A 57671-nucleotide genomic window follows, 5' to 3' on the forward strand; every position below is an offset into this window, starting at 1 on the left:
ATTTGGTCACCGATCAAACCTCAGCACATGATTTGATCAATGGCTATCTACCAAGTGGCTGGACAGTGGAAGCATGGAAAGCTGCCCAAGAAGATTCAGGGCAACATGCAGCACTAACTAAAGCTGCCGCTCAATCTTGTGCCGTACACGTACAGGCGATGCTAGATTTACAAGCGATGGACATTCCAACGACTGATTATGGTAATAATATCCGTCAGGTGGCTTTTGATGAAGGCGTTAAAGATGCCTTTAATTTCCCAGGTTTTGTCCCCGCTTATATTCGTCCGCTGTTCTGCCAAGGTAAAGGCCCATTTCGCTGGGTGGCGCTGTCAGGTGATCCAGAAGATATCTACAAAACCGATCAAAAAATCAAAGAGCTGTTCCCTGAAAATACCCATATTCATCGCTGGTTAGACATGGCAAAAGAGCGCATTCAATTCCAAGGCCTGCCTGCTCGTATCTGCTGGTTAGGATTGGGTGAACGCGATAAAGCTGGCTTAGCATTCAATGAAATGGTCAAAAACGGCGAGCTAAAAGGCCCTATCGTCATTGGTCGTGACCATTTGGATACGGGCTCGGTGGCTAGTCCAAATCGCGAAACAGAAAGTATGAAAGATGGTTCAGATGCGGTATCTGATTGGGCATTATTGAATGGTATGCTCAACGTCGCAGGCGGCGCAACTTGGGTGTCATTGCATCATGGCGGCGGCGTTGGCATGGGTTACTCGCAGCACTCAGGCATGGTCATTGTCGCAGATGGCACTGATGCCGCTGCCAAACGCTTGGCGCGGGTACTGGTCAATGATTGCGGCTCAGGCGTTATGCGTCATGCGGATGCAGGTTATGAGCTGGCGATCAAAACAGCGAAAGATTATGGTCTAAATTTGCCGATGGTTAAGTAGCATACTATTTATCCTTATAAGTGATTACTTGACATAAGGATATCATCGACATTTTATCAAGGAGGATAATGTGATTGAGCAAAATACGACACTAAATCTCAAGGATGCAGCAGCAACACCAACTGAAGCACTACTGTCTAAACCTGTAGCGTTACTGCAACTGATAGTCTTTAGTGCTATCGGCTTGGTCATGTTTTTTGTGCCATTTACCATTGGTGAGAAAAGCACGATTTTGTTCGATCATGGGGCAACTTATCTGGTCACTCAGCAGCATACATTGTCTGTGACGTTGTTGTTTTTACTGATGATCTTTGGGGTAAGCAAGCCATTTATAGACGGCTCATGGCGTAAAAACATCACCCACATGATTATGACTGCTTTTAAAATCATTGGTCTGATACTGGCAGTGATGTATGTTGCTGACGTAGCGCCTGCCTTTATGATGAAAAAGGACATGCTGCCGTTTTTGTTTGAAAAACTGGCATTACCAGTCGGTATGATTGTACCGCTTGGCGCATTAATTTTAGCATTTTTGGTGGGTTTTGGTTTGCTCGAGATGGTCGGTGTGCTCATGCAGCCGATCATGAAACCTATCTGGAAACCCCAGGTTCATCAGCGATTGATGCGGTCGCATCCTTTGTTGGTAGCTACTCTATCGGGCTGCTCATTACTAATCGTGTCTACTTGCAAAAGCAATATTCAGCGCGCGAAGCCATTATCATTGCGACTGGCTTTTCGACCGTATCAGCGGCATTTATGGTCATTGTTGCCAAAACGCTTGGTCTAATGGAGTTTTGGAACCTGTTCTTTTGGTCTACGCTAGTGATTACCTTTATCGTCACTGCGATTACTGCTCGTATTCCACCATTAGCCTTGTTGATGATAGCGTTGAACGTCCCACTTTAGACCATAAACGTGGTACACGTCTGGCGGCAGCATTTGATTTGGGTTTGTCCACTTCACGCCGTGCCACTGACCTAAAAACAATCTTATGGTCTAACTTTCGCGATGGGCTGACGATGGCAGCGGCGATTGTGCCTTCTATCATCGCGGTTGGCTTGACAGGATTGATATTAGCAAAGTATACGCCTGTATTCGATGCTTTAGGCTTGCTTCTTTATCCATTTACATGGCTTAGCGGCTTACCAGAGCCTCTGGTTGCCGCCAAAGGTATGTCAGCGGGATTGGCTGAAATGTTCTTGCCAGCACTGCTCCTCAGTGAGGCTGATATATTGACTCGCTATGTTGCAGGGGTCATCTCTATTAGCAGCGTGTTGTTTTTCTCTGCCATGATTCCTTGTGTGCTTGCCACTGAAATACCATTATCTGTCGGCAAAATGGTCATTATCTGGTTTGAGCGTGTGGTACTCAGTATTTTATTGGCTGCCGCATTCGGACATCTAGCCATGTACTTCAACTGGATTGGCTAAAGAAACAAATTTAATAACAGGTATTACGTTAACTAAAAACATTTAAAAAACGTCATTTCAACAAAGACATGAATCAAAAATAATATAACCCATATGTCTTACAATACTAGGATCACCCTATGAACGATATCAAACAATTAATGCTACACCCTCGCCAGCTTAGCTTTAAGATGCTACGTGATATCTATGAGCAGCCTGTCATATTGACATTAACTGAGAGTGCTTATGAGGCCATCGATGCCTCACATGAAGATGTGCGTACCATCATTGCACGAGACAAAAGCGCATATGGTATCAACACTGGTTTTGGCCTGTTAGCAAAGACCCGTATCAGTGATGATCAGCTTGAGCTACTTCAGCACAACTTGATCGTTTCTCACTCAGTGGCACTGGTGACGCACTTCCTGCCGGCGTGGTACGACTGATTATGGTGATGAAAGTGGCCAGCCTAGCACAAGGCGTATCAGGCGTACGCCGCGAGGTAGTGGACAGCTTACTTGCCTTAATCAATAATCAAATCACGCCAAACATTCCGGCAAAAGGCTCAGTTGGTGCTTCTGGTGATTTAGCGCCTTTATCACACATGACGCTTGCAATGATGGGTGAAGGTGACGTGTTTGTCGCTGGCGAAAAAGTGCCTGCAGCAGAAGCGCTAGCTCAACATGGACTTGAGCCAATTACCCTAGCAGCCAAAGAAGGCCTCGCACTTATCAACGGCACGCAAGTCTCAACCGCATTGGCATTACGGGGTTATTTCTTAGCGCGTGATTTGCTTGAGACCGCCACCATTGTAGGCTCACTGTCGATTGATGCTGCCAAAGGCTCGGATTCACCATTTGATGCGCGTATTCACGAAGTACGTGGGCATCATGGTCAAATTGAAATCGCCAAAGCACACCGTCAACTCATTAAAGGCAGTGCGATTCGCGCCTCGCATGATGGTGAGCAGGATGACCGAGTACAAGACCCTTACTGCCTGCGTTGTCAGCCGCAAGTCATGGGTGCCTGTCTTGATATCATCAATCAAGCAGGAAAAACCTTATTAATAGAATCTAATGCGGTGACCGACAACCCACTTATCTTTAATAACGAAGATGGTCCTGTAGCCATATCAGGAGGTAACTTCCATGCTGAGCCAGTCGCTTTTGCCGCTGATATTCTGGCCTTGGCAATCGCGAGATTGGTTCTATGTCTGAGCGCCGTGTCGCTTTGCTAATCGATGCGACGCTGTCAGGTGGTCTACCGCCGTTCTTGGTCGACAATGCTGGGGTAAACTCAGGCTTTATGATCGCCCATGTGACCGCAGCCGCACTGGCATCGGAGAACAAATCTATCGCTCATCCGGGTAGCGTTGACAGTATCCCAACCTCAGCCAACCAAGAAGATCATGTGTCAATGGCGACCTATTGCGCACGCCGCCTATACGAGATGGTACAGAATACTGCCACCATTATCGGTATTGAGCTATTGGCTGCCGGTCAAGGGATTGATTTTCATCGCGGATTAGAGACTTCAGAGCCTTTAACAGTGGCACACCAGAAACTGCGTGAGAAGGTGACTTTCTATGACAAAGATCGCTACCTAGCGCCTGATATTGAAGCGGCCAAGCAGTTGGTATTAGACGGTACGCTTGCTGAGCACTGGCAGTCATTACGTAGCGACTGGTATGAGCCTAAATAAGCGTTAGATAATTGAAAGGAATTAGCAATGGCCATGACGATAATTAGCACAACCGTGAGTCATACAGCGGCTGACATGACACTATGGACAGGCCGTGCAGAGCCATTTGAGACGGCGCGTGCCCGCTACTGGTATCAGCTCGCAAAGCCTTACGAGGATCAAAATATTGGGCTAATTGGCTTTGCTTGCGATCAAGGGGTTAGCGCAATCAAGGCCGCGTGGGTGCACGAGCTGCCCCGCCTCTGATTCGCCGAGCGTTTGCGACACTGCCGGTCATCGCTGAGTTGCAAAAACGTTTTGATGGTCAATTATCAACATTGCTAGGTGATGCAGGCGATATCTATTGTCATGACGATGATGACTTTGCTGCGCACACTCTTGAGCAAGCTCAGCTCAAATATGCGGATAAAGTGAGCGCTATCGTCAAACAAGGCGGCTTACCCATCGGGCTTGGCGGTGGTCATGCCATCGCTTATGGTAGCTTTTTGGGATTGTGGCAGGCATTAGAAAATGAAAGCGAAGCAAATGCCACGCTACCATCGGCATCATTAATTTTGACGCCCATCTTGATATTCGTCAATCTGATGTGGCGACTTCTGGTACACCGTTTCGCCAAATTGCCGAGCATCTTGACGCACATGTTCAGCCCTTTCATTATTGCTGTATTGGCGTCAGTCGGTTCTCTAACACGGCGGCGCTGTTTGATCGCGCCGAGCAATTGGGCGTGCATATCATCAGTGATGAAGACTGCCATTATCAGCCTCGGCAGATACTTGCCGATCAGGTTATAAGCTTCATCAATCAAGTTGATGTGGTTTATCTGACCATTGATATGGACTGCTTGCCTGCCAGTGTTGTGCCTGGTGTGAGTGCCCCAGCTGCTTATGGCATTGAGCTTGGTTTTGTTGAACGCATGGTAAAAACCATTATGGCTACTGGTAAAGTAAAAATGGCCGACATTGCCGAGATTAATCCCACCTTTGATATTGATGCGCGTAGCTGCAAAGTTGCGGCAAGACTATTAGCGACTATTATAGAGCAGCATTTACTGACTCTACAAATAAAGACTTATGAATAAAACTTTAAAGATGAATTTTATATATTCACCTGACTATCAGTATTAAGCAGGAGCTTATTATGAACAACTCTAGCGCACAGATACTCGACAAATCTATCAATACTACAGATGATAAAGACATCCTAACATCGTTTGACCACATCATTATCAATGCCAATCTTGCGACTTTTTCAGTGCAGTATGGTTTTGGCATGTATACAGATGAACATACAAATAGCATCCCATATGGTCAATTAAACAATGCTGCTATCGGTATTAAAAATGGCAGCATTGCTTGGATTGGTGAGCACAATCAAATCACTGCTCATCTGACTCACTATCAAGACCACCAAATCACAGACGTAGATGGTAAATGGATAACTCCTGGACTTATCGACTGTCACACTCATATCGTCTATGGTGGCAATCGCAGTAACGAGTTTGAGGCACGTTTGCAAGGCGCTAGTTATCAAGACATTGCGGCACAAGGTGGCGGCATTGTCTCAACTGTCACTGCCACCCGCGCTGCCAATATTGAGTCGCTATTTGCACAAAGTGAGAAACGCTTAATAGCACTTATGAAAGAAGGCGTCACCAGTATCGAAATCAAATCGGGCTACGGCTTAGATTTAGACACGGAACGCAAAATGCTCACGGTTGCTCGCCAGCTTGGTGACAAGCACAATATCCATGTGAGCACCACTTATCTAGCAGCGCATGCCCTACCACCTGAATACAAATCTCACATACAGGACCGCTCGGATGACTATATCGAGCAAGTGTGCGAGTGGCTACCAATCTTGCATTCAGAGGGCTTGGTCGATGCGGTCGACGGCTTTTGTGAAAATATTGCCTTTAGCACTGAGCAAATCAGACGCGTTTTTGAGGTGGCACGCTCATTAAACCTACCAGTCAAACTGCACTCTGAGCAATTATCTGACATAGGTGGCAGTGCCTTGGTTGCCGAATATAAAGGGCTATCAAGCGACCATTTAGAGCATTTATCAGAAGACGACATCAAAAAAATGGCGGCCAGTGATACCGTTGCAGTTCTATTGCCCGGTGCATTTTATACCCTGCGGGATACCAAATTGCCACCGATTGAGGCATTACGCAGACACCAAGTACCTATGGCTATTTCTACTGACTGTAATCCTGGAACCTCACCGCTTACCTCATTATTGCTTGCGATGAACATGGGCTGTACGCTGTTTTACTTAACGACTGAAGAGGTACTGGCAGCTCAACCGTTCATGCAGCACAAGCATTAGGGCTACCTAATAAAGGGAAAATAGAGGTTGGCTGTGATGCAGATTTGGTCTTATGGGATATCGCCCGCCCTGCGGATTTGGCTTATCAGATGGGACTAAACCCTATTAACGGCATTATGGTTCAAGGCAAGTGGCGTGAGACGGTATAGCGAACTTATCTAACTACTCACATTAAAAAAGCCCCAATCATTCAATGACTGGGGCTTTTTTAAAAATAAATGCACAGCTTTGCTACCCCATTTTCAAAAAACTGAGTAGCAAGAAAAACGACTATTAGCGATATCTGTCTATCTATCTGTATGTCTAACTTACTTAGCTATTTCTTAAACTTATTGTTAAATACACTGCCAGTATTGGCATCAACATTTAGCCAAACGATACTATTACCTTTGAGAATATCAGTTTCATAATAGGATGCATGATCACTATAATCTCGGTCGTTTTTAAACTCAATCTCGATAACACGACCGCCCGATTGTTTTTCAGCAATTTTCATTGCCTGTTTAACATCAATCTTCGCTTGTTTAAGCGCCTTATAATCGACCAGATCATCACTGTCTAATCGTTCCACATCCGTACTGATCACTCTACCATTCATGCGTCGACTTTGATTTCATAGTTTCGGCTACTGGTTACAAATTCCATCTCATACACACCGCCTTGCGCTTTATCATCATCGTGATCAAAGCTGGCGCTCATCAATAGACCAGATGCTTTTTCGCCGCAATATTTATTGCTTGTTGTAAGCTTATTCTGCTGGCTTTGGCGGCTTGCACCTCACTTGCTAGCGGTTGCTGTGCAGATGCATAGATTGTCGTAGTCAACATAGCCGCACCCACTACTACTGCAGCACGAGTACCCAAAGTCGTTAGCGAAAATGGCTTGAAAATCTTGCTCATAACGGTCTCCACAAAATTAATCTTATTGAGTGTTCTAAAATTATTATCTTTTAAAAAACACACATTATCAATAGGTCAATCGTATCACTTTATAAAAACCACTTTGACTGTTCACGGTAGGGTTCATCCATAAAAAACGCGCCTATCGTTAAAACAGACGCGTTATTCGTTAGTAGGTGGCTATGATAAAAGTGCTTAGTTTAAAATACCGTAAGCAACCAATGCATCGGCAACTCGTTTAAAGCCAACGATATTGGCACCAGCCATATAGTTGATATAGCCATTATCTGTTTGACCATACTGTTCTGAGGCGTCAGCTGCGCAGTCATGGATATTTCTCATGATATTCTTGAGGCGCAAGTCGATTTGCTCAAAGCTCTTATACTGACGGACTGAGTTTTGTGACATCTCAAGTGCAGAGACTGCTACACCGCCCGCGTTGGCGGCTTTACCTGGGGCATAATGCACGCGGTGCAAACGAATATAGTCGATGGCTTCAGCAGTCAATGGCATGTTGGCACCTTCGACAACGTATGTAATGCCATTTTCAACCATGAGCTTGGCATCTTCTTCATTGACTTCGTTTTGCGTTGCTGATGGAATTGCGATATCGCCTTTGAATTGCCACGGCTTTTGCTTCGCAAACCACTCTCCACCATAAACATCGACGTACTCAGCCAACGGTTTGCTTTTTGCTTTTTGCGCCTTGAGCCAATCAATTTTTTCTTGATTCAGACCCGCTTCATCATATAAAGTCCCTTGTGAGTCTGACACAGTGACGACGATGCCACCCAGCATATGGCTTTTTCAGCAGCATGTAATGAGACGTTACCAGCACCTGAAACCAATACTCTCTTACCTTTGATATCGTCATTTTGCGCCGTAAGCATGTTTTCTAAGAAATACACCGCGCCATAACCTGTCGCCTCAGTACGCATCAAACTGCCACCGAAGCCAACGCCTTTACCTGTCAAAACGCCGCCGTATTCGTGCGTTAAATTCTTATACATAGCAAACATATAGCTGACTTCACGCCCACCCACGCCAATGTCACCAGCGGGCACATCGATGTCTTTATTCACATAGTGATGTAGCTCACGCATAAAGGCATAGCAAAAACGGCGGATTTCACTGTCTGTTTTGCCTTTGGGATCAAAATCAGAGCCACCTTTACCACCGCCCATTGGCAATCCAGTCAAAGCGTTTTTGAATATTTGCTCAAAGCCTAAAAACTTCAACACAGATTGGTTGACAGTCGGATGAAATCTCACGCCACCTTTATAAGGACCTAAGGCATTGCTGAACTGGACACGCCAGCCGCGGTTAACCTGAACTTCACCTTGGTCATTTTCCCAGTTAATACGAAAAGCAATAACGCGGTCAGGCTCAACGAGGCGCTCAAATATTTTAAAAGTATCATATTCTGGGTGGGCGTCGTATAACGGCGCAATCGTAATTGCAACTTCTTTTACCGCTTGAACGAATTCAGGTTGATGGGCGTAACGCGCTTCGACTTTTTCGATGGCCTGACTGATACTCATATCTTTTCCTTAGGGTAAAAATGGTGATCGTGCTTACTTACACCGATGTCACATCGTATGACAACAAACGAGAGGATTGTAGACACTGGTGTAAAACTGAAATTGCCCCGACACGCTGGCTTGTGTAGAGACAAATGGGATTAAAAAAGCTGACTGAATTTATGCCTAGATGCCACATTCAGAGACAAGAACATTTTTTATCCCATAATATATATCACTTTTGAGGCGTATAAGTCTAGTAAATATCACCATCATGAAAAGTTATAAGCAATTTTTATTGGCACAGTCTAGAGTGCGCCTTTGCATCGCACCTTGAGACGCCGACTGATGAGCTTACAGATCTCATTGATTGTGCTAAAAATAGTCCTGTATTACTAAAAAATCTTCGTTTTACTAATCTCTAAATAAATCAAATATTAATGGAAATTTGTGTATTGATAACCGTTAAGTAAAGACGAAAGGTCAATAATCAGCACCAAACGGTATAAAAAACCCAAAAACTTGGCTTTTTGCTTGAGCCGATGTATATCAATATTAACAGCAAGGGTTTATAATAGCCGACTTAGTCAACATTTATTCTCCACCATTACTAACTGTTATTTTATCAATTGAATAACCCGTCATAGAGAAAGCGATATGCGTACAGATTCATTCCAGCAAATCTTGGAAGACCTAAACAGCTCATCAGCCGATGTTGAAGCATCTGCTTATTTCTAACGATGGTCTGATGATTGCCTCAGCCCTACCAACGGGCGTTGATGAAGACCGTGTTGGCGCTATGTCAGCGGCTTTATTGTCATTGGGTGACCGCGCAGGTCGTGAGTTGGCACGTGGTAGTATCGATCGTATTATGATTCAAGGTGAAAAAGGCTACGTGATTATGACCTCATCTGGAGATGAAGCGGTACTTACTATCATGGCAAAACCAAATGCAAAACTTGGTTTGATATTCTTAGATATCAAGCGTGCCTCAGAAGCCCTTGCAAAACTTATCTAATTGGTAAATTTGGATTTTTGTCGATAACACATTTTTTATTATTTAATGTCATATAGCACATAGCACGACTGATAAATATGACTTTAAATCAAAATGAGGTGACTGTCTCATAAAAAATATTTAAGATGGCACACATTATTTGTATGGAATAATAGCCTGATAAATATTGGGACGACGACTGAGCTGAAAGGCAACATGATGTTATCGACAACTACCACACCAGATTGGCTTTTTAATCATTATAAATATAACGATAAATAAAGGAGATTACGATGGGTTCTCCAATCCCTGATGCACATAAGCCTGATATGCCCGCTGAGCAGATTACTCTGACTTATTATGATGGTACATCACGGACTGTCTATGATACTGGTATTGAACGCCCTTATCCTGATGGCAAGCTGATTGTATCGCGTACCGATTTGGATGGTGTGCTGACTCACGTCAACGATGCTTTTGTCGAAATCAGTGGCTACAGCGTTGATGAGCTTATTGGTCAGCCACAATCTATTTTACGCCACCCTGATATGCCAAAAGCCGCTTATAAAGATTTGTGGGATACCGCAGCGGCTGGGCAAAAATGGCATGGCTACGTTAAGAATTTATGCAAAGATGGTAGTCACTATTGGTCTATGCGACCGTTGTGCCAAACATTCGTCGCGGCGAAACAGTGGGTTATACCTCGGTACGCCGTAAGCCATCACGTAGCAAAATCGAAGCTGCTATGGCTCAGTATGCCCAAATGAATCAAAATGAGGAAGGCTAAATCATGACGACACACAATATGTTAATCGCCCCTGATTTTTCTCCTGAGCGTTTTGCAGGCTGGCACATGTTTAATATTTTGATTCAAAAACGTGCCAACCTAAATATGCATCTGAATATACCTACCTCACATGCTGAACAAGAGCAAATCATTGAGGCAGGTGACATTCAAGTTATCTATGCCAACCCATTTGATGCAGCTACTTTGATCCGTGAGCAAGGCTATCGCGCTGTTGCACGCCCTATCGGCAAATCGGATGAGATGGTCATTGCTGCTGCGGCAAACAGTGATATCAAGCGCTTAGAAGACATTAAAGCGGGTGCGACCGTAGCAATGGCAGACAACCGTGATGTTAAGCTGATTGGCTTACGCTTGCTAGAAGCTGTGGATATAGAAGAGTCTGATCTTAACTGGGATATCACTGAAACTTATCAGGCAGCCGCCCGTAAAGTCATCAAAGGTGATGCTCAAGCGGCCTTCTTCTTAGCAGAGATTTTTCATAGCTTTTCACGCTTGACCAAAACTCAGCTGTCAGTGCTAATCGAAAGTGATTTGGCAGACATTAGCCATGTATTACTGATTAAAGATGGCTTTCCTGATACAGAAATATTCATGAATGCGATCCTGAACTTGCATAATGATGGCGATGGTAAAGAAGCATTGGCTGAACTTGGCATGCCTCAAGGGTTTGAAGCCATGGACGAAGAAGATGCTGAATTTATGATAGATTTGATGCAAACTTTACTTGATTAATTATTAATTGTTAATTGTTAATTGGCACGTTGCACCGTTTCGCTTAGTGAAGTCATAGCCTATTGTCGCTCAATAGTGGCTATATCATTTTGACCATACGATATTAGCCACAAGCTGTTAGCCATACAATAGACACTATGACTTAAAGGACACTATTATGTCTGATTTAGACTTATCAAAGAAAATGAGATGGAAGCGCGCCGAGTATTTCGTTTATATTCGCGTAAAGTGTTTTTGGCACCCAATAACCGTCATTTTCATGAACAACGTATCAATGCCGCATTACTTTTAACCGAAAAAGAGCCGCTGCAAGGTGCCGTCGCAGACTTTTTTTATGGCTGCTGGTATGACATCCCTTACGATGTAAATAACCTGTTTACGCGTATTAAAGATCGCTTGTACCTCATGTCCAGCAAGGGTTTCGCGATTGTATTAGTAAGAAGCGATATATTCAACGCAATAGTATGCTGGCGACTCGCTGGAGTGTCCTGATATCGCCGTCTCTCAATGAGCAAAAACAGCGATTGCTTATCAGTAGCGATGACGCCAAAGAAATATCCAAAGACATTACCGCTGAGCTCATGCAGGCGCGTGAAGATAAGGATTGGGGCACGATTGAGCAGATCGAAAACGAATTCTTTGCTCACTGTATCGCTCGCAATGATCGACTTGCCTTCTCGTTAGTATGGTTTCGCTTGGGTAAAAGCGACTGGCAATTCGATGAGCGCTGGAACAACTGTCAACAGCATCTTGATCAGACCATCAAGACCTAATTTATCGCCGATTTAACCCTTTCATCACAATGGTAGCCGCTATGTCCTCTTACTTAAATGCTGATAAAACGTATCTAACCCTCACTCCAGCCGGTATTTTTGAGGCATTTTCACAAAGTGAGCCCACTGATGAACAGCTGTCATTACAAGACTTAATGTCCTATGGGGAGACGTTGCTCGCCGCTGATTGGCTTGAGCGTTATTCTGACGAATGGCTACAGAGCTTTATAGAACATGGCTGGATTGAAAAGCTGTCTTTGTTATTACCCGCACCCAATCTGCCATTGGATCAGTTTTTACCGTATGTGGTTGCCAGCTTATCCGGTAAACGCCGTGCCGCTATTGGCTCTGATGAAGGGTTTTGCCTAGCACGAATCGGTTACAGCCAAGAAGAAGCGGACATGCTAAGTGTTGCAGCTGCTGACTTTTCAGGTTTTATGATTCGCCAAAAACAACGCGGCTGGGCGGTCGAAAGCCAAGCCATCTCGTTTTTTCAACAAGTTGACTTACTGATTCCTGAGACCAGCTTTGTGTTTTTATGGATTGATGGTTCAGGTTACGCCCTCATCATCGATGGCGAGCCTTTAACTAATAGCCGCGCCTTTGTTGAGATGGTATGGGCATTGAAAACGTCTGGCTTAAGATTTCTTAGCTAAATGTTAGAACAAATCTTATCGTGATGCAGTATTGAAAGGATATTTTCTATGTATGCTTAGTTGGCTTATTTATCCTTATCATTTCCAAACTTTGAAATAAGTGCCATGATGACTTCTTGAGAATTAATTGGATAAGACTCATTACTTATAGATTGAAAATCTTTAGGGGCAAATATTCTTTGAGCAATTTCTGATTTTATTTTATGTTGCTCTTCTTCAGGTAACGAGGCTATATAAGGATTGATAGCTTTCAAATCTAGTGATGTTTGAAGGTGTGTATACTGTTGCTGACGATGCTTAGTAGACTCACGCGCTAAGTAAGCAGCTGGCACAGATAATAAGAATACTAATGCTAATCGTAAAAGAGCATTATAAAGGTCGAAGCTTTGGTGTATAGACTCCCAAAAAGAATATCCAGCTATCACAATGATGACTGCCATGCAAAAAATTGATCCCCCTCTCAACCATTCGGCAGCTATTTTTTCTTGTTTTGCGCTATCTGCATACTCTGAGACAATCACTCTGCTTGCTGCATTACCTAGAAGCTGATCTAACTGAGCATTCTTATCATTAATAGCTTTTAGCTCTTCTTCGTATGCTACTGATATGCTCTTAATTTTACTATCGTATATACTTTCTAATGACTCTATTTCTTTTGTTAAGGTATTAGCCTTAATTTCACTTTCATCTAGTGATTTTTTTATTGTACGATTCAACTCTTCAAGTTTTTCATTCGTATCTTTTAATTTCTTCTTAAAAGATCTATAGTCTTGCATATCGTTTGAGATATTTGAAAGTGCCTTGTCTGTCAAAGTCACTTTTAAAATTGATGAATTTTCTATCTTCTTTTCAAGTTCCTTAGCCCTATCTGATAGATCTTTTATGTATGATTTAGTCTGCTGATCTACATCATTAACAAATACCTTAATGGTATTTGCGCTTGAGCAAACACTTGAAGTAGCCTCAGCAATTTCTTCTATACTTCCTTTATCTAAAACAACATTATAATTTTTCAGAGCTTCTATAAATCTTTCAATATATTGTCTAGTACTTTTAGATACTGGATTATCACCGATACTATCTCGAAACTTATTAAATATTTCTAACATATCAGCTATACCATTTTCGAACTCTAACAGCATATCTTCCATAGTGCTCTCGGTCTGTATACATAAATCGATAATTATATATTATAATTGAGAGTATGAGATTTAATTGTTCAACTAGGTAAATAACTACTTAAGCAAACTGCCACCTTGAATTGCCGTTTAAAGGTCGCTTTTTAACATTTTCGCGAGATAGCTAAGAAACTACTGATATCAATAAATAAATAAACAAAAAAGACGCTGTAAATAGCGTCTTTTTTGTTTGTTGCTATAATTAAACTTATATATTGCGCACCACAATTGATTGTATACGTGAATACATAATTAATGATATGCCGTTAGATATCAACTCGACGGCTAACAGTATGCCAAGAATATACGTCGCTGACTGCGGATAACTGGTAAATATCATGATAGCCAATATAATCGAGAGCAGCCCTGAGAGTAATATTGGGACAAAAGCCACTGTCCGACGTAGACCGAAAGCAACAACAACTCTGACTATACCTGTTGCCATAAATAAAATAGCAATGACCATGGTCAAGGTTAATATGCCTTGCAACGGATCTTGTAATAATTCAATACCAATCAATACACCAAGTACACCGCCGATGGCCGCCAGCACTTTTCCAGTAGTACTATGTGCTCGGAACAAGGCAATAAACTGTAAAATACCCACTAAAAGGAAGATAAAACCTGCTAACTGCTCAGCGGCCAAAGTGGCGCTAAGAGGATTAAAAAATGCAAAGATACCACCAAGAATACTGATAATACCAACCACCAGCCACAGTGTACGATTCATAAGACGACCTTATTTTACATTTAATAGAAAATAAATTATATCGCAAACCTTACCTTGTGTTGTATAACGGTAGTAATATCTTCGAGTAGTCCTGTTAATATCAGAGTGTGGGCATTGATTTGTGGTCACAAGCCTGCTAACTGATTGTTCACTGTTGCCGCGTCATGTTATACAGTACATGCTCAGCCAGCCGATGGTTAGGGTCAAGGGCTGGGTGGTAGAAGTTGGCGCGGGTATTCATCATGCCAAGGCGCTCCATAACCAATTGCGAGCGCTTATTGATAACCGCTGTGAATGACACAACCTCATCGAGCGACAGCTCAGTAAAAGCGAAATTCAGCGCCGCACGTGCTGCCTCTGTAGCATAGCCCTGTCCCCAATAATCTTTATGTAGTCGCCATGCAATCTCGACAGCCGGGGCAAAAGACATATCTGCGTGAGTATCATTCAAGCCAACAAAACCGATAAAATCATCATATGTTTTAGTGCTATTTTTTAAACATACTGCCCAAAGCCCCCAGCCTTGATTAGCGATAAGCTGCTGGCATTTACTAGCGATGATGTCACTTACTTTAGGCGTTAATAACTTGGGAAAATACTTCATTACCTCAGGATCAGCATTTATTTCAGCAAAAACAGCAAAGTCACTTGCTTGCCATTGCCTGAGGTAAAGACGTTCTGTTTCTATCACATTTATCATTTTTATCACTTATGGATTGACACTATTAATACTATTTATCCAGCCAGCCTTTTTGCTTAGCATGAGCAAGTTGCTCAGGCGTATCGATATCATAGCTCAGTTGATTATTAACAACGGTACTTATCTGACTGGGCTTCAATTCTCTAATTAAATAACGCAGCCCTTTATCGCCTACCAGCAATGCTTGCCACTCTCTGAGTAAATCACAATCAATCGTTAAAGGTAGTCCGATAATATTTTGCTTCAATGCAGTGGCAGCAGACGTTTCATTTAAATTCATGTTATTTAAATGCTGCCAGCTACTATAAGCACTTGCCACTACAGACCGCTTATCTACCAGCAGTTTTGCCAAATGTTGCTCATCAAGTAAAACTTGATCAACACCCATAATGACGACGCGCTCGATTAATGAACTTGTTAACTGCGTGACTGCCTCAATAGCCAAATCCAAACTATACGCCATACCTATTTCAGGCGTAGGATTTACGACCATTTGAATCATAGAGTACTGAAAAGCCAATTCATCCATCGCACTGGCTATTGATGGTTGATTATCAGGAATGACTATAATAATTGCTTGCGGTTTTGTAGAAAGTGCGAGTTTGGTCATGAAGCAAATTAAGGGTTCGCCATCTTTACACAGTAACTGTTTTGCTTGACCTAAACGCAGGCTCAGTCCACTGGCCAAAATAATGGCCGCATGGTTTGGTGGCTTTGATAGATTTATTGGCTTTAGTTGCGTAGATGCTAAAATAGATGCGTCGCGGCTCATGATAAATTTATCGCGGCACGAGCACTTGTAGCAGTCGTCTCTATAGAATCAATATGCGTAGAAAATAGCGTTGTAAAGTTAGTGTTTGACAGATGAGTGTCTGAGTTTTCTGTTGATAGGTTTTGATTATGGACGACAGCATTGACTTGCGCCATGATACCCAGTGCTAAAGCTTCAGGTCCATCTCCGCCCAGCTTATAGCCAATCGGATAATGCAGTTTTTTGATACCTAGGTTTAAACTGGCAGGATTTGTAAGCCTTGTACTAATTTCTTCGATTAAGCGCTCGGTACGGTAGCGTGGCCCTAGTTGTCCAAGATATTTATAGTGATTAGCATGCTCTAATAATACGCCAAGGCGAGCACGGTCTTGGCTGAGACTATGCGACATCAAAGCAATAGCGGCATTTTTACTTAGTTTTAGTAAAGTGTCACTATCATCTAACGCCAGTACCATCACGCTATCTGCCTGAGGAAAACGCCGCTGCGTGGCATATTGCGCTCGACTGTCTACCACTGTCACATGCCAATCTTGCATCTTTGCCATCGTAACTAGCGGCATCACATCATTGCCAGCACCACAAATCAGCAAACGTATCTGTGGTTGTAGGCGCTGAATCAACCATTCTGTGGCTAAATCGTCATTGTCATTGTCATCTTTTACGATAACGTACTCAGCATTTTTATGGAGAAGCTTATATCTGATAAACTTTCAATAGCATGGATAACTGTGCTTGAAGCATTGGATACCACTTTATCTGAATTATTAGCGTCGATAGCGGTGAGTTTTCCTGACTTGATATAATTATTTAAGTTAAGACGCACACCAATTTGAAGTTCAGAGTTTGGATTATGTTGGGTATTAAAATGGATTGTAGAGCAAATTAAAGTTGCTACCGTTACTGGCTGCTGAGACTGCCAACTTGACTAATGACATTTAACAAAGACATTGCCGTCGCCAACCGTTCAAACAGCACATGTACGCGACCATTACAGCCTAATCCAAAATTTAACTCGTCCAAATCAATATCTTGTTCATCGTATTTATTATCTGTGCCCTTATTATCACTACCTCTATCAAAGTCAAAACCCTCTTCTGATACGCTCGCTCGCACATTACCATTTTCAGCATATTCGATGTCGTCACCCGTTTGGTAACTTGCACGTTTGCACCATCACGTGTGAGCCAAAAAGCACGTTTGATAATATGCGGCTCCAAGCAGCCACCGCTAATCATTCCGACCGAACGACCATCTTCACAGATAAGCATCATTGCGCCTGCGCGGCGATAGGCTGACCCTTCTGTACGCACGACGGTTGCTAGTACCGCGTCAACCTGTTGTTGCTGAGCCTCGCGTGCCAGCTTAAGAATATCAGCAATTTGATTCATAATGTCTCTTATATACTATCTATCATTTATATCTATATACGGTCTATATCCATCCTAGTCCACTTATAAAACCCGCTAACGACTACAATTAGCGGGTTTATATTGTCCGACTAAAAACCTACTCTGGTAGTTCATAAAGTAATTTGTCGAGGGTAATAGGAAAGTCATAAACTCGTACACCCACGGCGTTGTAAACGGCATTAGCAATAGCAGCGGCAGCACCAGCAATCGCCGTTTCCCCAATACCTTTTATGTGCATTGGATTGGTATACGGATCGTCCTCTTCTACCAAGATAACATCAAGCTGAGGGACATCCGCATTGACTGGGACATGGTATTCTGCAAGATTATGATTACATAGCCGACCGTCACGCTTATCGTGAATCACCTGCTCCATCAACGCAGAACCAATACCAAATACCATACCGCCGTAGCACTGCGAGGTCGCGGTTTTGTGATTGAGGATACGCCCTGCTGCAAAGGCACCAGTCATACGTTTAACGCGTATCTCACCAGTCACTCGGTGTACAGCGACCTCGGCAAAATTAGCACCAAATGACGCTTGGCGATGACTTTTTGCATTTTTACCCGGTGCAATTTGACCTTTGGCACTGAGTTTTTGGTCATCATATTGAGCGACGATATCGGCTAATAAATGAGTCTGGAAATTACTAAAGTCATATTCTTTCGATTCAATTAGTGAGATTCCTGTTATTTCAGCTAATTTGTCTTTTAAATCAGCCACTTTATCTACGATATTATCGCCCAAACCTGCTACTTTTTGTTTTCCTGCTTCTATAACGGTTTCTGCAAAGTTAGCATCATGCTCACCTATCTGCTTAATTTGACCGTTATCCAGCTGAATGGTGTCAGGGTATAGACCGACTTTTTCTGCGATCATTTCACGTAGCTGCTGACAAGCAAGGTAAATACTACTGCCTGAACTGGCAGCGCCCATACTGCCCCCTGAGCCTACCGCAGGTGGCAAACTGGTATCACCAAGCTTCATTTCAATATGATCTATTGGTAGCCCTAATAAATCTGCAGCAACCTGAGTAAATACGGTATAAGAACCTGTACCGATATCGGTCATGTCTGTCTCAATCACAGCTTTGACGCCTAGTGCTTTTGAGTTATCTATTTGCAGGGTCGCCCGTGCTTCTGATGGCGCTAAGCTGTTGCCGCGAGCTGCCGCTGCCATACCCATACCCATCCACCAATCACCTTCTAAGCGACTGGCAGGCTTAGCATTGCGTTGATTCCAGCCAAACTGTTCAGCTGCTTGATCGATACAAGCGATGAGCTTACGCGTGGAAAACGGGACACCTTTACTAGGATCTTGCTCAGGCTCATTACGACGGCGCAGCTCGACAGGGTCTAGGTTGAGTTGCTCTGTCAATTCATCCATCGCACACTCAAGGGCAATCTGCCCCACTGCTTCACCGGGGGCACGCATTGAGCCTGACAATACTTGGTTCATATCTACTTGCTGATAATTAACTCGGCGATTATCACCGCGATACAGATAATGCGTAGAGAGCGCTGCTGGCTCAAAAAAGGCTTCTCCTGGCAAATTACTAGAGACCGTCTCATGAATCATGGTGTCGATAATACCATCTTCACTACAGCCAATTGCGATGCGTTGACGCGTGTTTGAGCGTCTAATCGTTGCCTCCATTACTTGCGGACGTGTCATAGTGATTAACACGGGACGACCCAAGTCCTTTGCAGCTAGTGCGGCGGCTATCGATTCTGGAGAAATCCCAAGCTTGCTACCAAAACCCCCACCGACATAACGAGCGATTAATTGCACATTATCTGCATCCAAATCCAATGCATCAACGATTTGCTTTTTGCATGAAGCAAGCATCTGATTAGAGGAGTACATGATCAGCTTCTCACCTTCCCAGTGAGCAAGCGTTGCATGAGGCTCCATCGCTGCGCTGTTTTGACTTGGCGTATGATAAAAGCGGTCAAGGGTTACTGCAGCATTTGCGAGGCTTTGTTCTGGATTACCCTTTTCTGAATTTTTATCCGAACCTTTTTTTTCATTAACGTTATGAGCATTTGGCAGCTCTGTCGTAAAGTTCAATGCCGCCTGCTCAGTCTCATCCTCATAAGTCACTTTGAGAGCTTTTGCACCTTCGGTCGCCGCCTCAAACGTCTCAGCAATGACAACCGCAATCGGCTGACCATGATAAAAAATTTCACTAACGCCTTGCTTAGGTGATTTGGTTGCACCGCCCTGTTGGGCATTGCGTAAAAAGTGCTCAGGATCGGTCACCACTTTAATAATATCAGGAATAGCCTCTAAAGAGCTGCTATCAATTTGCTTAACACGCCCTTTGGCAATCGTCGCGCCCACCAATACGCCATAGGCTTGATTATCTAGATGAATCTCTGCCGTATAGTGCGCTTGACCGCTGACTTTAAGTGATCCCTCGACTCGGTTAATGGGCTTACCCACCAATTTACTCGCTGTTTTATCAAAAAGCGACTCAACAGGCTCATTCATCATCATTCTTTTGGTCGGTTCTGACGGAAATACTGAGTCCAATAATGACATGATTATGCTCCCTTGCCCGCTAATGCGCGTTGAATAACTTGTTTGAGTAGACGACGGGTCAATGGTATTTTAAAATCATTTTGACCGCTGCCTTTGGCATCTTTTAGTAATAAGTCCGCTGCTTGTTTTATCACATCATCATTACCATCCGTGCCCGTTAGCAATGCCTCAACGGCTTCGTTACGCCATGGTTCAGTGCCAATACCACCGAATGCCAGACGTGCAGTAGTGATTTTTCCTTCTTCTACATTTATAACCGCTGCACAGGAAACTAAGGCAAAAGCATAGGACGCGCGATCACGCACTTTGTCATAGGTATGCATGCCTTTGATGGGCGCTGGCAACACAACATGAGTGATAAGCTCACCAGATTCTAAAACGTTTTCGATATGTGGCGTGTCTTTTGGTAGACAATAAAAGTCTTTAATCGCGATTTTACGCGTTGAACCATCCGTTTTTAACGTCTCAACAGTGGCATCTAATAAGCGCATCGCGACGGCCATATCAGATGGATGCTGGGCAATACAGGACTCGCTAGTACCTAAAATTGCAAGGTACGATTTTCGCCACGTATCACTGGGCAACCAGAACCTGGGTTGCGTTTATTGCAGGCGCTGTCTGTCTGATAAAAATAATAACAACGCGTACGTTGCAATAGATTACCGCCCGTCGTCGCTCTATTGCGCAACTGTCCTGTCGCACCTGCCAAAATCGCCCGTGATAACACTGGGTAATTGGCAATGACCTCAGGATGCGCCGCCAAATCGCTATTGGTCACCAGCGTACCGATGCGTAGGCCACCATCTGTAGTCTTCTCAATTTGAGCTAATGCTAAGCGAGTGATATCCACCAGCTTAACTGGCGTTTCAATCTCTAACTTCATCAAGTCTAAAAGGTTGGTACCCCCTGCGATAAATGAGGCGTCTTTTACACTAGCAGATTGGGCTGCCTGCTCTGGCGCGGTAGCACGGCTATACTCGAAACGTTTCATGAGCGATCTCCTAACCTGCTAGTTGCCGTCTTATTCTTCATAGATTGACTACCTAGCTGCGCTTCACTAGGTGGTGGTGACCAAATACCCGTCACCTCTGATTTTTGTACTGCGTCAGTTTTAGATGAATCATTCATTTCATTTTCTAGTACTTGTGAGATGGCTTTAATAATATTGGGATAAGCAGAACAGCGGCAAATATTGCCACTCATACGCTCAGCGATTTCTTGAACCAGCAACCCATCAGGATTTTGCAAATCTGTAGTGACATGACTGGGCCAGTTTTGTTTAATCTCATCGATGAGCGCTGTTGCTGAACAAATTTGCCCAGGGGTACAGTAACCACATTGAAACGCATCATTATCTTTAAAGGCTTGTTGCAACGCTGACAAAGATTCGGGCATGCCAATACCTTCAATCGTGGTAATGTCATCACCATCGTGCATAACTGCCAAGTCAAACAGGCATTGACCCGACGCCCATTGATAAGTATGGTACAAGCGCCGCATTGACCATGGTCACAGCCTTTTTTAGGCCCCGTAATTTTGAGGTGCTGGCGACAGACATCGAGTAAGGTCGTGCGCGGATCAAGATCATCGAGCTGATAATCTTGCTTATTAATGGTTAAGTTCAAGGTAGACATGCTGGCTTCTCGCTGGCAGATAATCAAAAAAAATAGGGTTAAACGCTCCTTAAAAGTCGCGCCAATCGATTTATTATGACTTATTAGAAATGTCGATTTGTTTTCACTTTGTAGTTATTACAGTGTAGTTTTTAATCTATGAAAACTTTACTTCTCACTATTCTATCTCGCTTATTCACTATCAATTTTATAAATAAAACTTAAACACCCATTTTATTAGCAAAAAAATAGCGCTATAAACAGGCCGTTTATAACGCTATTTGAGTTCAATATAGTCAGTTAAAAATACCAGTCGGGCATTACGCTTTAGTAATAATACTCGCTTCACTCAATCGAGATTTTGGCAAATCGGCATTAAAATCATCTTCACTACGATAACCAAGTGAGATAACGGCAACGGCTGTGTAGCCTTTGCTACGTAGCTCAAACTCTTCATCGAGTGCCTTTAGATCAGCACCTTCCATCGGTACGGCATCAATGCCTAAAGTAGCAGCACCCAGCAATAATGCACCCATATTTAAATACACTTGCTCGACCAGCCAATGTGGCTCGTCTTTTTGCTCATAACGGCGAATGTCCAAAAACATTTTGCGCACTTGATGCATTTGCTCTTTGAATTTTGGTTCTGCGAAGCGACCATCAGCGTCTTCTTTATCCAGTACCTCGTTCAAAAAATCATCGTCAGCATAAACGCGGCTACAGAACACGATGACGTGTGATGCCTCTGTTACCTTGGCTGCATTGAAGTCAAACATCCCTTGTGTACCTTTTGCGATACGTGCTTGCCAGTCTCATCATCAGCGATCACAAAATGCCAAGGCTGAATATTAGTGCTTGATGGGCTAAGTCGTAGGATATCCTTTAAACTTTGAAAGTCTGCTGCTGATATTTTTTTATTGGCATCAAACTCTTTGGTGCTGTAACGCCAGTTCATGCTTCAGTGATATTTTTCATTTATGACTCCAAGATTTTTAGTACCGCCACTTTAAGCAAAAACCCGTTTGATGACCGTTACAGATTGGTTAAGTAGTCACTTATTTTGTTATTAAGTTGCTGATAATTCAGTGCATCGCTGAGTTATTTGAGCCGCCATTTGAACAGTTATTTAAGCAGATACTTATTAGACAGAGACTCATTAAACAGTAACTTAGACGATATTGTAATTGTTCCCTCATTCTCTTAGCATTAGTTAATTAGTATTGATAATTAGCATTGATTTATAAGGCAGTCGACCACAGACAGCTTATATAAAAAATAAATACTGAATTGGGCAGATAGATATGGAACATTCAAAGCAGTTATCTTCAGAGCAGCCACTACGCATAGATATCGTCTCAGACGTTGTTTGTCCTTGGTGCGTCATTGGTTACCGCCAGCTGGCAGAAGCCTCAAGCAAACCAACACCGAACACGAGATTCACTGGCATCCGTTTGAGCTTAATCCAAATATGCCACGCGAAGGACAAAATATGCGTGAACATATTATGGAGAAATATGGGTCGAGCGAGCAAGAATCTGATGCTAGCCGTGCTCGATTAATGGAAGCGGGTAATGAGGTTGGCTTTACGTTTAACTTTAACGATGACACGCGCATGCACAACACGTTCAACTTGCATCAATTGCTGCACTGGCAGATCAGCAAGGTCGCATGCATGACTTAAAGCAGGCGTTATTCGTCGCTCATTTTACCAATGGTCGCAATATTTCTGACAATGCCGTGCTTGCTGATATCGCAGCAGAGATTGGACTAGATCGTGATGAGGCACTAGCCGTGTTAGCAGACCAAAGGTTCGCTAAAGAGGTGCGCGCAGAAGAGCAACATTGGCAACAACAAGGCATTCAAAGCGTGCCAGCGGTAATTTTTAATAAGCGTCATCTGGTTAGTGGTGCACAAGGTGTGGAAAATTTCAAGAATATCTTGCAGCAGTTGGCTGACATGCCAGACTAGGGCGCATCTTCAGTTCATTCGATAGTCATCTAAATGGGCTAAAAATGGTTAAATCTTGCCAAACATCGTCAAACAGCTGGTTAATATCCCGATATTATCTGCACTATTTTCCTCGTTTGACGGCAATTTATCTCATTTTTATCACCATTTTTGAAATGAAGACACACCCTAGTTTTCCTGACGAGGTTTTTTGGCAAGATTTCGTTTGCTATTCCTAAAAGGATCCCTTATGTTCTTTGATAAATCCCTTCCTATTATCGTGTTTGATGTCAATGAGACTCTACTCGACATTACCACTCTTGAACCATTATTTGCTCGCCTATTTGGCAATAAAGTGCGACTAAGAGAATGGTTTGCGCAATTGGTGCTATATTCACAAACCATAACGTTATCAGGACTTTATACGCCTTTTGGTGAGCTTGGCATTGGTGCATTACAGATGACGGCGGCTATCCATAAAGTCGTGTTAACAGACGACGATGTCGACGAATTAAAAGAGCGTATGAGCAAAATGCCTGCTCACCCTGATGTAGTTCCAGCATTAACCAAGCTGCGTGAGGCAGGGTTTCGACTGGTGACGTTGACCAACTCAGCAAATAGCGCTTCCCCGACCCCGCTTGAAAAAGCTGGCATCAGCCATTTCTTTGAACAGCATTTTAGTGTTGAAACTGTCGGTAAATTCAAGCCTGCGCCTGAGACTTATCAAATGGTCGCTCACGCATTGTCTGTTGACGTATCGGATTTGTGCCTTGTCGCTTGTCATCTTTGGGATACGATTGGCGCTCAAGCGGCTGGCTGCCAAGGGGCGTTTCTCACGCGACCGCACAATGCTTTATTATCAGCGCCAAACGTTCCAGCGCCAGACTTTGTAGCAGCAGATCTAACCACGCTTGCCGAACAAATAATTTTTTCCACTAAAAAATAATTGCCAATGCCAAAAAATGCCGCCCTATATAAGGACGGCATTTTTGGTTTAGCATACTGCTACTTTATGAGGCTAAATCTATAATCACTATTATTAATAATGATTTTTAAAAATGAATAACCGTACGGATACTCTCGCCTTTATGCATCAAATCAAACGCTTCGTTGATATCCTCTAATGGCATGGTATGGGTAATGAAATCTTGTAGTGGAATCTCACCAGCCAAATAACGCTCAACATAACCTGGTAATTCACTGCGACCTTTTACGCCGCCAAATGCTGAACCGCGCCAGACGCGACCAGTCACTAACTGGAATGGGCGCGTAGAAATTTCTTGTCCAGCACCAGCGACACCGATGATGACCGACTCACCCCACCCTTTATGACAGCATTCAAGCGCTGAACGCATGACATCGACATTACCGATACATTCAAATGAGTAATCTACTCCACCATCTGTCAATTCAACAATCACTTCCTGAATTGGTTTATCGTAATCTTTTGGATTGATACAGTCAGTTGCGCCTAACTTTTTAGCCAGCTCGAATTTGCTCTCATTGATATCAATAGCAATGATACGACTGGCTTTTGCCATCGCAGCACCAATTACCGCTGATAGACCAATACCGCCCAGACCAAAGATAGCAACGGTAGCGCCCTCTTCGACTTTTGCCGTATTCATGACTGCACCCATACCGGTAGTCACGCCGCAGCCAAGCAAACAAACTTCTTCTAACGGTGCTTCTTTATTCACTTTTGCCAAAGAAATCTCAGGCAACACGGTATATTCAGAGAAGGTTGAGCAGCCCATATAATGATAAATAGGCTCACCATCTTTATAAAAACGCGTGGTGCCATCTGGCATCAGACCTTTGCCTTGTGTCTCACGTACCGCCGAGCAAAGATTGGTTTTACCAGAGGTACACATTTTACAGACGCCACATTCTGCTGTGTATAAAGGAATGACATGATCGCCAACTTGCACACTGGTGACGCCTTCGCCGATTTGCTCAACGATACCGCCGCCTTCATGACCCAAAATCGCTGGGAACACACCTTCTGGATCTTCGCCAGAGAGCGTAAATGCATCAGTATGACAGACGCCGCTTGCCACGATTTTTACCAATACTTCGCCTTTTTTTGGCAGCATCACATCCACTTCTTCGATAGATAGTGGCTCATTTGGACCCCAAGCAATGGCGGCTTTTGATTTAATAAATTTATCTGACATCGTTATCTCTCTTTTTAATTCATTTTATGGGTTATTAAGCGCGGACCTCTATTCAGCTTATCTTGCTTGTTGAATGGAGGCAAGCGGCAGTTGTAGCAGTCTGTAAAGCTTTATACTGACTATTATAGTTTTTTCTATAGCGATAACAATGTGCTATATTTGCAAATATCTTTTACACAGTGGTAATAATAATGCGCTGGGATGGTATTAGCGAATTTGTTTATGTAGCAGATTACGAAAGCTTTACGCGCGCGGCAAAAGAATTGGGCATTTCTACCGCGCAAGTCAGTCGGCAGATAAGCGCGTTAGAGAAGCGACTGAATATTAAACTGCTGTATCGCACGACGCGTAAGGTATCACTGACTGAAGAAGGTCGCGTGTTTTATCAGCACTGCCGCGGTGTGCTCGATGGCTTGGATGCCGCTGAGCAAGCAGTAAGCAATTTACAATCAAAGCCGCAAGGTAGGATTAAGCTGACCGCTCCTGTCACTTATGGCGAGCAGCAATTATTGCCATTAGTCAATGATTTCATGGTGCAATATCGCGATATCGAAGTGACGGCATTTTTGAGCAATCAAAAAATCGACCTCATTGATGGCGGTTATGATTTGGCGATTCGTATCGGAAAATTAAGTGATTCGACGATGATGGCAAAAAAGCTCAGCCGTCGTACCAATTTCGTCTGTGCCGCGCCTGCTTATCTCGAAAAATACGGCATACCACATTCTTTGAGCGATCTGAGTCAGCATAACTGCTTACTTGGCACGCGTGACTATTGGCACTTTATAGAAGATGGCAAAATAGATTCTGGAAAAAATGCTGATAAAGAAAAAAACCTGCGCGTGTCTGGCAGTGTCCAATATAACAGCGGTCACAGTCTAGTCGATGCGGCGTTAAAAGGTCTGGGTATCGTGCAGCTACCTGATTATTATGTGCAAAAATACTTAGCATCAGGTGAGCTGGTCAGCTTATTGAATAACTATCGAGAGCCTGAAGAAAGTATCTGGGCCATCTATCCGCACAACCGTCATTTATCGCCAAAGATTAGACTGCTCGTCGATTATCTAGCAGAGCATTTGGTTTAGCTATGCGTTTTGGCTTAGGCATTCTTTAAGGTCTGTTGCAATGCAAGACTTTACTATGCGCGGTTTATTACGCACAATGCTACTAAGCACAAGGAATATTATGGTTCACACTAAATATTCGATGTTGTCAGCCATCATTCGCTGAATAAACAATGACAATAAAAGGACTTTTCATGCTTAAGATTCTCTCTATCGCTGCCCTAGCATTGGCCGTATCCTCCTGCGCCAGTGTTGAAAATATTTTAAACGCGCCAGATAAGATGCCATCAACGCCAAAGACGATGACTGCTATCAATGCCGAAAAAGGCTTGGTTACGCTGCAAAGTAATCATTCCGTTCAAGATACTGCGGATAAGTTGGCAGCGATTATTGAAAGCAAAGGCATGAAAGTATTTGCACGCGTCGATCATCAAAAGAACGCCCAAGGTGTCAACTTAACATTAAGACCGACGCAAGTGATTATGTTTGGTAATCCGAAAGCGGGTACGCCATTGATGAATTGCGAGCAAAGCGTCGCTATCGACTTGCCGCAAAAAATCCTTATCAGTGAAGATGCCGATAAAAAAGTTTGGTTGTCGTACAACAATCCTGCATATCTAAAAGACCGCCATAATATAAAAGGTTGTGATACCCAATTAGCGAATATCGCAAAAGCCCTTGATGATGTTAGTAAAGCAGCAGTTGCAAAGTAATACCAAACCCAAAAAATATGATTAGCTGCGTCAGTTTTGCTTGTTCCGCTCGCCTAGCCTACTAGATGTAGTACTTGCACTCGTTTTCCTTGCTACTCTAATTTTTTGAGAAGGTATAAGCGTTGGGTGAAAATCTAAAGATATAAAAAGGTGGGATGCAAAAGCACTCCCACCTTCTATTTGCCTTTAAAAGATTAACGTATTAGCAATCTTCAGATATTGCTACTTGCTCATATAGCGCTGTTTAGATCATGCAACTCTACTTTTAACTTCTTTGCACATTCGATAATCTTTTTTCGACCAGCAGGAATAGCCCCATATTCAATCGCTATTTCTCGCATTTGTACCGTGACGTCATAGTGCGGATAGCTGGCGTTGCGATGGAATAAGCGCTTATCCACTTCAATTAGTGCGGCAAAATCATGCAGCTCTTGCAGGGTATCTGCCAGCATGTGGCACCACTTATAGCCTTTAAATTCTATCTGCATAAAATCCACATATATCGCCATAGAACCGCCTCCTTTATTATCCTTTACCTTTTATCATGTGCTAAACAACGCTTTCACAGAGCAGCCATTAGAACAATTCACTCGCATCTTTCTTTAGCTGTTTGAGTACGGCTTGATATTCACTATGATTGGTTCCAAGTGTGCTTAGACGCCCATAACGGAGCTGACGATAGTCCTGCCTCATCTGCATAATTTTTGCTTGGACAATATCTGAGTGACCGCTATCTGTGAGCTTACTAACTTTACTGCTCTTATTATTACTTTTAGCATTGGTATCAGTACTTGAATCAATTTCTCGCTCATCAACCGCTATTGCCAAGCGCTCAAGCCAAGCCAACTGACCTTCACTTTCATCACGAGCAAGTGATTTATCCACTTTGCCAATACGTTTTGATAGCTGTGCAAGCGGCAGGTCTGCTGGATGCCAACGCTTGCGGCGACGTTGCCAAATGACAAAGACCAAAATAGCCATGACGGTAATAGCACTCACTGCCAACCAAATAATTTGCTGCGTGATTGAACGGATGTTAAACCATTTGAGTAGCGAGTCAGCTTGCTTGTCCTGATCGTAACCAACGACATCTTTTTGCCAATAGTAGCTGGCTTGGTCGGACAGACGGCGTAAGGTTTGTAGCATTTGATACTGCTGATAGCTGATTTGTGCGCTAGCGCCATCGCCGAACATTGCCGCTCCTTGTGCCTGCGTCAGCGCATCCATCCCTTGCTCGACACGCTCAGGCGCGACAAAAGCCGTCGGATCGACACGTACCCAGCCTTGACCCTCAAGCCAAACCTCCGTCCAAGCGTGCGCATCCTTTTGCCGCACCTCCCATACATTACCACCGCGGCTCAGCTCGCCACCCTGATAGCCGGCGACGACGCGCGCGGGTATGCCAGCGGCGCGCAGCATAAAGGTAAAACTGGAAGAATAATGCTCACAAAACCCAGCTTTGGTCTCAAATAAAAACTCGTCAATACGGTTATTATTCAGCCGTGGCGGTGATAACGTATAACGAAATTCTGTTTGATTAATCCAGCGTTCAATAGCCGCCATATAACCCACTGGGTCTGAGTCTGATTGCGCAAATAGCTGCTGTGCCAACGCGCGTGCTTGCGGATTTCCATCGGCTGGCAAGGCAAGATTCAAACGTCGCAACTCATCAGAGAGAACAGGGTCAATACGCATCGGTGCAAATTGCAATACGTCATAACGTAACTGCTGAGTGACGGGCTGATCTTTTAATAAGGTAAAGTTTGAAGTAATACTGACATCTTGGCGCTGGGCAAAAGGATAATCAAGTCCAAATAGCCAGTTTTGCTGCGTCGGCTCTAAGATAATTTCATAGCTGGTAGGCGTAGTTTTTACTGAATCGGGGACAGTTGCAAAGGCATTCTCAATCCAAGATGGCATTTGCGGGGCAGGTCGCCATTGTCGTTGCTGAGGGCTAGGACGCCATGTAATTCCATCAAAGTCGCTAAACACCAAACCACGCCAATATAACTGCTGTTGCGGCGGGCGATTATCTGCAAACTCTACCCGAAACGCCAGCTCAGTCGATTGTCCCAAATTGGCAAAATCCCCGGGCGACATACTATCAGAGACACCAGTAGTCGCTTGCTGACCTGAGAGCTGCACTGACCATAGCGGTGGCAATCGCGGGAAGAACAAAAATAGCACGACTAATAATGGCAACGCCCCGATACCCAGCACACCCAAAGTACGCAAGCGACCATCACCGCGAGTGTTGCCGTCATCATTAAGTGCAATAAATGCCAATAAAATGATAACTGCACCCACAATCACTTCTAAAGTCGTAACAAGACCTTGATCCATCAAAAACAGCGCGGCAAGGACAAATAGTGATAAATTTAGGACCACATAAGCATCACGCCGTTTATACATCTCCCACAATTTGCTGATGAGACAGAGCACTAAAAACGCCACGCCCATATCCAGTCCAAACGCTGTATTGTAAGTCAGCCATAGACCTGCCAGCCCCAATAAAAAGCCGAGCATTTGCATGCCTTGATAGACGCGTTTTAAATGCGCTATTTTTTTGAACTTAGCTTTTATAGACGGTAGCTGTGCGGCAATGCTGACCACCGCAAAACCTATCAACCAAAACGGCAGATGCGCCGCATGAGGTAAAATAACGGTAATTTGAGCAATTAGTACCCAATAATAAGCAGGCAAGGCGAATAGCTTACGAGTCCATTTTGCAGCGCTATCCCGTATAGCACGATCAGTGACGTTTTGACCCAGTGCCAACTGCTCAAAACTTACGGAGTTTATCTCTGTCTCATTTGAAGAGTGATTTTTAAAATTGGTCATGGCACTTTCGCCAATCTTAACAAGCAAGTTTGTGCAAAGCCATCGCCTTCACCCATTGGTGCAGTAGAATGGGTATCATTGGGTAAGCGCATATGAAATGTCACGCCCAGCTCACCTAATTTCATCGCCCCATACGCCAGTTGTGCCAGTTTTTGCTCATGATGTGCTGCTGGCATATCCGCATAATCTAACGTTTGCTCATGACCGACTGGATCAGCAAAGTGCTTGGTCAACATGCCTTGACCACGTGCTACATGTCCCCACGATACCCGTGCCAGCGACTCGCCTTCAACGTAGTTATCTAGCCGCTCAAAATCATCTTGACCTTGCCGATATTGCCCACCTGTTGGCAAATCTTCCTGACTGGCAACGGCATATTGCGTCTGCCAATCAAACACTTCAGGTTTTGGATAGACCCAAGCAGTACGGGCAAAATAAACATAGGACCACGCCTGCATAATACCCAAAGGATAAACCGTTTTTATTTTTAAGCGTGGTAATTCAAACTGCCCACGATTCTGCGTCAGTACTGGCAAGCGAATCACTTGCTCGCCTTGCAGTCGTGTCACCAGTATTGACTGTTTATTATCAGCACCATGTTTGATTTTTTTATGGGCTTTTTTATCTGTTTTATTATTAGGCTTGCTATTAGCCTTGTCATCAGCCTGCTCAAAGCTAAATAACAACTGTCGTCTTGGTTGACGACTCTCACTGCGCAACTGTAAAGTCACCCAAACAGGCGCGCCCGCTTCTGCCATGGTTACTTCTATTAACTGTACTTTAAGACCTGAGATATGGGCAAAGGTCACATGAAGCTGATAAGCCAGACGCTGACCAAATAAAAACATAAACCTAACACCAAGTTATTGCCATAGTTAATGCCAGCGATAAAGGTGATGATTAATAACACTGCATATAGCGTCCCTTCACGGCTAAAAAAGATATAGACGTTACGCAAATTGAGGGTGGCGCTATCGCTTTTGGGCGCACGCGAGGCGAACCAACGGCTTAATGCGGAAGTGGCTGGTACGGTTAAGGCTTTTGGCAAAAAGCGCATGACTACCCTATCCTTACCATAAAATTGATACTCTCATTCATAATTGGTGATAGCTTTAAAACAAATACGCTATGAAACAACAAACAACTAAAAAATAAGTGCTCAGATAACAGTGATTGAAATAACAACTATTTAAATAACCACCATTTAACTGATAACAGCCACTTCTGCTAATATACGTTGCGCGATTGTCTGCGTCGCCTGCCCACCAGTCACATGCGCTGGGACAAAACGCTGACCGAGACGATGATCTGTGACCGCGGCAAACACCGCTTGGATATCCTCAGGTGTCACTTCCATATGCCCCGATACGTACGCATAAGCCTGCGCGGCACGCTGTAGCGACAATACTCCACGCGGTGACAAACCATGATACTCGGAGCTTGCTCGTGTCTTTTCGACCAATCGCTGCAGATAATCCAAGACCACATCCGCGACATAAACGTGTGTAACACCTTGCTGTGCTAATAAGACCGCCTCGGTATCAAGCAGCGCATCTAAATTTTTTAGTAGCTCGCGGCGATCCTGACCTTTTAATAGCTCGCGCTCTGCGGTAGGAGACGGATAACCAAGCGACAAGCATAGTAAGAATCTATCTAGCTGCGATTCAGGAAGCGGATAGACACCTGCTTGCTGCAAAGGATTTTGGGTTGCAATGACAAAAAACGGCTGCGGCAAAGGATAGGTTTGCCCATCTTGGGTGACTTGCCGTTCTTCCATCGCTTCTAGTAACGCACTTTGCGTCTTAGGGCTAGAGCGATTAATCTCATCAGCGAGTAGCAGCTGAGTAAAAATAGGGCCTGCTCGAAACTCAAATTGCTGTTTCTTTTGATCATAAATGCTCATGCCTAAGATATCTGCTGGCAGCATATCATTGGTGAACTGTACACGGCTAAAGCTCAAGCCTAATAATTGCGCCAAGCCTTGCGCCAATGTCGTCTTGCCCATACCCGGCAGATCTTGCAGTAACAGATGTCCACCTGCCAAAATACCACTCAGCGCAAGCTTAACCACTTGCGACTTATCTAACACAATATGATTTAACTGCGCCATAAGTTGGGCAATTTTTTGCTGATTGTGACGACAGTCGGCAGCGCTAAAGGTCGACTTATGAATCACCTCTGCTGCTGATGGATGTGGTGTTGTAATGGCTCTATCGATAGCTGCGTGGGTCATAGTCAATTATTGGCTCATTTCTTATGGGATTAGTGTTTGTAGAGCGTGTTCTTATTTTGAAAGTGGTGATAAAGATGAGATAAATGGCAGCCAAACAAGGAAAATAGCACAGATAACATCAAGATATTAACCAATTGTTTGACGTGGTTTAGCAAAATTTAACCATCTTTAGCCCATTTAGTCGCTTTCGTTTAGCTTGAGGACACACCATAAACTGGCTATTGCTTTGAGTCATCTTCAGTTATCGGCGCGGCACGAAGCGTTGACAGATAAGCGATGACATCTGCGCGTTCTTGCGCATCGGGCATCGGGTTTGATAGCATTTTTGAGTCTAGCATGGCTTTTTCTGCATCCGCAATATAAGGGTCGAGCGTTTGCGCATCCCATACCCAACCTGATGTTTTTAGCCCGTCACTATAGGTGTAATCTTCTAGCTCAGCGGCGGGCGCACCGTATATATTCATCAGCTGCGGACCTTTTTTGTTGAGCCCCGCATTCAGCTGATGACATTGACCACAAGCGTCTTGATAAATGATCGCGCCGTTATCAGCATTACCTTCCGTATAGATCGGCAATGTTACAGCAGCACGATGATCCGGTGGCGTACTTTCTCCGCAAGCGCTGAGCAATAAAACAGCAGCAAATATACTGCTTATTTGATATTTATTAATGATGGGCATTTTCGGCAATCTTTGGTTAAGGAATGTCAGCTATAGGTGAACAATAAAAATGATAAGGTAGGGTCAAACACATACAAAGTGGAACCCTCTTCACGTCTAAATAGCTGCTTGTAAAAACATAACGTTATTTATTGGGGCATATTAAGCCAATAAACAACGCTTATAGGACAGTTTGAGTAAGGCTTTTGTAAGGTATGACGATAAAGAATTTATGAGCTATTAAGCCGTGTAGAATATTCTATAAATAGGCACGGTTGATAGTTGCATATCAAACGGATCCTAAATGACGTTAGGTCGCAACCTTTATCGTACTGCTGGGTTCTTCTAAATAATAGCCTTGTAAATAGCGCGCGCCCACGCTCCAAGCAACGGACATGGTCGCCGCGTCTTCAATATAAGGCATCAATACGTCCACATTGACTTCATTCGTACGCATAATAAGTGATTTGACAGTTTCTAAATTGTCTGCTGAATCAATACCATCCACATAGCTGCGTGCTAAACGCACCATATCTGGCTGTACAAAACTGACAATCTCTATGGATTTGGCAGAAGAGCCGAAGTTATTGATGCCCATCTGACAGCTGACTTGGCTAAGGGCGGCAAACTGTGTTTTTGCCACTGTGAGATGGTCTGAGACGTCTTTTTCGTTGAACTGCAAGGTGAGCACACCAGCTGCACCGCCCACCGCTTTTATAAGCTGACTGGCAACACTAGGCAGTTTTTTGTCTATCAATGAGGCACTAGTCAATTGCACTAGCAATCTGGCTTCAGGATGTGTTTTACGTACCTCATTAACCTTTTTACAGGCATTGATGAGCACCCAACGATCTATTTTTTCGAGCAATTTATGCGTCTTGGCGACTGCCATAAATTGATCAGGTGTCAATATCGTATTGTCGGCATCCGCCAATGGCAACCGCAGATATACTTCAAAAAAGTCACTTCGGTCATTGTTAATATCATATATTGGCTGGAAAGATAACTCAAAACGGCTATTGGCAATGGCATCAACTAAAGATTCGGCAAGCGCATGATCATCACTATTGGCATGCTCGCTTGGATCGTACAAATGATAGGTGCCGCCATGATTAGAGGTCTCTATCATAATCTGATTGATGGCATCCATCGCACGTTCGAGCACGATACTTGGCTCTGCTGTATTGGTTTCGATTTTGACAATCCCAATACTGACAGTCGTACTGGTCGTACGCTTATCTACTTCAATCAGCATGTCACTGATACGTGAACCAATATGCTTAGCCAGTTCTTCAAGCTCTGTGGTGCTCTTGTCCTCGACCAGTATGGTAAAGGCAGTATCACTAAAACGACTCACATGCCCGTCTGATATCAGCTCATCTAACGCATAGGCGACTTGCTTGACGGTCGCATCTACCCTTGCAAACCTAGACTGCTTCTTATTTTACCGACATTATCGAGCTGAATATACAAAAGCCCAGCCGTCAGTACACCTTGACGTGCTTGCTGGTACACGATTGCCATTTGTTCTTCAAAGCCGCGGCGGTTGTTGATTCCTGTCAGGCTGTCTTTGCATTCAGCGGCTGCCAAACGCTTAGCGACTTCCGCACTGTTATTATGGTTTTGTTGGATAATAACCTGCGTCACTGGCTCGCCATCTAAGGTCGCGGCTGCCAATTGTAGCTTTGCCTCAAAAGTACTACCATCCATCCGCTTACTTTCAAAATTGAACTCGACTTCTTGGCGGCTGCCTTTATCAAATTGACGTAAGAACTGTTTGAAACCCTTAACGTTATCACCGCCTGCAATCAGGTCAACAACAGGCACGCCTATGGCATCATTAATCGACTCAAAACCAAAAAGCTGAAGATAAGGGTCATTGGCAAAAATATGGATACCCTGATCAATATAAGCGACCGCACTTTTAGAGTTTTTAATCAATACGTTGGCGCGTTGCTCTGCTTCAGAGAGAACATGGCGCAACGTTTTAAGCTCACGACGACTGCGTAAATTATCATGCTGTAGACAGATAGACATCACTACTGCCATCTCTTGGTCTACTTTGAGCGATTTGACCATCGTGCCGCTAATAATATCAGGTAACCCCTCATCATTATTGGTGGACGCTACCATCTCTTCATTAAATAAGCAGATCATAGGCAAATCAATACTTTGCTCTTGAACGACGCCCACCACATCGGTGAAACTCATATCATAAGCACTGCCAAACACCAAGACATCCCACGGTTGTCGAAGTGACTTTAACAGCTCCTCTTTATCGTCCAAAAACCCTAAATTGATGGTGTCATAATAGCAACCTAGTAAGTGCACAAGGCGCTCAGCATAGAGCTGATCGTCATCAATGACTAAGAGGTTTAAGATGGACTGAGTACGCATAAGAAGCCTTTTGGATCTTGTGATCTTATTTTTATGTTTGGTTTGATACCCTACACCTTTTCCAAGCATTAACCCAGCAAGGAAAATACTATCAGGGATAGGCTTAGCGGTTTTTAGTAGATTGGCATCGTCTTTCGAATCAAGGCGACATCTTGGTGAAGCAAAAACATCGTATAAACGAACATAATTGTATCAATCATTATAGACAATAACTTGACTGATTGCAGACTAACTTATCATCATTATTCAGTACATTTATTCACTGCTATTATCGAATAATAAATTCAATGAAGTAACCTTTAAACCAGCATTTATTGACATTACCATTTGACAACTTTTCAATAGACGCTCAAACAAACTACAGCTGCACCACCTCATACTGGCTGAATTCATCCGTAATCAGCAACCTCTGTCCCAAACGTAAAGGGGTTTGTTTGCTATTAATACGCATAATGACTCTATCATTGGTCTGAAAGTAAGAAGTCGGTACAATCAGAGTACCAGTGGTTTGTAGCCGCTCATCTCTACCAAGAATAAATGCTGGCACAAAATGGCGACTACGCGTTTCTCTACCTTCTAAACGCAAGCCACAAGCCACTAGCTGATGTCCAAGTACTTGCCACTCGATCTCCGGGTTTTTACTATCAAAATCAAGCCAGCGCGCCACGCCCATCGACCAATCAGGCGGCGTGATTGTATCAGATCGACAGACTAAAAAAAGGCTCATCATATGTAATGCTGGTGGTGCAGTCGTCGCAGATGCATTCTCATCAGCCACTATGTTAAGACTGTCTTTATGAACACTGTCTTTATGAAAGACATCTTTATGAAAGACATCTTTATGAAAGACATCTTTATGAAAGCGGTCTTTATTTAAAGTATCTACTGTTGATGATAATCGTAGGGTACGAAATAATGACAAATCATCATTACGATCAAAGGTTTCACTGGCTAATACGTGGCTGCTGTCTTGTTTTTTATTCACGGTATCATAACGAGGACGCTGCTCATCTGGTAACTCTTTTATAGCGATTAAACTGGTAAAGCTATGCGAATGGCTCACCCGGTAATGAATATTATTAAAACCTGTAATCAAAACAGCGTCTTCTTTCGCACTATGTTTAGTCGCTAGGGTGAGCGGCGGCTGTAAATAGCGGTAATTGAGCGTCATCGCTATTTTATTAAGCAAGTGACTCTCAACGCCGTCACCCCCTTCCTTAACTAAAGCCTGTTTGCGTCGTTTAAGATACTCAACCAGCGGGGCAATTTCTATAAATAAACAGTGATAGCGATCATCGTATGGGTTGATTGTAGAACTGGCCGTCAGGTAAGTTGGCGGATTGTCACTTTGTAAATCAACGAACACGCGGGTCTCGGTGGTTGGCTCAATCGTCGCAACGATATGCTTAGCCCATTCAGGTAACAAACGTTGGACGAGCAGAATATTGGGACGACGCATGGCACGTACATTTAATAGACTGTATAAACAAATTTGGCAATACACTGATGAACCGTCTTGGCACGCTGGTGCCTGCCGTAACACTCATATTAATCTCAGCCGCATGGTACTGATAAGCAAGGTAATACAGTTGATTGATTTTGTGCCATAAGTAAGATGAGGGTTTTTGATAGCACAGTGCTTCTTCGCCCAATAGCTTCTGATACATCTGCAGCGTCTGATAAATAGCAATGGCGAGTGTCGTTGATGAAGACTTATCACCATTAAAATAGCGCTGCCAGCCATTGCTTGCAGCGTATTTTCGCTGATTATTGAGCAATGAGGTTTTATGACGTATCACTCTGTCATAGACCATAATCATTGAATAATATAGCGACTTTATTTGAGCCACATAACCTATTTGAATGTCGCTAAGCGCACCTGTCTCATAAATATAAGACTGTCGCAAAGTGGCAATTAACTGATCTGAGGCGTCTATCACTGTCGCCATAAGGGTAAGACGTTGCGAATCATCTATATTGGCCACGCGTAGTACCGTAAGTATTTTTGCCAATTGTTCAGCTTGCTGTGCTTGCGTTTGCGAAGGTAACGCTGCCAACAATTTTAGCAAATAACCTTCTTGGCCATTAGCGGATCGCTTAGAAACTAGTGGCAATGCCTCTGTAGAAGATAGGTGCTCTTGAAACGTCGATAAAGTTATCATCAGTATTCCTAGTAACCTTGAGTAACTTGGCAGGAGGCAAATATTCAACCATGCCGTATGCAACAACACAAGATAAAAGATACAAATCAGCAGCAACCATCGAAATCGACAGCACCCATTTTTAGTAACGATTAAGTTCTATAGCATCATCTAACCGCACGCCCATCTTCTAAAAACCACGCTTTGTTCACTAATTTTTCAATATACCATAGTGCCTATATTAACGATCATTGTAAATATCAATCGGTACTTTGAAAGGTTTATTTGGTAGCTCTCTGACCAGCTTGGGTACCAAGTAACCAGGGAGTGCTGCCAACAATGACCAATACAGCTCAATTGCGAAGCGTTCATCATTATCGAAATGTGCGGCACCAGCCACTTTGTCTAATACATGCAGATAATAAGGCAGTACCCCACAGGAGAACAAACGCTGACTTAATTGTGTTTGAACAGCAACGCTATCATTGATGCCTTTCAATAGCACCGCTTGATTCAATAAAGTGATGCCAGCCGCTCGAGCACGTTGTAGATGCTCTGCTGTTAAGGCATCGATCTCATTGGCATGATTACAGTGGATGACCATCACAATATGACAGCGACTTTGAGACAGTCTGGTCAATAACGCATCATCCAAACGCGCTGGTATGACCAGCGGCAAGCGCGTATGTAATCGAATAGTGGTCAATTGCGGGAGTGACTCTAAAGTATCTAGCCAAGCAAACAGGCGTCTATTTGTCACATTCAGTGGATCACCGCCACTCAAAATCACCTCATTAATCTCAGGGTGTGCGGTAATGTAATCAATGATATTTTCTTTGGCATCAGCGTCGGCATATTGGCACTATAATCAAAATGCTGACGGAAACAGTAACGACAATGAATGGCACAAGCACCTGTCACGGTCAATAATACTCTGGATTGGTACTTATGCAGCATACCCTTGACTGGGTTTTGCGTATTCTCGCTCAAGGGATCCGCCACATAGCCCGTTACCTTGATTTGCTCGCGCTGATCAGGCAATACTTGTCTCAGTAAAGGATCATGCTATCGCCGATGATCATTTTTGCCACAAATCCACGTGGTACGCGCAGCTCAAAATGCTTAGGTACATAAACCTCTGCACGCAATGATTCTAGCTTTAGGATGCTTAACAGCTCATCGATAGAGGTAATGGCCTCGGATAATTGCGTTTGCCAGTTTTTTTGTGTGATTAAATGGTTTATCATGACAACCTAATACCTGTGCCCAAAAGTCGCTATTATACGCGCTTAGTGCGTAGCCTATCAAAGCATACGACCTATCCTTTAAACACTTAGCGTAATAAGCGATTTTAACGCAGCAAGCTATTCATTCCCTTATCTACCACCCTATTTATAACCCCTAGGAGTTTCTTGTGGCAAGTTTTTCTACTAATGAATTTAAAGCTGGTCTAAAAGTCATGCTCGATGGCAACCCTTGTGCCATTCTTGAAAACGAGTTTGTCAAACCAGGTAAAGGTCAAGCCTTTAACCGTGTTAAATTGCGCAACCTTCGTAGTGGTAAAGTATTGGAACAAACCTTTAAGTCAGGCGATAGCTTAGAAGCTGCTGATGTCATGGACACTGAAATGAACTATCTATATAACGATGGTGAGTTTTGGCATTTCATGCACCTGAAAGTTTTGAGCAGATTCAAGCGGACAAAACAGCGATGGGCGATTCAATAAAGTGGCTAAAAGAAAACAGCAATGCACTATGTACCATCACTTTATTCAACGGTGCTCCTCTTTCAGTAACACCGCCTAACTTTGTTGAGTTGCAAATCACTGAAACAGATCCTGGTGTGCGTGGTGATACTTCAGGTGGTGGCGGTAAACCTGCCAAGTTAGAGACAGGTGCTGTCGTTCGCGTGCCATTGTTTGTACAACAAGATGAAGTCGTGCGTGTTGATACTCGCACAGGTGACTATCAAACTCGCGTTAGCCAATAGTATGTAAAGGTCATAGCTCTCGACATAATAGGACTTATATAATAGAACTTAACAGTTAGCCTCTAGCTGTTATTCCACAAAAAAGCTGAACCACTGATAAAGCGGTTCAGCTTTTTTTATTTATGAATATTTTTTTAATATTGTCTCTGTAGTTGATTTGATTAAAAAGTACTCCAAAGCAACCGAATAAAAACTCATATGGAGTATGTCAAGCAAGGTTAACGCTGTGGTTTTTTATAGTGGATGAACTGTCGCTATTGATGACAGCGATGATAAATAACCTTCTATACATTTTTACCAAACCACTACTCTGCTGATGAGTGTTTCTGTATCAGCCAATATTGTACCAATGCATTCAACTGCTCTTGTTTAAAAGGCTTGGTACAATAATCTTGCATCCCAACTTTTAAATACTTTTCGCGCTCACCGTCCATTGCATTGGCGGTCAACGCAATAATAGGTGGTAATGATTGAGGATCATAAAGTTCATGCAATTTAATAGTGGCCTGTACACCATCTAAAATAGGCATGTGATGATCCATTAAAATGACATCATAACGCTCAGGTGAGAGCGCAAAAATTTCAATAGCCTGCTGCCCATCAGTGACATGCGTGACCGTATGACCACTATTATTCAGGGCTTTTTTAGCGATAATGGCATTGACGGTATCGTCTTCAACCAACAATATATGACCAGCACGCTCATGGGTCGGCTCAATCATCGTAAAGTCATTTGAATCTTGCCACATCTCATACTGGTTTTCGTCAATAGTCGGTAGCGGCAATAAAACACTGAACGTAGTGCCCACACCCACTTCGCTATCCACATCGATATAACCGCCCATCAAATCAACCAAAGACTTACAAACCGAGAGTCCTAGACCTGTGCCACCATAAAGACGGTGGGTGAATTTGTTTGCTTGGTCATAAGCATCAAAAATCGCATCCAATGACTCAGCTTTGATGCCGACGCCTGTATCTGTGACTTCAATGCATAAGGTCATGACTTCATGATAGATGGTATTGCTGATAGCTTCTTGAGCCGCTATTTTGCTGAGATCACTTGCCGAAATACCTTGAGCGCGATATTGGTCAGCGCTGTCATCGTCAAAACCATCACAATGACAATTGGGTACATGTTTGACCTCAATAGTGACTCGCCCGCCCTCACGAGTAAATTTAATCGCATTATTAACAAGGTTTGCTAAAATTTGTTTGAGGCGTACCGGATCGCCTTGCACATAGGGCGATAACGACTCGGTATAATGGTAGTCTAAAATGAGCCCTCGCTGACGTGCTTTGACAGCAAAGAGGCTGACCACCTCATTACATAATGCAGATAAGTTGACAGGAATAGAATCAATGGTCATTTTCCCAGATTCTACTTTCGATAAATCTAAAATCCCGTTAATGATCGCCATCAAATGCTCATTGGAAACTTTGATATTGTCCACGTATTCTTGTTGTTCACTGCTAAGTTTGGTCTCACCAAGCATCTCCACCATACCAATAATGCCATTCATCGGTGTGCGGATTTCATGACTCATATTGGCCAAAAAGTCTGATTTCATCTCATTGGCATGTTTGGCATCACGCTGCTTATCCTGTAGCTGCAAGGCATCTGCCGCCATCATCGCAAATTGAGCCAACACCTTTGCTTTTTGCTCATCAAAGTCATGATTGGGCTTCATATCCATCACACACAGCGAGCCCAAACGATAGCTTTTATTATCCTCATGCAAGATAATTGGCGCACCAGCATAAAACTGTAGGTACGGCGATTCTGTCACTAGGGGATTGTGGCTAAAGCGACTGTCTTTAGTTAAGTCCGGTACTACAAAGACGTCGTTAGAAAGCACGGTATAATTGCAAATAGCCACTTCACGCGTCGTGCGGCAAACACCGCCCAGTCCTTGGACAGATTTTAGATACTGTGTTTCTTCATCCATGAAAGTGATGGTCACAACTGGTACATCAAAAAACAGCTTCGCCAGATCAATTAGACGCTTAAATGCAGGCTCATCATTGTCATTGAGCACCTGATACTTCCTAAGCTTATTGATGCGTTCTACTTCATCTGCCGCCACTGGGTAGCTGTGTTTAGGTGCGTTCAATATAGACAAGATAGACTCCATTAAATAAGATCAGACGCTCGGCTTGATGCCCGCCTGTTTTATTAATAACTGTAATGCTTCACTCACCATAATCATCGCAACCACCGATGTGACCACTACTGCTGAGCCGTAACCACCACACTGCAAACCGCCTGTCTGACAACTCTTATCTACACGTGGTGGCTCTGTAGAGTAGACACATTTGATCCCGAACTTTTCTTTTAGTGTACTATTAATGCCTTTTTCGTGGCGCAGCTTATTGCGTAATTTGGCAAGTAAAGGATCTTGGTAACTGTCACGCAAGTCGCTCACCCTAATCTGACTAGGGTCTATCTTGCCACCTGCGCCGCCTGCACAAACCAGTTTTAATTTATTAAAACGACAATGTAGCGCGATGGCAAGCTTGGCATTCATATCATCTACGCAGTCCAAAATAACCATAGGTCTGCCTTGAGCGATAGCGGCTTTTGCTTCATCGCGACTTGGCAATAAAGTGGCGACATTTTCTACAGTTAAAAAATCATCGATCAAGTTTAGCGTTACTTTGGGATTAATTTCACGAATACGGTTGGCCATCGCTGCAATTTTACTCTCACCAAAGGTGCTGTCTAGTGCAGGCAACTGCCGATTGACATTGGACGCAACCAATACGTCCAAATCAATCAACGTAATAGTGCCCACTGCCGTTCTTGCCAAAGCCTCAGCTGCCCAAGAACCAACACCTCCAACGCCAATAACGTATACATGCGCATCGGCAAAAGTAGTGACAGCTGTCGTACCATAAAGAGTACGCGTACCTTGAAAACGGCGATCATATTGCACATTGTCTTCGCTAAGCTCTTCTGTCTTTGTAACGTCTTCGGTGCCAATGGACTCTGTCATTGTTTGCTCAAATGGTTGTATTTCACTCATAACAGATTAAATGCTCTTTTAAATTATTTTGGTGGCGCTTATATTACGTCAATTTCTTTATTCACGCTATCTCATTCACTATCATATCAATGGCTAGCCATACAATAAACCGTCAGTGACTAAAATATGTGGCACTATTACAACGGATAATTCCATTTTGTTTGCAAAGCACTGCAACTGTTGTGCCACAATTGCTTAGCAAGACTGGCGGGTGGTACATTAAGCAACTCACTCAAGCTTAGCAACACCCATGGTAAGTTGGCAGGTACATTTCTATTATGTACGGCTGTACTCCTCCTTGCACTGTCTGATTTTTGAGTTGGCACTGATGAATCATGGTCAGATATTTGGCACATGATAGGCGTCATATCAGGGCAATCCGTTTCTATTACCAAACATTCAACACCATAGCTATCAACCGCTGCTTGAATGGCGCGGCTCAGTTTCTTGGCATTGGGATTAGTGATTTGACCGGTAACCCCAAGCTTAAATCCCAACTTAACAAATGCTTTGGCTTCTTGCGTCCCACCACTAAAACTATGCGCGATACCGCCAAGTTTGTGTGCATCGTAATCATGCGCTTTTAGTATGGCCAACGCTTCTGCATGGGCTTTACGAATATGCAGCATCACTGGCAGTTGATGAGTCACCGCCATGTCCAATTGCACCTTAAAAAATCGTACTTGTTTGGCAAATATGTCAGGCGCTTTCATCGCCTCAGTAAAGGTGTCTAAACCAATCTCGCCGATTGCTAATGGGCGTTTATCAGCAATCCTTTTTGCCATAGCGGTTAAATGATCGTCAGTATGTTGTTTAATATAAAAAGGATGCAAACCGACCGCAATATGGCTACTAAAATCTGACACTTTTTGTCTATCGACATTGGCTGTCGTAGGTAATGACAGCGTATTTAACAGGCGCTCAGTCTCATACATCCGCTCAAAATGCTGATATAGATAACCCACTAATATCAGATGGCGTACCCCCTGATTGTGAGCCTGCTGCGTCAGTATTTCTCTATCATCATCAAATATAGGGGCATCAAAATGAGTATGCGTGTCAATGAGAGGATAAATAGTAGATAAGGGCTGTTTAATCATCTTAGGTGAATCGATAGGGGTCATTGATAGACTCCAAAATTAATAGTTTTCAGCGAAGCGTTCCGTGATTTGTCATTCAATAGACATTATTTGTCATTTTGTAGCAATAACCACATCAATGAACACTTTAGAATGGCAACTTTATTTAAAATGATTTCGACAGTTAAAAAATGCCAATCAACAAAAGAGCTTTTGATAAGTAAAGAGACCTTCAACACGCCCTATTAGTATTATCATGATTGGCTTTTGCATTGTGCCCATCTGAGTGCTCATCTGATACATTGTGCTCATCTAACGCTCTGGTATCAGCTTGTCGACTGCTACGCCGAGGAATCACCAATAAGGCGGTGGCAGCGACTGCTAATAAAAACCACTTTTTAGTATTTGTATGACTTGTCATTGCTTCCACCCCTACCTTTATATCATCATCTGCAATATTTATCAGCAAGTGTTCATACTTACTACTCAATTACTCATTAGTATACTGCGATATAAAAACTGCTATGTTTATCTGTGTTATGAATACGCAAGCTAATGTACGGCGTAGTTTATTTATTACACCGTGTCTCTACATGCTATAAGAATAGGAGGCAAGCGCTTCATTAACCTATCATTAATAAAGCGCTTTTTTGAGTGCTTAACGATTTAAAGGATAAGTTGTCATACCATTATTAGGACTGTCTACTTTGGTAAAACCTTGAGACTGAGACTTTGGTGTCTGATCGCGCTTAGGAACAAGGGGATTGAGCGGCATCAATTCATAATCTGCGCTAACATCGCCATTCCAACCTTCCGTACCGCTCAATGGCAGCTGTTTGATGGTACCGTTTTTATCAATGACCAATTGTAGGACGCGCATTTGGTTAAATTTGCGTTCGGTGACACTGGCGACTGCCCTGCCATCACGTAAGATAGTTGGCTGTAAAAATATGATTAAGTTGCTTTTTTGCGTCGTGTCATTGTCAGAGCGGAACAGTCGACCAATGACCGGTACATTACCCAAGCCAGGGACTTTTTGTTGGCGCGTGGTGCTGTTTTCACGCATCAAGCCACCGAGAGCAATGGTCTGCTGATCATCAGCCAGAATCGTCGTATTGATGAGGCTTTTATTGGTCACCAAACCAGTAGCATTTCCAGTGCTACCAGGCACGACGGATGAGACTTCTTGTGAGACTTCCAAGCGTACGGTGCCATTGTCACCAATATGAGGAATGACATTTAGGTTGATACCAATATCCTGACGATCAATGGTTTGAAAGGGGTTGCTAGAATCGTTGCCACTGGTGGTAAAGGAGCCTGTCACAAAAGGCACGTTTTGACCCACTAAAATACTGGCTTTTTCGTTGTCCAATGTCAAAATTGATGGCATAGACAGCAGATTGGCACTGGTAGAAGAATCAAGCGCTTGCAAGATAGCCCCATAAAACTGGGTGTTTCCCTGACTGTCTTTGCTGCTATCACCAATACCAATCAAAGCACCAGCGATCGAGCCTGCCGCTGCACTGATACTGGCGGCACCGCCACCCAACGCCGCGGCAGCAAGTGCTGTAGCACTCGCGCCTACGTTATTGAAGTTTACGACTCCGTAGCCGCTATTGGCATTGCCAAGCGCCCATTGCACACCAAGCTGGGTCGCATCATCACCTGACACTTCTACAATAGCCGCTTGAATCAATACTTGCGCACGGCGACTATCCAACTGATTGACCGCATCTTCAATCTCAAACATCAGCTCAGGTGCCGCATTGACAATAACGGCATTTTGGGTTTCATCAGCGATAATACTAAAAGGTCGCCCGCCAACACCTGTACCAGTACTACTCGAATTGGCACCAGAGGTCGCTGAGGTCGGCGCGTTGTTAGTCGTGCTACCACTAGACTCATTAGTCAAGGTAGCGCCCGTGCTACTGGAATCGTTCAATGATGCAGACTCTAACGAGGACGTTGCTCCAGCGCTATTAATAGATTGATTGGCGAGCAATCCGCGTAGCATATCTGCAATGTGACCTGCACTGGCGTATTTTAATCGAAAGACGCGCAGACCACTCAAACGCCTTGTAGGCGTGGTGTCCAATTGATTGACCATCTCTTTGACTTTAGCAATCATCTCCGGACTGCCTTTCACCAACAATCTATCGCTAGAGGTATCAGCGATGACTTTAAGCTGGTTGTTACCACCTTGTGCTTGCCCGCTACCAGCGCTTGCAACCAAGGCGCTAATCAATTCCATCATACGTTCAGCATCGACGTGACGTAGTGCTATCACTTGCAAACTGTCATTGACGTTGCTATCTAAATCGCGAATAAGCGACGTCAGCTGATTAAGACTATCGGCACGATCGGACAATACCAAGGCATTGACACCAGGCACGGCAGCGGCATGAGCTGATTGGGGCATAAGCGGACGGATGACACCCAGCACTTCTGCGGCTTGGGTATTGGTTAAATAAATAACACGAGTAGCTAACGCCTCACCAACACTGTCACTGCGTAAATCAACAGCCACGCCAGATTGTTTGGCGACATTATCTGGCACCAATTTGATGGTCGTTCCCGAGTCAATCGCTGCAATACCGTTGACTTGCATCACACTCAAAAACAGCTGATATATTTCGTCACGCGACAAGGCTTTGTTAGAAATTACCGTCACATTGCCATTGATACGCGGATCAAGGACAAAGTTTTGGTCAGTGATGGTTGCCACCTCATTAATAAAGGCTTTGATATCGGCATCTTGTAAGTTGACTTTCCAGCTCTCAGCACTCGCAAGACCCGTACTGGCAGCCCATAATGGTACGGCTAGGCAAAGAGGACGACACAGGCGCATCAGGCGCTGCAAAACATGGTACAGAGGCGTGACTGAAAAATTATGAAAACTTACCATATTGATGATTACCTACAGTGATGTCGCTTAGTATGTACTGGATTTATTGTGTGCTAAGGTGCTCAATGATTGCTTTGCTCACTTAACGTTCTGCCCACAATGGCATTATTTAAGTGGCACTATCTAAATACTTGTTTACTTAAAACTTATTTGCTTAAAATAAGAGTTCTCACCCATTTATTGTGCTTAAAACTGCTGACGAATGGTAATGACTTGATCGCCGCGTTGTACCTCTATTTGCGCCTCACCTGATTGCTGTACCTGTTGCAGCACACTAGCATCTTGGGCAGGATTACTACCCACGCTTTGACCATTAACCGCTAGCACTTTATCACCTGGCTCAAGCCCTAGTCGATTACGCAGCTTTGCTGGCATTGCAGGCGTCACTTGATAGCTTTCCCCTGCTGCCATAACCCCCATCCTACTCAAATAACTGGCAGGGTTTTCTTGCAATTCTGTCACCGCTTCATCGATAGCAGATTGCGGGCTACTGTCACTGCCTGTCGCAGCGGACGCCTCCTCAGTATTTTGTGTAGGCTGAGGGGCGTTAGGCAACATGCTGTTCTCTGGCAAGCGCTGATTACTCACGGCACCTGCGATCATATCACTTTGGTCTAATGGCATCGCGGCTGGCATGCTAATGACGGTTTGCTTGTCACTGGCATCAGCGATGACAACCGAATTCCAGTCGACAGCGACAAGGGTATAGCCACTGTCTTTTAGCGCATCACCGATTCGATAGTTTTTCACTTCACCATTGACATCCAGTAGTGCCGAGGACATGCTCTCTGGCATTGCTAACAGAACCCCTTTTAGATTGACATTGGGCGGTGGCTGCACTGCTGCTGCAATAGGATCAGGGTCTGCAAAAATAGCAAATAATCCACTATAGTCCTTGCCAGATGCCGATGTGTTTTGTAAAGGCGCTGGTGGCAACATCGGTGCCAATGGTGCTGCGAGCAACAACCATAGTAATCGAGCCGCTGTCCAACATAACCAAGCAACAGCCAATAACAATACCCAACCTGAGAATCGATTAAGGGTGTTAAGCACAGGTTTTAAAGTTGTAGAAACATTCATCATCTAGCGTGTCCCCAGCCCATTTAGCAGCGGCTGACGCACACTGATGACTGGGGTATCTTGGGGTGCTTGCCCTTTATACTCAGGCATACTTTCTAATAAACGCTGCGTCAAACTGACATCCAACATATTATCGCCGTCGATATATAAGTCGCCCAAGCGCTTATCTTGATTGTTTAATAAATTGATATGGAGCAGGTTTTTATTGTTTTTTTGCTCGGCACTTAACTCAGCACGCATCGCAGGCATGGTCAGATAAAAAACCTTGCCACCGCTAGGATAACCTATCTCACCGCCGACCCATGTCAGCTGACCATCGGCTTGAGTAAAACCAGATGGATCTTTTGTTGAAGCATTTTCTGCTGCAGCACTTGAGCCAGACTGACGGCTGAGCGAGACATTATTGACCTGAATCGGTGTATTGGGCAATTGCCAATCAACCAAACTTGCCAACGTCTCAGGTGCTATCTTACCGCTCATATTATCCATTTGCCATGAGTTGGCGCCTATCTTTACTTGTCCATTGAGGCGAGTTTGTGCTGAATTGATATCGACCTCTGCACTTATCTTACCCAATAACAAATGCCATGGCTGCCACGACCATTCTGCCGTACCTGTGAGCGGTGTGGCTGCTAAAGGCATCTGCCAGATAACGGAGCCTTGCCATAAATTACCCGACACATGCTGTACATAAGGCGTTTCGGGAGCATACTTTTCAAGCAGCCACGCCGCTGGCATTTGCAATACAGCAAATAATGCAAATAATACAAACCCAACCAGCCACCACAGCTTACGAGGGCGCTTATGAGACGACGCAGATACTTGGGGCACGGTTACATAACTCTTATATAAGACAAAAACGTCATTATCATAACAAACAATGGCATACAGATGACAGAAAAAAAGCCAGTATCTTTTTACCAACATAATGGCAATAAAGATACTGGCTTTTCTCAGCTTCTAAGACGAAAGGGCTATCACGATCAAACGCTATGATTGCACACAAATCATGAGAAACAAGCCCGATGATCAGAGTAGATATAACATGGCGCTTTTTTAAAACAGAACTTGTTTAAACAAGCGCGTATTTTAAATAGCCTTTGGTAAAAATTGCACCTTACTAAATCTAAACCGACATCATCTTGTTAGCCACCACACTATTAGATAGCAAAATCTTCGATACTACGACCTGCTGCTAGCGCTTCAACCAACCACGTTGGCTTGCGACCACGGCCAGTCCATGTTTCTTCGTTGTTGTCAGTATTGCGATACTTGATGCTGCGTTTTTTCTCTAGCGTTTCACCAGCTTTTAGAATCTCTTCGATAGAGGCATTGCTGTCTTCTGCAATTTTCTCAAACTGCATATAAGCGTCATACAAACGCTGATGTTGTTTTTTGGCAATAAGCTGCTGGGCATTTTCAGTGATGGCACGTAGCTCATCAACGTTCAGGTTTTCTAAATCAATGGCGGTATTTTTGCTCATAATAAATCCAACTGTAAGATAAAAAATATAACCTTAATAGATATTATTCACTATTAAGAACTAAGAATGACGTATTCATCATTAAATACAACGATGAATGTCACAAATCGATATTTTTTCAACCAAATAAAATATTGTTAGCCACAATACCTAAGGGCGTAGATAATATAAACAAAAAACCTTGCTATCACAACAGTAGATTATTATATCTACTATAACAAAAGTCAGTGAATAGTAAAATCGGGTAAATGAAAAACCACTATTTATTTAATAGTTATTCATAAACAGTTATTAATTTTAAGATAAAACCAGTCTCTATAAACAATGTCCTAAAAACGGTTAAATGAATAACTCAGCAAACATAAATCCATTAAAAATAGCAACCGATTGTTTCCATATATACCTACCGATTAGTCAAAAATGCCATTGATTAATCATGCTGATCGCTAAGCTCATTCATCAAATTATAGGCTGCTTCGGCGCTCAATAAATAGGGATTAAAATCAATCGTTGTCGAATATTTTAAATAAATCGCCGCATTTTTTTCAGTCGGTGAAGCATAATTCATGGACCATTTAGACCATGCTCGATGCTTTAACTCACGTGTTTCAATAACCTGTAAGTCATGATGACGCGGATCAGTAATTAAACTATATAACAGACGATTGATCTCTGCTCTTGGCCCTTCAATGGTTTGCAAAAAATAATCTTTATTAAACGTCAGCATACCAGTGATGCCATTGGCGGCATTATTTACTTGTGCTTGCTGCAAGATTTCGTTGAAGTCGTTGGCCGATACATCTGGTTGGCACGGCTAGCGTATGTCATGCTCATCAAAATGTGTGCATCTTCCATTGCTGATGTCATATCTTATCTCTTGTAAAATGTCATGGGTGTGATGGTTCTTAGCTTTTATAAACGTCAGTCAATTAGCCAATAGAAAACCATGGTTTCTTCTTTTTGGCGGCGCTCACTGCTTCTTGCTCTTGAAGGTCTGATAACGTCTCAATCAACATCATGATTTGATTGGTGTTCATCAAATAAGGATTAAACTGAGTACCTGTCGAAAATTTGAGCGCAAGTCCTTTGTTTTCATCGCTCGGAATCAAATATTTCATTGACCATTTACTCCAATGGCGCAGCTCTACTTCACGGCATTCGATGATTTGTAAGGCATGATGCCGATCATCTTTAACCAGTTTTCTGAGCAATTCATTGATGACGGGTCTCGCCCCTTCAATACTTTGCAAAAAATAATTGTGATTGAACACCAAAGCACCCGTAATACCATTGCGCTCATTGTTTTGCTGAGCTTGTGTCAGGATGCGCGTTACTTCACCTTTAGGATTGTCGGTGTTATAACGGCTAATATAAGTTAAACGTAGAATAATATGCTCGCCATGATGCATTTTTAGGCGATTTAATTCTGAAAGCTCAGCTGATTCCACAAAACACTCCAATTAGTTTGCTAAATTTTTCACCTATCACTACCCAGCTACTGTCTTTTATAACCGAGTATTTGTGGTATAAGTCATTTTTTTATAACATAAGTCGCGTATATATTAACGTTGAATTTTTTTGATAAAATCATTCATGCCACGCGATAAATTACTGCTACTGGTGCTCTGTATCTCTTTGACCAAGCTCAATAATTGCGAGCTATCCCCGCATTGTTCTAAACTCAACAAGTAACCCCAAGCTTCTACTGGTGGTGCGTTTTTCTCAATATAGTTGGCCAACTCTGACTTTATCGTTTCGTAGCTCGCACCAGACAACCTAGCCTTGAAAATACTACTGATTGATTTCTTGCCTAATGCTGCCATTTTATTGAGACCTTTATCATTAAAGGTGCGATCAAACTCTGTCTCAATACTTCTTTCAGACGACGATGCTTGAGACTGATCAGCCGTCGGTGCTTGCGGCGCAGTGGATGTTTGGGGGGTAGCATTATCAGCGCCCACTATCTCTACACACTCAAGCCCTAACAGCAACTCAAATAGTGGTGCAACACCGCCAAAATCGGCAAACATTTTGCTACGGTCAAGCGTATCAAGATAGCTTTGATACGTGCGTTTGCCATCGATCATAATGAGCAAGGTTCTCGCTTCACGCGGCAATATGCCGAGACTCTGAGATTTAATCTCTTCTCTGCCCAAATCAGTTTTTTGAAACACATCACCATCTTTCATTCTTTGTACTCAGCACTAGCAGTAAGGTGGGCACTTTTATAGTCAATTGATTATAAAAGCGTGACAGCTTTAACCTTTCACATTGAACCAACCCTGTCCTAAGCGGTCGACCAAATGAATTTTTATTATTTCAGCCATTGAACAGTCAAATTTTGACTTTTTGTTGGTTAATAAAAATCACTTTAAATCAAAGCCCCACATTTAATATTGTTTGAATTATTGATTCGAGTGGATTATATCAACCCATTTAATGAACCGTTAGCACTAATTAAATCCAATAGAACAGACGGTCTATATAGGATATGAAAGGTAGTTTTCATAAATTTCAATATAAAATTTGATAAAATAATGAGAATAAAAAAATCGATAAACTCAATAAGGCAGACTACTATTTATCCGTTTTATCTTCTTACTAAATCGTTTACCACCCAATAATTAATTTTCTATTCTTTCAAATAACTATCAGGTTACAACTATAAAAACCAACAAACGTTTTACTTTTTTAGCGAGATAATATCGCAATTGACAAAGTCTATCTTTCCTAATGCGCTCACTCTCATATGACCTTTATGTGCACTATAGAAAATTTATTTTTTTAAATTATTTATCACTAGGCATAAAAAAAACCCTGCAATTGCAGGGTCTTCTATAGATTATTCTTAACAAATAACTCTATGTCTTATCATCATCAGAACGGAATATCATCATCGACAGGGCCATCTGGCATTGCTGTTGGCTTTGACTGTGCAGGCTTTTGCGCAGGTTGATTGAATTGATTCTGCTGAGCAGGTGCGCCTTGATTGTTAAAGCTGTTTTGACCACCTTGAGCAGCTGACTGGTTGTAACCGCCTTGCTGTGCTGGCTGATTGTTTGCTTGCTGACCAAAGTTGTTTTGATTGCTTTGACCACCTTGATTGCCATAGCCACCACCTTGACCCTGATTTTGACCGCCAAAGCTATTATCACTTTGACCACCAGTCGCACCATCTAGCATTTGCATTTGCTCAGCACGAATCTCAGTAATATAACGGTCTTGACCATTGGGATCTTGATATTTACGGGTACGCAAACTGCCTTCGATATAAACTTTACTGCCTTTACGCAAATACTGCGCGGCAATTTCACCCAAACGATTAAATAGAGAAATACGATGCCATTCCGTCGCTTCTCTTTTTTCGCCGCTTTGCTTGTCGGTCCACTGCTCTGACGTTGCAACCGAGATATTGGTCACACTACCGCCGTTATTAAATTGACGTGCCTCAGGGTCTGCTCCAAGGTTACCGATGATGATAACTTTATTAACTCCGCGCATGATACCGTCCTTTTACTTATGAATAATTTTATGAATCGCTTTAATGACTGTGCAGCTAAGCGCATTCATTAATGATTTTACTGTAATCAATTTTTATTGGAATATCTACAAGCTATCTATTAAAGACGACAATCTATGTCGTCTAGATATATATTATAATTTTTGGGTTTAAAAAACCATGATATTGCTATTTTGCCATTTTATTAAGCGAATTAATACTATTACCAGTTACTGACTTATCAACTCACTCTGTCCTTTATAAACTTATTTAGAATCATTGCTCTCGTTATTGCGATGCATACTCAAGGTGACGCTACCCAGCTCTACGCCAAATTTTTCATGACTGAGCGATTGAGCATGACGTTTTTATCAACCAGATACATCCAGTCATCAAAATTCACTTTGTAGGTTTTATCCTCAACGGGTAGCTCTAACAAGTAATTCCAATGCAAGGTATTGCCAACCACTTCCCCTGTTGCCTCGCCAATGACATCGCCTGCTGTGCCTTTCCAGCTACCATCAGCTTGTTTGGTCAATCGCCATATACGCTGTGATTTTGACCCATCTGCCCATGCGAACTTCTCATCTAAAACGATGACATTATCGCCTTCGTGAGTAGCATCAATATCGACGTAAAAGCGTTTTTTGACCTCGCCATTGCGACCTTGAAACATGCCCCAACCATCGATTTGACCTGAGAAGAACTCATGCATATCGAGCGTGGGCGTGCTGTTCTGATAGGCCTGAATGTTTTGTGTGGCGCAACCTGAGAGTAGTAACGTGGCTGATAGACCAAGACCTATCGAAAATTTAGCCACTGCTCGAGGCGCAATATTTTTTCTGACAACATCAGACAACATCGTAAACTTACTCATATTAATTCCTTTTAAATAGAGATAAAGATTTAGCGTTCACTTATTAATAATGGCTGTCTATCTAGTCGTTGTCTACTCAGTTTTTGCCTATCCAACCTTATCTCTACTCGCCTAAGTACGTTGCCCATACCCTTTGTTAAATATCTAGCGGACTCTGTGCCAAACTCGATAACTGCATGCGCGAGTCATCTGTCAATTGTGTCTTGTCTAATTTTAAATAAGCCACTTGCTCTTTTGCCATCACGACCAGCTCATCCACGCCATCTACCGCCAGCATTTGCCGTGACCAGTCTTGGATATTGATATTTTTAGGAATAGTGACGGTCGTACTTGATAAATACGGTGGCTGAGCAATCGGAATGATAATGAGTAGTGCCACGCCCATAATGACGGCTAAAATACCCCACGCCAGCAAATTCGGCTGACTTAATAACAAACCACCCATCGCCCCGCCGACAAAAGCGCCGAAGAACTGGCTGGATGAATTTAGCCCCATCGCAGTGGCTTTATTGGCGACTGGGGCGCGCTTAGATATCCATGATGGAATCGTTGCCTCAAGCAAGTTAAAGCCCATAAAGTACAATAACAGACCTAATATAATACCAACGCCAACCTGACTACCAATAGCCAATATCGCTAAAGCAGCGGTCATCAGCGCAATCGCGCCTAAGAATACTTGGCGCATTTTGCGTTTCTTTTCAGCGATGATAATAAAAGGAATGGCGACGGCAAAACCGATAAATAATAAAGGCAAATAAACCAAGCCTTGCTGACGTACCGACAACCCCATCACTTCATTAAGCTGATGCGGCAATATCACAAATATCGCCGTCATGGTCAGATGCAGAGCAAAAATACCGATATGTAGGCGGTTTAAATCGCCGATTTTGAGGACGGTCGCTAATTGTTGACCAATCGATTTATTGTCTAAATTGTGTTTAAGCACTCGTAGCGGTGTCGGCACAAACAACAATAACAGCATCGCCAATACGGCAAAGCCTGAGGTCAACCAAAATAAACCAGAGATACCTAGCGAGCCAACCAATAACGGACCAAAGGCAAAAGCAAGCATAATAGAAGTCGCGATAGTCAAGCCCATCGTCGCCATCGCTTTGGTACGCATTTCTTCGCGCGTCACATCAGCCAATAATGCCATCAATACTGCAGATACCGCGCCACTACCTGCCAGCGCCCGACCAATGATAACCTCGTAAATATCAGTCGCATTTGCCGCAATGATACCGCCGAGAGCAAATAAGATGAGTCCTAAAAAGATAATCGGCTTACGCGGGAATTTATCCGCAGCAAGACTCATAGGAATCTGAAATATCGCCTGTCCCAGTCCATAAATACCGACCGCCAAACCAATCAAAAACGGCGTCGCGTGCGTATAATTGTCACCATATACAGAAAACACAGGCACAATCATAAACAGACCAATCATCCGCAAAGCAAATATACCACCGACCCCGAGGATTGCCCGTTTTTCTACGCTATTCATACTTGCCTCACTGGTTCGTCATTGCTGATTTATCACTACTGCGCTGCTTATACTATTGTGATGCTATCAAGACTTTAGCTACAAATTAAGCCCACTAGTATAAGACATTCGCCGTTTGCGTGCCGAGACTTTTGTCTTATTGGTGCAGCCTCCCATACCTCCTCAACCCAAGCCATTCATATTACGCGATTATTTTGTTACCAACTGCATCGGATGCGCAATCACACCTTGAATAATGCGGTCGCCATGACAATAAAGTAAGGCGTCATAAATATTATTGCTCGTCAGCTAGAGCGATCGCTTAGATGACAAACTCCTCTATAAAACGACATTTTGGTCAAAACCATGACAAAAGATGACTACTACTTAACATTGATTTGATTTAGATTTGCTTAGTCATACGAAAACCAATCACCTCAAAGGCTGTAGAATAAGAAAACAGCAAAATGAACGCCAAGCAGCATACTGCTCAGCAATTATAAAAATTAAAACAGTAAATTAGGCATCTATAGCTCTCACTTCATCAACGTATGAACACTTTATAAAAATATTATTTATAACAAAATCTTTGATAATAAAACTATTTATAACCACATTATAAACTTACGAAATATTCACGTTTTTAACCGACCATTTAATTGATTCATATTTACCTTTTAATTTGAGATATTTTCAATCCCCTTTTAGCAAATAGGAAACCTAACACCGATGGCACACGAGTATATTAAGGTTCGCGGCGCACGCACTCATAATCTAAAAAATATCGATTTAGACATTCCACGAGATAAGTTTGTGGTCATTACGGGTTTATCAGGCTCTGGTAAATCGTCATTGGCTTTTGATACGCTGTATGCCGAAGGGCAACGTCGTTATGTCGAAAGCTTATCGGCCTATGCGCGTCAGTTCCTCTCGCAAATGGAGAAGCCTGACGTCGATAGCATAGAAGGCTTGTCGCCAGCAATTGCTATCGAGCAAAAATCGACAAACCATAACCCGCGCTCAACCGTGGGCACGATTACCGAGATTTACGACTATCTGCGCCTGCTATATGCCCGTATCGGTACGCCTTACTGCCCAGAGCACGGCGAGCCGATGGTCGCGCAATCGGTCACCGAGATGGTCGATCAAGTCATGGCGTTGCCAGAAGACACCAAACTCATGATCTTGGCACCGGTGATTCGCGAGCGTAAAGGTGAGCATACCGTCTTGCTTGAGCAACTGATTGGTCAAGGTTTCGTGCGCGTACGCGTTGATGGTCACGTGTATGATACCGATGAGCTACCGACACTCGATAAAAAGAAAAAACACACCATCGAAGTAGTGGTTGACCGCTTTAAAGTCCGTGATGATTTGGGCAACCGTGTCGCTGAGAGCTTAGAGACGGCACTACGTTTGGGTCAAGGACTGGTGACGCTGCACTTTATGGATGGCAACCCAAAAGAAGGCGGTGACGACAACCAAGTCATGTCCGCCAAGCACTCTTGCCCTGTCTGTGATCGCGCCGTGCCTGAGCTTGAGCCGCGTATGTTCAGTTTTAATAACCCATACGGCGCGTGTCCAAGCTGTGATGGTCTGGGCAAACGCCAGTATTTTGCCGCTGAAAAACTCATTACCCATCACGAAAAGTCACTCAACCAAGGCGCGATCAATGGTTGGGACAAACGTCATGCCTACTATTTTGGTTTGCTGAGTACTGTATGCAAACACTTCAAAATCGATATGGATATGCCGTGGCAAGACCTCGCCAAAAAGCAGCAAGATATCATCATGCATGGCTCAGGCAAAGAAAAGCTGACCTTTAACTTTACCGATGAGCGTGGTCGCAAGACCAACAAGACCGTACCCTTTGAAGGCGTGCTGCCTTATCTAGAGCGCCGCTATGCGAAAACGCAAAGTAACCTCGTGCGTGATGAGTTGGCCAAATACTTAGCTGATACCACCTGTAATGTTTGTGATGGTGCGCGTCTGAATGAAATCTCGCGCAATGTCCGTGTTGATGACCAAACCATCGCTGACATCGTTAAGCTTTCTATTGGCGACTCTGCCGACTATTATAAAACGCTAAAAATCGACGGTCATAAAGGCGAAGTCGCCGAAAAAATCTTTAAAGAGATCAATGAGCGTTTAAACTTCCTTGTCAGCGTCGGTCTTGATTATTTGACCCTTGCCCGCTCTGCAGAAACTCTATCAGGCGGTGAAGCACAGCGTATCAGGCTTGCCAGCCAAATCGGTGCCGGTCTCATGGGCGTCATGTATGTGCTTGATGAACCGTCCATCGGTCTACATCAGCGTGACAATGATCGCCTGCTCAAAACCCTCACACGCTTACGTGATTTGGGTAATACTGTACTCGTCGTCGAGCATGACGAAGATGCCATTCGCCAAGC

51 protein-coding genes and 9 pseudogenes (2 of these 60 running past the window's edge) are annotated in these 57671 nt (G+C 43.4%); 18 read left to right on the forward strand and 42 right to left on the reverse strand.

The features are described 5' to 3' along the window. From hutU to hutI, 6 genes and pseudogenes are all read left to right on the forward strand, one after another. Positions 1–902: the 3' portion of a urocanate hydratase gene (hutU, locus tag TT12_RS06690; protein ID WP_045453240.1), read on the forward strand. 817 nt of this gene lie to the left of the window's left edge; 902 of the gene's 1719 nt are visible here — the last part of the coding sequence; its start codon lies off the left edge, out of view; its stop codon occupies positions 900–902. A 70-nt stretch (positions 903–972) separates the two neighbouring features. Further along, a complete protein-coding gene (locus TT12_RS16895) occupies positions 973–1689 on the forward strand; it encodes a hypothetical protein (protein WP_243443449.1) in 717 nt (238 codons plus the stop codon). 22 nt (positions 1690–1711) lie between these two features. Beyond that, positions 1712–2332: a hypothetical protein gene (locus TT12_RS16900; protein WP_243443450.1), complete on the forward strand. Its 621-nt coding sequence runs from the start codon at positions 1712–1714 to the stop codon at positions 2330–2332. A gap of 170 nt (positions 2333–2502) precedes the next feature. After that, positions 2503–4012, forward strand: a pseudogene (gene hutH, locus TT12_RS06700) (histidine ammonia-lyase). Positions 4013–4045: 33 nt separating this feature from the next. After that, positions 4046–5090 (forward strand): annotated as a pseudogene (gene hutG / locus TT12_RS06705) (formimidoylglutamase). A 59-nt stretch (positions 5091–5149) separates the two neighbouring features. After that, positions 5150–6489 (forward strand): annotated as a pseudogene (gene hutI, locus TT12_RS06710) (imidazolonepropionase). A gap of 167 nt (positions 6490–6656) precedes the next feature. On the opposite strand, the gene TT12_RS06715 reads toward hutI, so the two are convergent. The 3 genes and pseudogenes from TT12_RS06715 to gdhA form a co-directional block, all read right to left on the reverse strand. Continuing rightward, on the reverse strand, positions 6657–6938 hold the full coding sequence (locus TT12_RS06715; protein WP_045453243.1) for a PepSY domain-containing protein: 282 nt from the start codon (positions 6936–6938) through the stop codon (positions 6657–6659). A gap of 100 nt (positions 6939–7038) precedes the next feature. After that, complete coding sequence (locus TT12_RS06720) at positions 7039–7239, reverse strand: hypothetical protein (protein ID WP_045453247.1); 201 nt, start codon at positions 7237–7239, stop codon at positions 7039–7041. Between the two features lie 195 nt (positions 7240–7434). Next, a pseudogene (gene gdhA, locus TT12_RS06725) lies at positions 7435–8780 on the reverse strand (NADP-specific glutamate dehydrogenase). Between the two features lie 727 nt (positions 8781–9507). On the opposite strand from gdhA, the gene TT12_RS06730 reads away from it, so the two are divergent. The 6 genes from TT12_RS06730 to TT12_RS06750 all read left to right on the forward strand — a co-directional run bounded on the left by TT12_RS06730 (position 9508) and on the right by TT12_RS06750 (position 12725). Next, on the forward strand, positions 9508–9777 hold the full coding sequence (locus tag TT12_RS06730) for a roadblock/LC7 domain-containing protein (protein WP_243443452.1): 270 nt from the start codon (positions 9508–9510) through the stop codon (positions 9775–9777). 272 nt (positions 9778–10049) lie between these two features. Then, entirely contained in the window at positions 10050–10523 is a 474-nt protein-coding gene (locus tag TT12_RS06735) for a PAS domain-containing protein (protein ID WP_243443453.1), read from the forward strand. Between the two features lie 23 nt (positions 10524–10546). Continuing rightward, a complete protein-coding gene (locus TT12_RS06740; protein WP_045453250.1) occupies positions 10547–11296 on the forward strand; it encodes a PhnD/SsuA/transferrin family substrate-binding protein in 750 nt (249 codons plus the stop codon). Between the two features lie 189 nt (positions 11297–11485). Next, positions 11486–11788: a hypothetical protein gene (locus tag TT12_RS15420; RefSeq protein ID WP_207804010.1), complete on the forward strand. Its 303-nt coding sequence runs from the start codon at positions 11486–11488 to the stop codon at positions 11786–11788. Then, positions 11761–12069, forward strand: a complete 309-nt coding sequence (locus TT12_RS15425) for a hypothetical protein (RefSeq protein WP_207804011.1) — start codon at positions 11761–11763, stop codon at positions 12067–12069. Before TT12_RS15420 ends, TT12_RS15425 begins: the two co-directional genes overlap by 28 nt. Before the next feature lie 41 nt (positions 12070–12110). Then, complete coding sequence (locus tag TT12_RS06750) at positions 12111–12725, forward strand: hypothetical protein (RefSeq protein ID WP_045444387.1); 615 nt, start codon at positions 12111–12113, stop codon at positions 12723–12725. A 65-nt stretch (positions 12726–12790) separates the two neighbouring features. On the opposite strand, the gene TT12_RS15430 is transcribed toward TT12_RS06750, so the two are convergent. The 13 genes and pseudogenes from TT12_RS15430 to TT12_RS18340 form a co-directional block, all read right to left on the reverse strand. After that, complete coding sequence (locus tag TT12_RS15430; RefSeq protein ID WP_201605088.1) at positions 12791–13876, reverse strand: hypothetical protein; 1086 nt, start codon at positions 13874–13876, stop codon at positions 12791–12793. A 235-nt stretch (positions 13877–14111) separates the two neighbouring features. After that, complete coding sequence (locus TT12_RS06760) at positions 14112–14633, reverse strand: HdeD family acid-resistance protein (RefSeq protein ID WP_045453254.1); 522 nt, start codon at positions 14631–14633, stop codon at positions 14112–14114. 148 nt (positions 14634–14781) lie between these two features. After that, positions 14782–15333 carry a GNAT family N-acetyltransferase gene (locus tag TT12_RS06765; RefSeq protein ID WP_045453257.1) on the reverse strand — a complete coding sequence of 184 codons (552 nt, stop codon included), beginning with the start codon at positions 15331–15333 and terminating at the stop codon, positions 14782–14784. Between the two features lie 31 nt (positions 15334–15364). Continuing rightward, the gene (locus TT12_RS06770) at positions 15365–16105 is read right to left on the reverse strand and encodes an NTP transferase domain-containing protein (RefSeq protein ID WP_045453262.1); all 741 of its coding nucleotides are present in this window, start codon (positions 16103–16105) and stop codon (positions 15365–15367) included. Next, positions 16102–16725, reverse strand: a complete 624-nt coding sequence (locus TT12_RS06775) for an XdhC family protein (RefSeq protein WP_243443454.1) — start codon at positions 16723–16725, stop codon at positions 16102–16104. The genes TT12_RS06770 and TT12_RS06775 overlap by 4 nt, the downstream gene beginning before the upstream one ends. Before the next feature lie 387 nt (positions 16726–17112). Beyond that, complete coding sequence (locus tag TT12_RS06780) at positions 17113–17493, reverse strand: XdhC family protein (RefSeq protein WP_045453271.1); 381 nt, start codon at positions 17491–17493, stop codon at positions 17113–17115. Between the two features lie 118 nt (positions 17494–17611). Further along, positions 17612–20059 carry a xanthine dehydrogenase family protein molybdopterin-binding subunit gene (locus TT12_RS06785; RefSeq protein ID WP_045453273.1) on the reverse strand — a complete coding sequence of 816 codons (2448 nt, stop codon included), beginning with the start codon at positions 20057–20059 and terminating at the stop codon, positions 17612–17614. A gap of 2 nt (positions 20060–20061) precedes the next feature. Beyond that, on the reverse strand, positions 20062–20643 hold the full coding sequence (locus TT12_RS18330; RefSeq protein WP_279378830.1) for an FAD binding domain-containing protein: 582 nt from the start codon (positions 20641–20643) through the stop codon (positions 20062–20064). Continuing rightward, the gene (locus TT12_RS18335) at positions 20601–21050 is read right to left on the reverse strand and encodes an FAD binding domain-containing protein (RefSeq protein ID WP_279378831.1); all 450 of its coding nucleotides are present in this window, start codon (positions 21048–21050) and stop codon (positions 20601–20603) included. The genes TT12_RS18330 and TT12_RS18335 overlap by 43 nt, the downstream gene beginning before the upstream one ends. Continuing rightward, positions 21047–21550: a 2Fe-2S iron-sulfur cluster-binding protein gene (locus TT12_RS06795; RefSeq protein WP_243443455.1), complete on the reverse strand. Its 504-nt coding sequence runs from the start codon at positions 21548–21550 to the stop codon at positions 21047–21049. The genes TT12_RS18335 and TT12_RS06795 overlap by 4 nt, the downstream gene beginning before the upstream one ends. A 23-nt stretch (positions 21551–21573) precedes the next feature. Continuing rightward, positions 21574–21693, reverse strand: a pseudogene (locus TT12_RS16910) (2Fe-2S iron-sulfur cluster-binding protein); the annotation flags it as partial. Between the two features lie 299 nt (positions 21694–21992). Then, positions 21993–22448 carry a nitroreductase family protein gene (locus tag TT12_RS06800; protein WP_279378832.1) on the reverse strand — a complete coding sequence of 152 codons (456 nt, stop codon included), beginning with the start codon at positions 22446–22448 and terminating at the stop codon, positions 21993–21995. After that, positions 22421–22627 carry a nitroreductase family protein gene (locus TT12_RS18340; RefSeq protein ID WP_279378833.1) on the reverse strand — a complete coding sequence of 69 codons (207 nt, stop codon included), beginning with the start codon at positions 22625–22627 and terminating at the stop codon, positions 22421–22423. The genes TT12_RS06800 and TT12_RS18340 overlap by 28 nt, the downstream gene beginning before the upstream one ends. 346 nt (positions 22628–22973) lie before the next feature. Between TT12_RS18340 and TT12_RS06805 the strand changes: the two are divergent. Further along, positions 22974–23640, forward strand: a pseudogene (locus TT12_RS06805) (DsbA family oxidoreductase). Between the two features lie 229 nt (positions 23641–23869). Beyond that, entirely contained in the window at positions 23870–24565 is a 696-nt protein-coding gene (locus TT12_RS06810; RefSeq protein WP_045453275.1) for a haloacid dehalogenase type II, read from the forward strand. A gap of 106 nt (positions 24566–24671) precedes the next feature. Here TT12_RS06810 and TT12_RS06815 read toward each other — a convergent pair whose 3' ends face one another. Beyond that, positions 24672–25796: an S-(hydroxymethyl)glutathione dehydrogenase/class III alcohol dehydrogenase gene (locus tag TT12_RS06815; RefSeq protein ID WP_045453279.1), complete on the reverse strand. Its 1125-nt coding sequence runs from the start codon at positions 25794–25796 to the stop codon at positions 24672–24674. Between the two features lie 191 nt (positions 25797–25987). On the opposite strand from TT12_RS06815, the gene TT12_RS06820 reads away from it, so the two are divergent. Both TT12_RS06820 and TT12_RS06825 read left to right on the forward strand, forming a co-directional pair. Continuing rightward, positions 25988–26881 carry a LysR family transcriptional regulator gene (locus TT12_RS06820; RefSeq protein ID WP_045453282.1) on the forward strand — a complete coding sequence of 298 codons (894 nt, stop codon included), beginning with the start codon at positions 25988–25990 and terminating at the stop codon, positions 26879–26881. Positions 26882–27054: 173 nt separating this feature from the next. After that, on the forward strand, positions 27055–27573 hold the full coding sequence (locus tag TT12_RS06825; protein WP_045453285.1) for a DUF302 domain-containing protein: 519 nt from the start codon (positions 27055–27057) through the stop codon (positions 27571–27573). Between the two features lie 230 nt (positions 27574–27803). Here the strand turns inward: TT12_RS06825 and TT12_RS06830 are convergent, their stop codons facing one another. From TT12_RS06830 to epmB, 11 genes and pseudogenes are all read right to left on the reverse strand, one after another. Then, a complete protein-coding gene (locus TT12_RS06830; protein ID WP_045453287.1) occupies positions 27804–28082 on the reverse strand; it encodes a DUF4031 domain-containing protein in 279 nt (92 codons plus the stop codon). A gap of 67 nt (positions 28083–28149) precedes the next feature. Beyond that, positions 28150–30414 carry a transglutaminase TgpA family protein gene (locus TT12_RS06835; RefSeq protein WP_045453290.1) on the reverse strand — a complete coding sequence of 755 codons (2265 nt, stop codon included), beginning with the start codon at positions 30412–30414 and terminating at the stop codon, positions 28150–28152. Next, complete coding sequence (locus TT12_RS06840; RefSeq protein WP_243443456.1) at positions 30411–31262, reverse strand: DUF58 domain-containing protein; 852 nt, start codon at positions 31260–31262, stop codon at positions 30411–30413. The genes TT12_RS06835 and TT12_RS06840 overlap by 4 nt, the downstream gene beginning before the upstream one ends. Further along, a complete protein-coding gene (locus tag TT12_RS16915; protein ID WP_243443457.1) occupies positions 31220–31471 on the reverse strand; it encodes a hypothetical protein in 252 nt (83 codons plus the stop codon). Before TT12_RS16915 ends, TT12_RS06840 begins: the two co-directional genes overlap by 43 nt. A gap of 147 nt (positions 31472–31618) precedes the next feature. Beyond that, positions 31619–32647, reverse strand: coding sequence for an AAA family ATPase (locus tag TT12_RS06845; protein ID WP_045453294.1), 1029 nt, complete (start codon positions 32645–32647; stop codon positions 31619–31621). Positions 32648–32865: 218 nt separating this feature from the next. Then, complete coding sequence (locus TT12_RS06850; protein WP_045453297.1) at positions 32866–33327, reverse strand: c-type cytochrome; 462 nt, start codon at positions 33325–33327, stop codon at positions 32866–32868. 289 nt (positions 33328–33616) lie between these two features. Beyond that, positions 33617–34663 (reverse strand): GGDEF domain-containing phosphodiesterase, encoded by a 1047-nt coding sequence (locus TT12_RS16920; RefSeq protein WP_279378834.1) that lies wholly within the window; start codon positions 34661–34663, stop codon positions 33617–33619. A 56-nt stretch (positions 34664–34719) separates the two neighbouring features. Continuing rightward, positions 34720–35703, reverse strand: a complete 984-nt coding sequence (locus TT12_RS18345; protein WP_279378835.1) for a PAS domain-containing protein — start codon at positions 35701–35703, stop codon at positions 34720–34722. 358 nt (positions 35704–36061) lie between these two features. Then, a complete protein-coding gene (locus TT12_RS15435) occupies positions 36062–37162 on the reverse strand; it encodes a cyclic-di-GMP receptor FimW-related protein (protein ID WP_207804012.1) in 1101 nt (366 codons plus the stop codon). Next, complete coding sequence (locus tag TT12_RS15440; protein WP_207804013.1) at positions 37119–37865, reverse strand: cyclic-di-GMP receptor FimW-related protein; 747 nt, start codon at positions 37863–37865, stop codon at positions 37119–37121. The genes TT12_RS15435 and TT12_RS15440 overlap by 44 nt, the downstream gene beginning before the upstream one ends. A 220-nt stretch (positions 37866–38085) precedes the next feature. Continuing rightward, a pseudogene (epmB, locus tag TT12_RS06865) lies at positions 38086–39091 on the reverse strand (EF-P beta-lysylation protein EpmB). A 167-nt stretch (positions 39092–39258) separates the two neighbouring features. On the opposite strand from epmB, the pseudogene efp reads away from it, so the two are divergent. Further along, a pseudogene (efp, locus tag TT12_RS06870) lies at positions 39259–39833 on the forward strand (elongation factor P). A 305-nt stretch (positions 39834–40138) separates the two neighbouring features. Here the strand turns inward: efp and TT12_RS06875 are convergent. From TT12_RS06875 to TT12_RS06940, 14 genes are all read right to left on the reverse strand, one after another. Further along, positions 40139–41956: a GAF domain-containing hybrid sensor histidine kinase/response regulator gene (locus TT12_RS06875; RefSeq protein ID WP_227678877.1), complete on the reverse strand. Its 1818-nt coding sequence runs from the start codon at positions 41954–41956 to the stop codon at positions 40139–40141. 21 nt (positions 41957–41977) lie between these two features. After that, positions 41978–42829, reverse strand: a complete 852-nt coding sequence (locus TT12_RS06880; protein ID WP_227678888.1) for a tRNA threonylcarbamoyladenosine dehydratase — start codon at positions 42827–42829, stop codon at positions 41978–41980. 167 nt (positions 42830–42996) lie between these two features. Next, complete coding sequence (locus TT12_RS06885; RefSeq protein WP_201605099.1) at positions 42997–43983, reverse strand: TatD family hydrolase; 987 nt, start codon at positions 43981–43983, stop codon at positions 42997–42999. A 187-nt stretch (positions 43984–44170) separates the two neighbouring features. Beyond that, on the reverse strand, positions 44171–44359 hold the full coding sequence (locus TT12_RS06890; RefSeq protein ID WP_201605100.1) for a hypothetical protein: 189 nt from the start codon (positions 44357–44359) through the stop codon (positions 44171–44173). 237 nt (positions 44360–44596) lie between these two features. After that, entirely contained in the window at positions 44597–46843 is a 2247-nt protein-coding gene (gene gspD, locus TT12_RS06895) for a type II secretion system secretin GspD (protein WP_045453313.1), read from the reverse strand. A 186-nt stretch (positions 46844–47029) separates the two neighbouring features. Beyond that, a complete protein-coding gene (locus TT12_RS06900; protein ID WP_045453317.1) occupies positions 47030–47926 on the reverse strand; it encodes a type II secretion system protein N in 897 nt (298 codons plus the stop codon). Then, a complete protein-coding gene (gene gspN / locus TT12_RS06905; protein WP_045453377.1) occupies positions 47927–48754 on the reverse strand; it encodes a type II secretion system protein N in 828 nt (275 codons plus the stop codon). A gap of 329 nt (positions 48755–49083) precedes the next feature. Then, complete coding sequence (locus TT12_RS06910) at positions 49084–49407, reverse strand: H-NS histone family protein (RefSeq protein WP_045453321.1); 324 nt, start codon at positions 49405–49407, stop codon at positions 49084–49086. A 430-nt stretch (positions 49408–49837) separates the two neighbouring features. Further along, on the reverse strand, positions 49838–50179 hold the full coding sequence (locus TT12_RS06915) for a BLUF domain-containing protein (protein WP_207804014.1): 342 nt from the start codon (positions 50177–50179) through the stop codon (positions 49838–49840). A gap of 157 nt (positions 50180–50336) precedes the next feature. After that, a complete protein-coding gene (locus TT12_RS06920; RefSeq protein WP_227678878.1) occupies positions 50337–50855 on the reverse strand; it encodes a BLUF domain-containing protein in 519 nt (172 codons plus the stop codon). A gap of 114 nt (positions 50856–50969) precedes the next feature. Further along, positions 50970–51596, reverse strand: coding sequence for a hypothetical protein (locus TT12_RS06925; protein WP_045453324.1), 627 nt, complete (start codon positions 51594–51596; stop codon positions 50970–50972). A 688-nt stretch (positions 51597–52284) separates the two neighbouring features. Beyond that, a complete protein-coding gene (gene ssb, locus TT12_RS06930; protein WP_045453328.1) occupies positions 52285–52908 on the reverse strand; it encodes a single-stranded DNA-binding protein in 624 nt (207 codons plus the stop codon). A 323-nt stretch (positions 52909–53231) separates the two neighbouring features. Continuing rightward, a complete protein-coding gene (locus tag TT12_RS06935) occupies positions 53232–53783 on the reverse strand; it encodes a DUF3833 domain-containing protein (protein WP_243443458.1) in 552 nt (183 codons plus the stop codon). A gap of 136 nt (positions 53784–53919) precedes the next feature. Further along, positions 53920–55284, reverse strand: a complete 1365-nt coding sequence (locus TT12_RS06940) for an MFS transporter (RefSeq protein WP_045453331.1) — start codon at positions 55282–55284, stop codon at positions 53920–53922. 708 nt (positions 55285–55992) lie between these two features. Between TT12_RS06940 and uvrA the strand changes: the two are divergent. Then, a pseudogene (gene uvrA / locus TT12_RS06945) lies at positions 55993–57671 on the forward strand (excinuclease ABC subunit UvrA) (it continues 1226 nt past the right edge of the window).

Origin of the sequence: Psychrobacter sp. JCM 18903, assembly GCF_000586475.1 — a bacterium.
GTDB lineage: Bacteria > Pseudomonadota > Gammaproteobacteria > Pseudomonadales > Moraxellaceae > Psychrobacter.

Excerpts from the sequence above, each read along its gene's own strand:
- TT12_RS06715 (WP_045453243.1), bottom strand. The coding sequence starts at position 6,938 with ATGAATGGTAGAGTGATCAGTACGGATGTGGAACGATTAGACAGTGAT.
- TT12_RS06720 (WP_045453247.1), bottom strand. The coding sequence starts at position 7,239 with ATGAGCAAGATTTTCAAGCCATTTTCGCTAACGACTTTGGGTACTCGT.
- TT12_RS06730 (WP_243443452.1), top strand. The coding sequence starts at position 9,508 with ATGATTGCCTCAGCCCTACCAACGGGCGTTGATGAAGACCGTGTTGGC.
- TT12_RS06735 (WP_243443453.1), top strand. The coding sequence starts at position 10,050 with ATGGGTTCTCCAATCCCTGATGCACATAAGCCTGATATGCCCGCTGAG.
- TT12_RS06740 (WP_045453250.1), top strand. The coding sequence starts at position 10,547 with ATGACGACACACAATATGTTAATCGCCCCTGATTTTTCTCCTGAGCGT.
- TT12_RS15420 (WP_207804010.1), top strand. The coding sequence starts at position 11,486 with ATGGAAGCGCGCCGAGTATTTCGTTTATATTCGCGTAAAGTGTTTTTG.
- TT12_RS15425 (WP_207804011.1), top strand. The coding sequence starts at position 11,761 with ATGCTGGCGACTCGCTGGAGTGTCCTGATATCGCCGTCTCTCAATGAG.
- TT12_RS06750 (WP_045444387.1), top strand. The coding sequence starts at position 12,111 with ATGTCCTCTTACTTAAATGCTGATAAAACGTATCTAACCCTCACTCCA.
- TT12_RS15430 (WP_201605088.1), bottom strand. The coding sequence starts at position 13,876 with ATGGAAGATATGCTGTTAGAGTTCGAAAATGGTATAGCTGATATGTTA.
- TT12_RS06760 (WP_045453254.1), bottom strand. The coding sequence starts at position 14,633 with ATGAATCGTACACTGTGGCTGGTGGTTGGTATTATCAGTATTCTTGGT.
- TT12_RS06765 (WP_045453257.1), bottom strand. The coding sequence starts at position 15,333 with ATGATAAATGTGATAGAAACAGAACGTCTTTACCTCAGGCAATGGCAA.
- TT12_RS06770 (WP_045453262.1), bottom strand. The coding sequence starts at position 16,105 with ATGAGCCGCGACGCATCTATTTTAGCATCTACGCAACTAAAGCCAATA.
- TT12_RS06780 (WP_045453271.1), bottom strand. The coding sequence starts at position 17,493 with ATGAATCAAATTGCTGATATTCTTAAGCTGGCACGCGAGGCTCAGCAA.
- TT12_RS06785 (WP_045453273.1), bottom strand. The coding sequence starts at position 20,059 with ATGTCATTATTGGACTCAGTATTTCCGTCAGAACCGACCAAAAGAATG.
- TT12_RS18335 (WP_279378831.1), bottom strand. The coding sequence starts at position 21,050 with ATGAAACGTTTCGAGTATAGCCGTGCTACCGCGCCAGAGCAGGCAGCC.
- TT12_RS06800 (WP_279378832.1), bottom strand. The coding sequence starts at position 22,448 with ATGTTTGACTTCAATGCAGCCAAGGTAACAGAGGCATCACACGTCATC.
- TT12_RS18340 (WP_279378833.1), bottom strand. The coding sequence starts at position 22,627 with ATGAACTGGCGTTACAGCACCAAAGAGTTTGATGCCAATAAAAAAATA.
- TT12_RS06810 (WP_045453275.1), top strand. The coding sequence starts at position 23,870 with ATGTTCTTTGATAAATCCCTTCCTATTATCGTGTTTGATGTCAATGAG.
- TT12_RS06815 (WP_045453279.1), bottom strand. The coding sequence starts at position 25,796 with ATGTCAGATAAATTTATTAAATCAAAAGCCGCCATTGCTTGGGGTCCA.
- TT12_RS06820 (WP_045453282.1), top strand. The coding sequence starts at position 25,988 with ATGCGCTGGGATGGTATTAGCGAATTTGTTTATGTAGCAGATTACGAA.
- TT12_RS06825 (WP_045453285.1), top strand. The coding sequence starts at position 27,055 with ATGCTTAAGATTCTCTCTATCGCTGCCCTAGCATTGGCCGTATCCTCC.
- TT12_RS06830 (WP_045453287.1), bottom strand. The coding sequence starts at position 28,082 with ATGGCGATATATGTGGATTTTATGCAGATAGAATTTAAAGGCTATAAG.
- TT12_RS06835 (WP_045453290.1), bottom strand. The coding sequence starts at position 30,414 with ATGACCAATTTTAAAAATCACTCTTCAAATGAGACAGAGATAAACTCC.
- TT12_RS06840 (WP_243443456.1), bottom strand. The coding sequence starts at position 31,262 with ATGTTTTTATTTGGTCAGCGTCTGGCTTATCAGCTTCATGTGACCTTT.
- TT12_RS16915 (WP_243443457.1), bottom strand. The coding sequence starts at position 31,471 with ATGCGCTTTTTGCCAAAAGCCTTAACCGTACCAGCCACTTCCGCATTA.
- TT12_RS06845 (WP_045453294.1), bottom strand. The coding sequence starts at position 32,647 with ATGACCCACGCAGCTATCGATAGAGCCATTACAACACCACATCCATCA.
- TT12_RS06850 (WP_045453297.1), bottom strand. The coding sequence starts at position 33,327 with ATGCCCATCATTAATAAATATCAAATAAGCAGTATATTTGCTGCTGTT.
- TT12_RS18345 (WP_279378835.1), bottom strand. The coding sequence starts at position 35,703 with ATGCGTACTCAGTCCATCTTAAACCTCTTAGTCATTGATGACGATCAG.
- TT12_RS15435 (WP_207804012.1), bottom strand. The coding sequence starts at position 37,162 with ATGCGTCGTCCCAATATTCTGCTCGTCCAACGTTTGTTACCTGAATGG.
- TT12_RS15440 (WP_207804013.1), bottom strand. The coding sequence starts at position 37,865 with ATGATAACTTTATCGACGTTTCAAGAGCACCTATCTTCTACAGAGGCA.
- TT12_RS06880 (WP_227678888.1), bottom strand. The coding sequence starts at position 42,829 with ATGACAGAGTCCATTGGCACCGAAGACGTTACAAAGACAGAAGAGCTT.
- TT12_RS06885 (WP_201605099.1), bottom strand. The coding sequence starts at position 43,983 with ATGACCCCTATCGATTCACCTAAGATGATTAAACAGCCCTTATCTACT.
- TT12_RS06890 (WP_201605100.1), bottom strand. The coding sequence starts at position 44,359 with ATGACAAGTCATACAAATACTAAAAAGTGGTTTTTATTAGCAGTCGCT.
- gspD (WP_045453313.1), bottom strand. The coding sequence starts at position 46,843 with ATGGTAAGTTTTCATAATTTTTCAGTCACGCCTCTGTACCATGTTTTG.
- TT12_RS06900 (WP_045453317.1), bottom strand. The coding sequence starts at position 47,926 with ATGATGAATGTTTCTACAACTTTAAAACCTGTGCTTAACACCCTTAAT.
- TT12_RS06910 (WP_045453321.1), bottom strand. The coding sequence starts at position 49,407 with ATGAGCAAAAATACCGCCATTGATTTAGAAAACCTGAACGTTGATGAG.
- TT12_RS06925 (WP_045453324.1), bottom strand. The coding sequence starts at position 51,596 with ATGAAAGATGGTGATGTGTTTCAAAAAACTGATTTGGGCAGAGAAGAG.
- ssb (WP_045453328.1), bottom strand. The coding sequence starts at position 52,908 with ATGCGCGGAGTTAATAAAGTTATCATCATCGGTAACCTTGGAGCAGAC.
- TT12_RS06935 (WP_243443458.1), bottom strand. The coding sequence starts at position 53,783 with ATGAGTAAGTTTACGATGTTGTCTGATGTTGTCAGAAAAAATATTGCG.
- TT12_RS06940 (WP_045453331.1), bottom strand. The coding sequence starts at position 55,284 with ATGAATAGCGTAGAAAAACGGGCAATCCTCGGGGTCGGTGGTATATTT.